The sequence below is a fragment of the Paenibacillus glycanilyticus NBRC 16618 genome (genome assembly GCF_004000805.1).
Classification (GTDB): domain Bacteria; phylum Bacillota; class Bacilli; order Paenibacillales; family Paenibacillaceae; genus Pristimantibacillus; species Pristimantibacillus glycanilyticus.
The window spans coordinates 1-57,671 of sequence record NZ_BILY01000001.1 but is presented as its reverse complement, the minus strand read 5'-3'; the positions used below and the strand labels follow the sequence as shown (position 1 = coordinate 57,671).

Annotated in this window: 39 protein-coding genes (1 of these 39 running past the window's edge); 34 read left to right on the top strand and 5 right to left on the bottom strand. The window is 51.9% G+C overall.

Annotation, left to right across the window (positions count from 1 at the left end; genetic code table 11):
- Positions 1–572, top strand: partial view of a LacI family DNA-binding transcriptional regulator gene (locus PGL01S_RS00195; RefSeq protein WP_127490554.1) — the 3' portion only. It extends 460 nt beyond the left edge of the window; only the last 572 of its 1,032 coding nucleotides appear in the window; its start codon lies off the left edge, out of view; the stop codon is at positions 570–572.
- 60 nt (positions 573–632) lie between these two features.
- Here PGL01S_RS00195 and PGL01S_RS00190 read toward each other — a convergent pair whose 3' ends face one another.
- Positions 633–1,229 (bottom strand): TetR/AcrR family transcriptional regulator, encoded by a 597-nt coding sequence (locus PGL01S_RS00190; RefSeq protein WP_127490553.1) that lies wholly within the window; start codon positions 1,227–1,229, stop codon positions 633–635.
- A 299-nt stretch (positions 1,230–1,528) separates the two neighbouring features.
- Here PGL01S_RS00190 and PGL01S_RS00185 point away from each other — a divergent pair, with 299 nt between their 5' ends.
- The 27 genes from PGL01S_RS00185 (at position 1,529) to PGL01S_RS00055 (ending at position 44,383) form a co-directional block, all read left to right on the top strand.
- A complete protein-coding gene (locus PGL01S_RS00185) occupies positions 1,529–2,959 on the top strand; it encodes a DHA2 family efflux MFS transporter permease subunit (protein WP_244935476.1) in 1,431 nt (476 codons plus the stop codon).
- A 159-nt stretch (positions 2,960–3,118) separates the two neighbouring features.
- Complete coding sequence (locus PGL01S_RS00180) at positions 3,119–3,691, top strand: permease (protein ID WP_127490551.1); 573 nt, start codon at positions 3,119–3,121, stop codon at positions 3,689–3,691.
- A 159-nt stretch (positions 3,692–3,850) separates the two neighbouring features.
- Complete coding sequence (locus PGL01S_RS00175) at positions 3,851–4,483, top strand: TetR/AcrR family transcriptional regulator (RefSeq protein WP_127490550.1); 633 nt, start codon at positions 3,851–3,853, stop codon at positions 4,481–4,483.
- 204 nt (positions 4,484–4,687) lie between these two features.
- Positions 4,688–6,967, top strand: a complete 2,280-nt coding sequence (locus PGL01S_RS00170; RefSeq protein ID WP_127490549.1) for a helix-turn-helix domain-containing protein — start codon at positions 4,688–4,690, stop codon at positions 6,965–6,967.
- 337 nt (positions 6,968–7,304) lie between these two features.
- Complete coding sequence (locus PGL01S_RS00165) at positions 7,305–8,945, top strand: extracellular solute-binding protein (protein WP_127490548.1); 1,641 nt, start codon at positions 7,305–7,307, stop codon at positions 8,943–8,945.
- 73 nt (positions 8,946–9,018) lie between these two features.
- Positions 9,019–9,933, top strand: a complete 915-nt coding sequence (locus PGL01S_RS00160) for an ABC transporter permease (RefSeq protein ID WP_127490547.1) — start codon at positions 9,019–9,021, stop codon at positions 9,931–9,933.
- A 25-nt stretch (positions 9,934–9,958) separates the two neighbouring features.
- Complete coding sequence (locus tag PGL01S_RS00155) at positions 9,959–10,858, top strand: carbohydrate ABC transporter permease (protein ID WP_127490546.1); 900 nt, start codon at positions 9,959–9,961, stop codon at positions 10,856–10,858.
- A gap of 354 nt (positions 10,859–11,212) precedes the next feature.
- Positions 11,213–15,877 (top strand): X2-like carbohydrate binding domain-containing protein, encoded by a 4,665-nt coding sequence (locus PGL01S_RS00150; protein ID WP_244935464.1) that lies wholly within the window; start codon positions 11,213–11,215, stop codon positions 15,875–15,877.
- Positions 15,878–16,510: 633 nt separating this feature from the next.
- Positions 16,511–17,482, top strand: coding sequence for an ABC transporter permease (locus PGL01S_RS00145; RefSeq protein ID WP_373312710.1), 972 nt, complete (start codon positions 16,511–16,513; stop codon positions 17,480–17,482).
- A gap of 27 nt (positions 17,483–17,509) precedes the next feature.
- A complete protein-coding gene (locus PGL01S_RS00140) occupies positions 17,510–18,394 on the top strand; it encodes a carbohydrate ABC transporter permease (RefSeq protein WP_127490544.1) in 885 nt (294 codons plus the stop codon).
- Positions 18,395–18,447: 53 nt separating this feature from the next.
- Positions 18,448–20,037, top strand: a complete 1,590-nt coding sequence (locus PGL01S_RS00135) for an extracellular solute-binding protein (RefSeq protein ID WP_127490543.1) — start codon at positions 18,448–18,450, stop codon at positions 20,035–20,037.
- 168 nt (positions 20,038–20,205) lie between these two features.
- The gene (locus PGL01S_RS00130) at positions 20,206–22,542 is read left to right on the top strand and encodes an AraC family transcriptional regulator (protein WP_127490542.1); all 2,337 of its coding nucleotides are present in this window, start codon (positions 20,206–20,208) and stop codon (positions 22,540–22,542) included.
- A 125-nt stretch (positions 22,543–22,667) separates the two neighbouring features.
- Positions 22,668–25,253, top strand: a complete 2,586-nt coding sequence (locus PGL01S_RS00125; RefSeq protein WP_127490541.1) for an exo-rhamnogalacturonan lyase family protein — start codon at positions 22,668–22,670, stop codon at positions 25,251–25,253.
- A 7-nt stretch (positions 25,254–25,260) separates the two neighbouring features.
- Positions 25,261–25,962, top strand: a complete 702-nt coding sequence (locus PGL01S_RS00120; RefSeq protein WP_127490540.1) for a YesU family protein — start codon at positions 25,261–25,263, stop codon at positions 25,960–25,962.
- A gap of 34 nt (positions 25,963–25,996) precedes the next feature.
- Positions 25,997–26,791 (top strand): polysaccharide deacetylase family protein, encoded by a 795-nt coding sequence (locus PGL01S_RS00115; protein ID WP_127490539.1) that lies wholly within the window; start codon positions 25,997–25,999, stop codon positions 26,789–26,791.
- 39 nt (positions 26,792–26,830) lie between these two features.
- Positions 26,831–28,099 carry an FG-GAP-like repeat-containing protein gene (locus PGL01S_RS00110; protein WP_127490538.1) on the top strand — a complete coding sequence of 423 codons (1,269 nt, stop codon included), beginning with the start codon at positions 26,831–26,833 and terminating at the stop codon, positions 28,097–28,099.
- Between the two features lie 16 nt (positions 28,100–28,115).
- A complete protein-coding gene (locus PGL01S_RS00105) occupies positions 28,116–29,222 on the top strand; it encodes a rhamnogalacturonan acetylesterase (protein ID WP_127490537.1) in 1,107 nt (368 codons plus the stop codon).
- Positions 29,223–29,516: 294 nt separating this feature from the next.
- Positions 29,517–34,595: an S-layer homology domain-containing protein gene (locus tag PGL01S_RS00100; protein ID WP_127490536.1), complete on the top strand. Its 5,079-nt coding sequence runs from the start codon at positions 29,517–29,519 to the stop codon at positions 34,593–34,595.
- Positions 34,596–34,698: 103 nt separating this feature from the next.
- A complete protein-coding gene (locus PGL01S_RS00095; RefSeq protein ID WP_127490535.1) occupies positions 34,699–35,511 on the top strand; it encodes a helix-turn-helix transcriptional regulator in 813 nt (270 codons plus the stop codon).
- 82 nt (positions 35,512–35,593) lie between these two features.
- Complete coding sequence (locus PGL01S_RS00090; RefSeq protein ID WP_127490534.1) at positions 35,594–36,553, top strand: proline dehydrogenase family protein; 960 nt, start codon at positions 35,594–35,596, stop codon at positions 36,551–36,553.
- Between the two features lie 19 nt (positions 36,554–36,572).
- Positions 36,573–37,481, top strand: coding sequence for a sugar phosphate isomerase/epimerase family protein (locus tag PGL01S_RS00085; RefSeq protein ID WP_127490533.1), 909 nt, complete (start codon positions 36,573–36,575; stop codon positions 37,479–37,481).
- 252 nt (positions 37,482–37,733) lie between these two features.
- On the top strand, positions 37,734–40,406 hold the full coding sequence (locus PGL01S_RS00080) for a discoidin domain-containing protein (protein ID WP_127490532.1): 2,673 nt from the start codon (positions 37,734–37,736) through the stop codon (positions 40,404–40,406).
- Between the two features lie 101 nt (positions 40,407–40,507).
- Positions 40,508–41,182, top strand: coding sequence for a DUF2238 domain-containing protein (locus PGL01S_RS00075; protein ID WP_164775331.1), 675 nt, complete (start codon positions 40,508–40,510; stop codon positions 41,180–41,182).
- A 335-nt stretch (positions 41,183–41,517) separates the two neighbouring features.
- Complete coding sequence (locus PGL01S_RS00070; RefSeq protein WP_127490530.1) at positions 41,518–41,814, top strand: hypothetical protein; 297 nt, start codon at positions 41,518–41,520, stop codon at positions 41,812–41,814.
- Between the two features lie 46 nt (positions 41,815–41,860).
- Positions 41,861–43,564, top strand: coding sequence for a biosynthetic-type acetolactate synthase large subunit (ilvB, locus tag PGL01S_RS00065; protein WP_127490529.1), 1,704 nt, complete (start codon positions 41,861–41,863; stop codon positions 43,562–43,564).
- Positions 43,565–43,604: 40 nt separating this feature from the next.
- Complete coding sequence (locus PGL01S_RS00060; protein ID WP_127490528.1) at positions 43,605–43,922, top strand: hypothetical protein; 318 nt, start codon at positions 43,605–43,607, stop codon at positions 43,920–43,922.
- A gap of 98 nt (positions 43,923–44,020) precedes the next feature.
- Positions 44,021–44,383 (top strand): IDEAL domain-containing protein, encoded by a 363-nt coding sequence (locus PGL01S_RS00055; protein ID WP_164775330.1) that lies wholly within the window; start codon positions 44,021–44,023, stop codon positions 44,381–44,383.
- Between the two features lie 31 nt (positions 44,384–44,414).
- Here the strand turns inward: PGL01S_RS00055 and PGL01S_RS00050 are convergent, their stop codons facing one another.
- On the bottom strand, positions 44,415–44,849 hold the full coding sequence (locus PGL01S_RS00050) for a hypothetical protein (RefSeq protein ID WP_127490526.1): 435 nt from the start codon (positions 44,847–44,849) through the stop codon (positions 44,415–44,417).
- 240 nt (positions 44,850–45,089) lie between these two features.
- Positions 45,090–46,442, bottom strand: a complete 1,353-nt coding sequence (locus tag PGL01S_RS00045; RefSeq protein ID WP_127490525.1) for a uracil/xanthine transporter — start codon at positions 46,440–46,442, stop codon at positions 45,090–45,092.
- Positions 46,443–46,602: 160 nt separating this feature from the next.
- On the opposite strand from PGL01S_RS00045, the gene PGL01S_RS00040 reads away from it, so the two are divergent.
- The 4 genes from PGL01S_RS00040 to PGL01S_RS00025 all read left to right on the top strand — a co-directional run bounded on the left by PGL01S_RS00040 (position 46,603) and on the right by PGL01S_RS00025 (position 51,634).
- Positions 46,603–47,481: a LysR family transcriptional regulator gene (locus tag PGL01S_RS00040; RefSeq protein ID WP_127490524.1), complete on the top strand. Its 879-nt coding sequence runs from the start codon at positions 46,603–46,605 to the stop codon at positions 47,479–47,481.
- Between the two features lie 227 nt (positions 47,482–47,708).
- Positions 47,709–49,319, top strand: a complete 1,611-nt coding sequence (locus PGL01S_RS00035; protein WP_127490523.1) for a cellulase family glycosylhydrolase — start codon at positions 47,709–47,711, stop codon at positions 49,317–49,319.
- A gap of 141 nt (positions 49,320–49,460) precedes the next feature.
- Complete coding sequence (locus PGL01S_RS00030) at positions 49,461–50,429, top strand: glycoside hydrolase family 25 protein (protein ID WP_127490522.1); 969 nt, start codon at positions 49,461–49,463, stop codon at positions 50,427–50,429.
- 92 nt (positions 50,430–50,521) lie between these two features.
- Positions 50,522–51,634, top strand: coding sequence for a GntR family transcriptional regulator (locus PGL01S_RS00025; protein WP_127490521.1), 1,113 nt, complete (start codon positions 50,522–50,524; stop codon positions 51,632–51,634).
- A 43-nt stretch (positions 51,635–51,677) separates the two neighbouring features.
- Here PGL01S_RS00025 and PGL01S_RS00020 read toward each other — a convergent pair whose 3' ends face one another.
- Positions 51,678–54,170, bottom strand: coding sequence for a family 43 glycosylhydrolase (locus PGL01S_RS00020; protein ID WP_127490520.1), 2,493 nt, complete (start codon positions 54,168–54,170; stop codon positions 51,678–51,680).
- 232 nt (positions 54,171–54,402) lie between these two features.
- Between PGL01S_RS00020 and PGL01S_RS00015 the strand changes: the two genes are divergently transcribed.
- Positions 54,403–54,651, top strand: coding sequence for a hypothetical protein (locus PGL01S_RS00015; protein WP_174806505.1), 249 nt, complete (start codon positions 54,403–54,405; stop codon positions 54,649–54,651).
- Between the two features lie 83 nt (positions 54,652–54,734).
- Here PGL01S_RS00015 and PGL01S_RS00010 read toward each other — a convergent pair whose 3' ends face one another.
- Entirely contained in the window at positions 54,735–55,634 is a 900-nt protein-coding gene (locus PGL01S_RS00010) for an ArsR/SmtB family transcription factor (protein ID WP_268960306.1), read from the bottom strand.
- Between the two features lie 196 nt (positions 55,635–55,830).
- Here PGL01S_RS00010 and PGL01S_RS00005 point away from each other — a divergent pair, with 196 nt between their 5' ends.
- On the top strand, positions 55,831–57,591 hold the full coding sequence (locus PGL01S_RS00005; RefSeq protein ID WP_127490518.1) for a glycoside hydrolase family 2 protein: 1,761 nt from the start codon (positions 55,831–55,833) through the stop codon (positions 57,589–57,591).
- Positions 57,592–57,671 lie beyond the last annotated feature (80 nt).

The window sequence follows — 57,671 nt, the reverse complement described above, 5'->3', positions numbered from 1 at the left end:
ACGGCAATTTGAAGGACTCCGGCATTACGCGCGTCGTAACGGACGAGTACGCGGGCACCGTTCTGGCGGTCAAGCATTTACTTGAAACCGGCCATAAGAAGATTGGCTTTATCGGCGGGCAGAGTCATATGGCAACTACGGCGGTCAAGATTAGGGCTTATAAGAAGACGTTAAAGGATGCCGGATTGACGGTGCGGGAAGACTGGATTCTGCCCGACAGCTTCTCCGTTGATTCCGGACGGACGCAAATGGAGGCTTTGCTGCAACTAAAAGACCGGCCGACAGCGGTATGCTGCGTCAATGATTTTACGGCAATCGGCGCGATCAAGGCGGCGGTGGAACAGGGACTTCGCGTGCCGGAGGATATCTCTATCGTGGGATTCGACGATATTCCGTTGGCGCATCACGTTATTCCCGAGCTGACAACCATATCGCAGCAGGCGAATAATCTAGGACGGACGGCGGTGCGCGTGCTCCGCGATCTGATGAACAAGGAAAAGGTCAAGAAAGTGTACTCCCTTGAACCGGAGCTTATTGTCAGACAAAGCACTAAGCCCCATGAGGATAAATAAGCAATGTAAAAAAATCGCCTTCACCTGTATGTAAGGTTTTCAGGATGAGGGCGATTTATTTCATTCTTTGGGATCCTGCAGCGTACGGAGCAGGAAGAACTGCTTGGCGAGAAACACCGGGGTATAAGGCATGTCCGCGCGAAGCCAAGATACAATGGTGCCGATCAAGGCAGCGGAGCTGTACCATACCGCGATATCCTTCTGAATATTGGCTTTCGCCACAAAAGAATCATTTCCCCGTTTGTCGATGCCATCCGAGATCAGCTTGGTCAACAACCGCAATAATCGATCGGTAAAGATCGTCGTGCGGTGAGAGGCCAAAATAATCTTGTAAAATTTCGCATGCTCCGCGATATGCTCAAGCAGCTTTACGAGCATCGTTGTATTGATGACCTCCGGCGAGTCTGATTTTACGGTCGAGCGATCCAGTACCTGATTAATATCTTCAATCATGTCATCCGCCATTTTGTCCAGCATGTCCGGGATATCTTTATAATGAAGATAGAAGGTAACCCGATTAATCGTTGCCCGCTCGGCAAGTTTGTTAACCGATATTTTCTCGATATCCATTTCCTCGAGCAGATCGATAAAGGCATCTCTTAGCAGCTGGCGCGTCCGCAAAATACGCGGATCCGTCCGGGTTGTTGTTTTGTCCATCGTTACTCCCTTCCTTTCCTTTAGTTATTAAATTCCTAGTAGTAAACGACAATTTCGTTTTGACTGTATTATTTTCTTTACAAATACTACATAAATTCAATTTCTGTAAACTAATTTACACTTTTGACTAGAATCGTCGCTTGTAAAAGGGGTGGCTCGAGCTATAATTTAATTTATACAATGTTCACTATACGACACGTTGTAAATTTAGTCTAGAGAGACAAGAAAGAAGGATGGAGCGGTTGAGTAAAGGTTTACAAGCGGACAGTTCTATCAAAAAGGGTCCTATTTTATTTGTTATGATTCTGGGCGCCTTTATTGCGACGCTGAACCAGACGATTATGAGCGTGGCCGGCCCTGAGTTAATGAAAGATTTTAGCATCTCGGCTACTACAGTCCAATGGCTGACGACCGGCTACATGCTGGTTAACGGTATTTTAATTCCGATTACAGCCTTTTTGATGCAACGATTCACGACGCGGGAATTGTTCCAGACGTCGATGATTTTATTCCTGGCGGGTACGATTGTATCTGCGCTTGCGTCGGATTTTAACGTATTGCTCATCGGACGCTTGATTCAAGCGGCTGGTGCCGGAATTATTATGCCGCTTCTCATGACCGTTATTTTGACCTTGTTCCCGCCCGAGAAGCGGGGAGGCGCAATGGGGATGGTTGGATTCGCCATTATTTTCGCACCGGCGATTGGTCCTACGCTTGCCGGCTGGGTGCTCGAGAACTTTAAATGGGAAATGATGTTTTACGGCATGATTCCGCTCGCCATTATTGTTATCATTTGTGGATTTGTTTTCCTTACGAATGTTTCGGAACGTTCGTATCCGAAAATCGATGTGATTAGCGTTGTCTTGTCCACGATCGGTTTCGGAGCTTTGCTGTACGGCTTCAGCCGCGCGGGCAGCGCGGGATGGGAAAGCGCGGAAGTGCTTATTACAATTATCGGCGGCTTTATCTCTCTGGTGCTGTTCGTATGGCGGCAGCTTATTTCCGAGAATCCGCTGCTTGACCTGCGGGCCTTCAAGTACAATATGTACAGCTTAACAACGTTCATCAACATTGCGATTACGATGATTATGTATGCGGATATGATGCTGCTTCCGCTTTATCTGCAGAACGCGCGCGGTTATACGGCGATGGAATCGGGTCTGCTTCTTCTTCCGGGCGCGCTTATCATGGGCTTCCTGATGCCTGTTACAGGCCGACTGTTTGATAAGTTCGGCGCCAAATGGCTGTCCGTTGCCGGTATGATTATTGTTATCGTGACAACTCTCGGTTTCATTAATTTGACGGATACGACAAGCTACACTTATCTGGTTCTGATGTCGACCGGCCGCCGTATCGGTATGGCCCTTCTGATGATGCCTGTCCAGACAGCGGGTCTTAACCAATTGCCTAACCGTCTAAACGCGCATGGCACGGCGATTTCCAATACGATCAGACAGGTAGCGGGTGCGGTTGGCACATCGCTTCTCGTTACGATCCTGACTACGCAAACCAAATCCCATCTGCAGGATGCGATAGCATCCGGAGCAACCGGGGATCAACAGCAGATGATTACGAATGCGACAATCAGCGGGATGAACGATGCTTATCTGGTTATCGTCGGAATCGGCGTCATTGGTCTCATTCTGACCTTCTTCATTAAACGCGTTGCTCAAGCTTCTGACGAGAAACAGACCAGCGGGACCGCAAAGAAAGTAGCCGTTGAAGGCTAATACGGAATAATACCGAATAGCAAAGGAAGCTGCCGCGAGGCAGCTCTCTTTTTTATTTTGGATGCATCATTTTAATTTCATGTGAAAGCCGTTGACACAAAAGTAACCGTTGGTTATATTATAACCAGTGGTTACTTTTCGTTGGGGAGCGTGGATAACTTGTTCGCAGGACATTTCGGCTTGGCGGCAGGCGTAAGATCGAAGGTACCGGAAATACCCCTCTGGGCATTAATGCTTGGCACACAGCTTTTGGATGTCGTGTTTGTCCCGTTGTATTTGACGGGCATTGAACCCATTGACGCACAGCTTGGCAGCGGATACGGGAAAGGAATCATTCATGCGGATTATTCGCACTCGTTATTGGGTGCAATCATTATCGCGTCGTTGGCGGGGTTGTTCGCAAGAAAAGCGTGGGGTGGGAAAGCGGGCTTTGTTATGAGTTCGGTCGTATTCAGTCACTGGCTGCTTGATCTGGCGGTTCATCGTGCGGATCTGCCTCTTTTGCCAGGAAACTGGGGGGATTTTTCTTTGCTTGGTTTAGGTGCTTGGAGATCGGAAGGGCTGTCCATCGGAATGGAGTTGCTTATCCTTGTTATCGGCTTCCTCATGTATCTAAGGTCATCGCTTAGGAAGACGGGCGGCACGCGGAGGAAACTAGCGCTCTCTTCTTCCATCGTTCTCGGAATCATGCTTGGATTTGCCTTGATAACGGACATTACGAGCTTATTTTAAAAGGAGTCGGTAGCCGTGAGTTTCATTGTTTTCTTACTGGTATTCACGCTTCTGTGCGGATGGTTGGATGCGAGAATCTCAAAATAAGACGGTCGGCTTGACCTGCCGCATCACTGCTGGTTACAATGGCTCTAGTTTAGATGACAAGGTGGGCTGACAGTGGTATCCAGGCAGGAATTAAGGTCTGAGGAAACAAAGAAGAGCATCCTTGCCGCAGCAGGTGACTTGTTTAGCAGCCGGGGGTACGATAACGTTACCATGCGCGACATCGCCAAAAAAGCAGGATGCTCGCATACGACCATTTATATTTATTTTAAGGATAAAGAGGCGCTTCTTCATCAGCTTTCGATGCCGCCTGTTCAATATCTTATCGACAAGATGGATGAGCTGCTCGGGCAAACGAATTCACCGGATGATAAGCTGAAGGCGATGAGTCTATGCATGATTCAATTTTGTCTGGCTAACCGCAGCATGTACGGGTTGATTTTCAACATGAAGTCGGAGAGAGTGGACGAACAGGCTCCAAAGCTTGAGATCAACAAGGCTCGGAACAAGCTATTCGGCAAGTTAACTTTAGCCGTTCAAGGCTGTTTAAAGGAAGGACTCCGGGAAGAACGGATTCTGCTGTATACAAGAATCTATTTCTTTGCGTTATACGGCATTATTGCCACTTATACGCAATCCGAAGAATCGGCCGAGCAGCTTATGGTTAGATTGACCTCTACTTTCGAGGAAACTTTTGAAGTACTGATGATCGGTATAAGGAGTAAGGCGGAAGGGCTATATTTATGAAGGCGCATAACGGAAATAAACAAGGAACAGTTTGCCGTGGGCAGCTGTTCCTTGTTTTCATTTCAGCAGGTTCCCGTATTGTCAGGATTTCTGACTTTTTGCGGCTTAGGGCTGTAGTCTGCTTTTGCCCGGGGTGGTATAATAAAGCAATTATTGAGACTTTTCCCATCCCTTAAGTTAGGCAAAGGGCGAAAGGTGGTTGCGATGAAAAGAAGCCGTATGAATCTGCTGATCCAGCATCTCGTCTCCTACTTTCTGGTGCTGCTGTTCCCGCTGCTGATTATTTTGGTCTACTACTATCCGCACTCGACGGCGGTTGTCAAACAGAAGGAGATGGACTGGAATACGCATCTTACGGAGCAGGTAAGAACTTCGATGGATACATTTACCCGTTACGTATACAATCTGCCATTCGAGCTGTTGAAAAACCGGGAGATCAAATTGTACAACGCCGAAGACATTGATTATCAGCGCGTGCAAATTGCAAACGAAATGCGGAAATATAATGCCACGGACGGCTTTGTCGACAACACCCTCCTTTATATACAAAGTATGGGTTATTTATTCGCCAAAACAGGAAGCGCTTACAATGTGGGCGATTTCGGCAAACCGGGCATCGGTTATTACTATAAAGACTGGCCTAACATGTTTAATGAACTGAACCAATTGAAGGGGACGTTAGTAAGGCCGGTAGAAGATGTCATTATTCCGGGCAGCAATCATGTCCGCATGCTTACCTTCGCCCTTCCGCTTCCGATTGGCGGCTACGAGACCCCGGGAGCGGTGCTTATCATGGTCCGCGAGGATACGATTATCCGGATGCTGAACTCCATGTCGGAGATGTACAGCGGAGATTTCTTTATTTTGGATGGAGAAGGCCGTCCTCTGCTCACTTCCAACAAAGGATCGTATATACCTACAAATGAAGTGCAGAGCTTCCTGACCGGTCTTGATAAAAGCGGCAAGGGAGCGGGCTTGTACGAGAAAGGCGGCAGCTCTTATATTATTTCGCATACCGTTTCCGACAAGAACGGATGGCAGTATGTAAGCGTCTTGCCTGTAACGGAGATGCTGCAGGGCATTCAGACAATTCAGCGCAATACGGTTGTTCTGATTGGCATGATGCTGCTGCTCGAAATTCTCGTTATCTATGTGGCGATCCGACGGAACTATCAGCCGATCAAGCGAATTGTGGATTTTGCCTCCAATCTGTTCGAGCCTGGGGGAAGGAAGCCCATGAATGAATTCGAGATGATCCGTTTTGCGCTTGGCGAACTGGTATCGGTCAACAGCTCCCTTGATGCCAGAGTGAAGCAGACCATGCCGGTGCTTCGGGATCATCTGCTTCTGGAACTCGTAAGCGGGAAAGCAGGCAATGACGAAGCTTTTATGCGGCAGGCGGCCGCATACGGCATTGCATTCCCGCATGAATCGGTTGCGGTAGCCGTACTGTCGATCGAATCCCCGAAGAGCGATGAAGGAACGGAGTGCCGGGCAGCGGAGTACTTAAGGGCATTGGAAGCTTCGCAGCCAATCGGAGGTACCGGGTATTTTCTAAAAAGCATTTATAGTCACGAAATGATATACGTTTGCTCCTATGAGGCAGGCTTTGCGATGAAACAGTTTCTGGCGGATACCGGGAAGGAGCTGGAGGAGCAGACGGGAGCGAGGGTCTATATCGGCATAGGAACCTCGAGCAAGCCTGACCGTGCGGAAGCTATCCATGTTGCCTACCTGCAGGCGGTACGGGCAACGGAGCATCTTCAGCTGCGCGGTGGCAGTCCGGTTATCGTCTTCGATGAGCTGGAAGCGCCCAAATCCGGCTCCGTATCCTATTACGCGGAGCTGCTTCAATCGCTGGAGCTGGCTATTCTGAAAAATGACACCGGAGCTGTTCGCTCTATTACGGACCGTATTGTCTCTCAAATGAGCAGCGCGGGAATGCCGCCTTATATGGTCCGAAGCGTTTATATTAACACGGTCAGCGCTTTGCTTAACGGGCTGCAGCGATTTAGCCCGGAGGACGATGTCCTGCTCCGGCTTACGGATACGGCTTACCAGTTCCGGTATACCGTTGATCAAATGGCCGATATTATCCGGGATAGCTGCGAGCGGTTATGCCTCATGATCCAGAACACCTTGCCGCCTGTCCGAAATGCATCCCAGGATGAGGTTACTCGCTTTATCGAGCAAAGGGGATTAAACCCTGACTTTTCCCTTCAGCTGATTGCGGACCATTTTGCGATGTCGCCGTCTAACTTCAGCCACCATTTCAAGAAAACGATGGGTCAGAATTTTAAAGAATACATCGATTTATTCCGCATTCAAACCTCTATTCAGCTTCTAAGGACAACGAACCAGACATTGGACGGCGTTGCCCAGCAGACGGGCTTCTCCAACACATCAAGCTTTATCCGCTGCTTCAAAAAAATCGTAGGCACGACACCCGGGCAATACCGGGAGACGCATAAGCTCATTTCCTAAAATGCTGCACATCTATCGCAGGCAAGCCTGCCGAATCGTTCGGCAGGCTTTGTTGTTGCCCTGGAACTAAAAAGCCTCTCTTCTACCCGCGGATCAGCCTCCCGAGTATGGCAAGCGGCATTTTTTGAACATCCACAATAATTGAAAGGGCAGAAATTGAAGCGTTTTCAACAACCTGAAGTTAAACGCTTTCAAAAAATGCCAACCTTTCGAAAACTGTCCGTATACGGCATATCGCCATACCGATTAGTGTGGATGTACCGGGCGACGATGCCTCGGTGCAGCGTATCGGCTTCCGATGCGGCTGCCATCTAAATTGAATCGAGGGGGCAATTACATGCGGAAAAAAGTAGTCGGCATGATTACCGTCATGCTTGCTGCAACAACCATTATGTCAGCATGCAGCAGCAATTCGAATTCGGGCGGGAACAATGGCGGAAGCAATGCGGGCAGCAATCCTACGGCAGACAGCTCCGCCGGCAGCGGCGGCAATAGCGGCAAGAAGGTAAAGCTTACGGCGATTATGACCAAGCATGCTCTGACGAAACCGCTTAAGGATATGGAATGGCTGCAGCAGGTGGAGGAAAAGGCCGGCGTTGAGATTGACTGGCAGGAAATTACGGCTGACTGGGATCAGAAGAAAGGAACGTTGCTGGCAAGCGGAGATGTTCCGGATCTCTTTATTGGTCCTAACGTCATTACGGATGCGGATATGGCGCAGTTCCAAGGACTGTTCCAGGATCTGTCGGGCATGCTGGATCAGCTGCCTAACGTTCAGGCGATGTTCGATGCGAAGCCTGAGACGAAGATAATCGCCGAGCAGCAGGACGGTAAAATTTACGGCCTTCCGAAATATCAGCGTTATTGGCCTTCCACGGCTACCCGCCAATACATTAATCAGAAGTGGCTGGATAACCTGGGCCTCCAAATGCCAACAAACTGGGATGAGCTGTACGATGTGCTCGTAGCATTCAAAGAGAAGGACGCGAACGGCAACGGAGATCCAAACGACGAGATCCCAATGGACTGGCCGGGCGGAATCGGCGGCTATTTCAACCCGGCTTATATGCTTGGCGGAGAAGGCATAACGCTGACGGACGGCAGCCCGCAAGGGTATTTCGTCGAGGACGGCGTCGTGAAGAACTATTTGGTCGATGATCGATACAAACAGCTGGTTGTTTTCTTGAACAAGCTTTATAAAGCCGGTCTGATCAACCCGGAAGTATTCACGCACGATTACACGAAATACCAGTCCGTTGCCCGGGGCGAAGGGGATACGGCGAAGGTTGGCTTTACGATGGGCTGGGTCGCGTCAGACCGCTTCGGCGAGCAGCTTGCGCCGCAGTACACCTCGATGTCGCCGCTTAAGGCAACGCCTGACAGCAATGTATCGTGGAGCTATGACTACAATTCCTTGAACTACGGGGTTAATCAGCTAGTCGTATCGGCCAAATCGAAAAACAAAGACGCGGTCATGCGGTTTATTAACGAGCTGTACGCGCCGGATATGGGCATGCAGGTTCTGTTCGGATCCCTTGGACCAAACATTAAGGATAACGGCGACGGAAGCTACAGCGTGCTGCCGCCGGCCGATTCCAAGATGGACCCCGGCACTTGGAAATGGACGTCCACGATGGCGGATAACGGAGCATTCTATATTCCGGATTCGCTTCAGCTGACGCTAGGCAAGGATATGCAGGAGGTTCTGGAGCAATCGAAGCCGATTGACGCGATTCAAATCGACGTGGACAACGATGTGTTCCCTACCTTTCTTAAATATTCGAGCGCCGATAACAGCACAATGGGCCTGAACAACACCAATGTCACGAACCTGGCCAACACGAATTTCGCGAAATGGGTAACAAAAGGCGGCGTTGAAGAAGAATGGGACAGCTATGTGAAGGAAAGCGAAAAAGCAGGTTTGAAGCAAAATCTTGAAATTATGCAGAAATACTACGACGAATACAAGAAGCAATAACTAGCTGCGGAAGCCGGCATGCGGCGCTTGATGCGGTATGCCGGCTTCCGGCTGGCAAAGGAGGTTATCGCCGATGCGATTATTAGGAGGAGGACTCCGGGCATTAAGACGGGATTACCAGCTATGGATTATGATTGCGCCCGCGATTGCCGTTGTCCTGATCTTTAACTATATACCGATGTACGGCATTCAGCTTGCTTTCAAAGATTTCGATTTTACGAAAGGCTTGACCGGCGGCGCGTGGAGGGGCATCGATTATTTCAAGCAGTTTATGGACAGCTATCTGTTCACCGATCTGATGCGCAACACGTTCCTCATCAGCTTGGCGACCATTATCGTCGGGTTTCCGGCGCCTATTATTCTAGCATTGATTCTGAACCAGATCCGCCGCAAGCGATTTAAAAATGTGATGCAGACGACGGTTTATCTGCCGCATTTTATATCGATAATCGTTCTTGTCGGCATGATGAACGTGCTGATGTCGCCGGAGACCGGCGTTGTTGGCCATCTGATGAAGGGGCTGGGACTTGGCCACATCAATCTGATTGCCTCGACCAATACCTTTATTCCCGTCTATGTCCTGTCGGATATTTGGCAGCATTGCGGCTGGAACAGCATTATTTATTTGGCTGCCCTGTCCACCGTTGATCCGCAGCTCTATGATTCCGCCAAGATTGACGGAGCGAGCAGAATGAAGATGATCCGGTATGTCGATCTTCCGGCGCTTGTTCCTACGATTATTATTTTGTTCATTCTTAGCATGGGCAACATCTTAAGTACTGGCTTCGAGAAAATATTCCTGATGCAAAACGCTCTGAACCTGCCGGTCTCGGAGGTTATCGCCACCTATGTCTACAAAATCGGTATTGTGTCCAATCAGTTCAGCTATGCTTCCGCGATCGGTTTGTTTAATACGCTGATCAACTTCGTGTTCCTGTTTGCGATGAATGCCGCTTCCAAAAAAATGTCCAATACAAGCCTGTATTGATTCGGAAAGGAAGGAGGGAGGCCATATGGCGCTCAAGGGCTTGAAAGGGAGTGAACTCACCTTTCATATCGCGCTTTATGCGTTATGCGCGGTCATTTTTGTCATTATCTTATATCCGCTTTATTTCATCGTGATTGCCTCGTTTAGCGACTCAACGCTTGTGTCGACGGGGAAGGTGCTGTTTTTCCCGAAGGGCACTAGTCTATTTGGATATAAGGAGATATTCCAGGACAGCCGGGTATGGACCGGGTACCGGAATACGTTGTTCTACACCTTGTTCGGAACGCTGGTCAACATGCTGTTTACGATGCCGGCCGCATACGTGCTGTCGCGGAAGGAATTTAAAGCGAGACGTCCGATTATGTTTCTCTTCGTCGTCACGATGTTTTTTAACGGCGGTCTGATTCCGACTTACCTGCTGATGAAGGATCTTCATATTACAAACACGTTCTGGGTGTTTATTCTGCCGTTTTGCGTGAATATCTTCTATTTGATTATAGCCCGTACGTTCTTCGAGACCGCGCTGCCGGCGGAGCTTTACGAGGCGGCCGTGATGGACGGCTGCTCGCATTTCATGTATTTCGCCAAGGTTGCTCTGCCGCTCTCCAAAGCTCTGATTTCGGTGATCGGGTTATATTACCTGGTCGGACACTGGAATGATTTCTTTACCGGTCTGATTTATATCCGGGACAACAATCTTCAGCCGCTGCAAATCGTGCTAAGGGATATTTTGCTGTCCAACCAGGTTTTCCAGAACGGAGCGGGTACGGGCGGCGGCGCTGCATCGGGCGGTTATGCCCAGCGTTATGCCGACCAGATCAAATACGGCGTTATTATCGTATCGTCCCTGCCGATTCTGATGCTGTACCCGTTCCTGCAAAAATATTTCGAGAAAGGGGTTATGATCGGTTCCGTAAAAGGATGATTCCATGCAGGTGTTTGAAGGGGCCTTAAATCCGGCTCAAACAGCGGAATTGGCGAATCAATAAAGCAATGGCAAACGGGACGATGCGGGCTTGACTCCGAGGCGTCCCGTTTGCGTTATTTCCCTTAATCGAACGCCAACCAGGTAAAATTGTCCATTAAATGGCGATTTGTACCCCCGAAATCGGGAATAAGGTACGCTAAACGACCAAGATGTACCTACCTTGCCGGACGGGGGACCGCTACAATCGGTTGTACGGTAAGCGTTTTCATTACGCAGTCCGCATTTGCTGACACACTTACATAAACGGACGCGCAGCGCTGCCGAATAACTTGGGTAAAGGGGATGCAAAGATTGAGCGTTAACGCAAAACGCCGGAACAGGGCGTGGATGGGGATACTGCTGGTGGTCGCCGTCCTGGCGCAAATCGGCTTCATTCCGCCGCGGACGAACGTCGCGGAGGCGGCCGACAACGGCTTGGCACAGAAGCCTTACATGGGCTGGAGCAGCTACAGCATGCAGGTGTACGACGGTCCGTCGGGCAACTGGATTTCGGAAGATAAAATTAAGCTGATGTCCGATACGATGCATGAAAAGCTGCAGTCGCATGGCTATGAATACATTAATATCGACGCGGGCTGGAACGGCAGCATGGACGAATACGGACGACCTGTTCCGAGCACGGAGAAATATCCGAACGGCTTCGAGAATCTTATCGATTACGTGCATGCCAACGGGCAGAAGGTTGGCATTTACATGATTCCCGGCATTTCGCCGGATGCGGTTCAACGCGACCTGCCGATCTATGGAGCTCCGGGCTGCACAATCGGCGACATCGCCGTGAAACCTTATAAATACGGCGATTATTGGAATCTCGGCTACAAGATCGATTTCAGTAATCCGTGCGCGCAAAAATGGGTCGACTCCGTTGCCGATCTGATTGCGTCGTGGGGCGTCGACTTCGTCAAGTTCGACAGCGTGACGCCGGGCTCCGGCCATAACGACGAGAGCATCGATGCGCGCGGCGACGTTAAAGCGTGGTCCGAGGCGTTAAGCAAGCACGGCATCTGGCTGGAGCTTAGCTGGGCGCTTGATCACAACTACGTGGATTACTGGAAGAAATACGCTAACGGCTGGCGTATCGATTGGGACGTTGAGGCGTACGATCCGAATATCGGCATGACGCAATGGGCCAACATCGCGAGGCTGTTCCCTGGCGCGGCGCTGTGGTGGCGCGACGCCGGACCCGGCGGCTGGAACGACTTCGATTCCCTGAACGTCGGCAACGGCGAAACGTCGGGCTTGACGAAGGACGAACGGCAGACGGCCGCTACGCTGTGGGCCGCTTCGGCAGCGCAATTTTATACCGGGGACGATTTAACCAATCTGGATGATTACGGCTTATCCCTTTACACGAACGATGAGGTAATCGCCGTCAACCAAGCGGGTCATCCGATTCACCCGGTATCGATGGACACCGATCAGCAAGCTTGGTACGCCAATAACGGTGACGGCACGTATACGGTGGCGTTATTTAATCTGGGCAGCAAAGGCGCGCGGGTTGGCGTAAAATGGAGCGATATCGGCCTTAGCGGCACCGGTTCGATCCGCGACCTGTGGAACCATAAGGAAATGGGCAGCTCGGCAACCGGCATTGATCCTTTATTCCTCGAGCCGCACGCATCGCGCCTATTTAAGGTGACGGTGCAAAACGGGACATCGATCGTTAACGATGACGACACCGGCATGAAATATACGGGAGAATGGACGCGCAACGGCGGCAACGAGCTTGTGCGCGACGCACAGGACTTGTCCGTTGTCATTACGGATTCGCCGGGCTCGGGCAGCGGCACTTCCGTGGACACGGGCGCCGGCACCGGCGGCGATTCCGGCTCTGCCGACGGTTCGTCGGGCTCGGAAGAGGCTGCGGCTTCCTCCTATACGGTTACGATCAACGATGATGATCCGGCGATTGCTTACGCCAACAAATGGGGTCACAGCACCGGGCGGTCCTTCGGCGATTACATGGGCGACGTGCATTACGGCGAGCCGGACGGTTCGGAGCCGGAATTAACGTACACGTTCGAGGGTACGGGGATTGAGCTGCTATCGGAGCAAAGCACCAGCAGCGGCAAGATTGATATCTATATCGACGGAAATTTCCATTCGACGGTTGATTCCTACGGCAACGACCAGGTTGGACAGCATTCCGTATTCAGCGTGGCGGATTTGCCGCAAGGCACGCATACGCTGAGGGCAGTCCGGAATGCCGGCGGCCAATATTACTTCCTTTTCGACGCGTTTAAAGTCACGGCGGATACGCTGCTCGGCAGCCCTTCGGCGACAAGCTTCAATAAGGACGCGCCGGCTGATATTACGATTCCGCTGAATCTCGGCGCAAGCTCCTTCACCGGCATCAGCAACGGCACCGCATCCCTGCAGTCGGGTACAGACTATACGGTATCAAGCGGCGTCGTGACAATCAAATCGTCTTATCTGGCGCAGCAGGCATCCGGTCAATCCGCGGCTCTCAGCTTCAAATTCGCGGGAGGAGCCGCACAGACGTTGTCGGTAGCCGTTAGCGGAACTTCTATTAGCCCGGTATCGGCTTCGTTCGATAAACGCCCGGCCGCTCAGGCAGACCTTGCGGTTACGCTGACGCTAGGCGACTCTAACGAGCTGACCGGCGTTAAGAACGGCGCAAATGCTTTGACAGCAGGAACGGATTATACGGTTGACGGAAATGTTGTCCGTATCGCCAAATCCTATTTGGCATCGCTGCCGCTTGGGGACGCAAGCTTGTCGTTCGAATTCTCGGGCAGCAGCCCAAGAACGCTTTCGCTTACCGTTCTTAATTCGGCTTCGCCCGGCCGTTACGTCTTCGTAAACAACGACGACCCGGGCATCCGTTATACGGGCAGCTGGAACCGCAGCAGCGGCCGCGGTCTCGGCGACTACAAGGATGACGTGCAGTGGACGGAAAATAACGATTCCTTCTTCACGTATACGTTCCAAGGTACGGGGATCGACTACATTACCGAGGTTGACGAGGGTCAAGGCAACGTCGAAATCTACATCGATGGTGTCAGCCAAGGCAATGTAAGCACGTACGAAGCGGGTGCGCACAACGCTCCGCAGCGGACCGTGTATACGGTTCGCGGCTTGACAAACGGCTTCCATACCATTAAAGCCGTGAAGAAATCAGGAAAGTTCATGCTGCTCGACGCGCTGCGCGTGCAGCTGCCGGACCTGATCGATGTCTCCTCGACGGACTTCGCGAAGAACGCGCCGGCTGACGTCAGCGTTAATCTGCTGGCAAGTCCGGACAGCCTGAGCGGCATCTATAACGGAGGAGCGGCGCTTGTTCGCGGCACTGATTACACGATTGATGATCATGTGTTGACCATCAAGCAACAGTACTTGGCCGTTCAGCCGGTCGGAACAACGAAGCTGACGCTCCGCTTCCGGGGCGATTACGGCGACGACGCACATGCGTCCGCAGCGGAAGGAGCAGCCTTCTCCTATACGTTTAAAGGCACCGGCATCGAGCTGCTGTCGCCGGTTGGACCAAAGCAAGGCGAGATGGAAGTCTATATAGACGGCGAGCTGAAGAAGACTGTTAACGCTTATGCGGACAGCCGCGACTCGCAAGTAAGCCTGTACAGCGTATCGGGCTTGACCGCGGGTTCGCATACGATCCGCGTCGTCAACAAGTCCGGTGAGCTGATGCTTGCCGACGCCTTGCGGTTTACCGCTGCGGAAGCAAGCGTGCCGCCGGTATCCGGAGGCGGAGGCCATGCAACTCCGCCGGTTGAACCTGCAGCGCCAAAAGTTATTCGCACGACGCAGCCGGACGGCACGGTGCGCGATGAGCTGACGCTGGCTGCCACGGAGGCGAAGGCACTGATTGACGCGCGCAAGGCATCGGGAGCAAGCGCCTTGAAGCTGGTGGTGCCGGATTCGAAGGGCCAAGTGGCAGAGACAGCCGTGAAGTTGGATGCGGAAGCGGTCAAACAGCTTGCAGCCAGCGGACTTGATCTGGACATTGACGTGTCCGGCGCGAAGATCCATGTGCCGAATGGCGTATTGAAAAACGTAAACACGGAAGTACACTTCGTCATTTCGCCGGTTAACGAGCAGAAGGCGCAGCTCGAACGCCGCGCCAATCTGTCCACGGTTGTTTCCGCAGCCGTCAAGGACAGCAAGATCACGCTGATCGGCATTCCTGCGGATATTGACACAAACCTGCCGGAAGGAGAGACAACGCTTGTGCTGCCGCTTCCAGCCGGAGATTGGAGCTCCGAAGCGCTTTCGCATATTGGCGTCTTCATCGAGCATAGCGATGGTACGGTAGAATACAAGCAAGGCACTGTTGTTGATGTTGAAGGCGGCAAGGGCATTCAATTCAAGAACTCGAAATTCAGCACATTCGCGCTTGTGAAGCTGGGCGAAGCTTCGGGATCGGCTTCGGCCGCATACATGAATGGCTTTGATGGCAATCTGTTTAAGCCGGAGAAGGCGATTACCCGCGCGGAGATGGCGACCATTTTGTCGCGTATTGCGCAGGACGCCAATACAGGAGAAGATAGCCGCGCTTATAGCGACGTCAAGCAAGGGTACTGGGCAGCGGATGCAATCCGCAAAGCTACGGCAGCCGGTTTGATGAACGGTTATACCGACGGTACGTTCCGTCCGGAGAAGGCGATTACGCGTGCCGAGATGGCACAGCTTGCCGTGCGTCTGGCCGGCGGCGGCTCCAAATTAGGCGCAGGCTTCGCGGATACGACAGGTCACTGGGCGGAGAAAGCGGTGAAAGCAGCTGAAGGAGCCGGTTACATCAAGGGTTACGCCGACGGCACGTTCCGTCCGGATCGCACGCTGTCTCGCGCCGAAGCCGTTGTTGTAATTAACCGTTCGCTCGGCATTACCCCATCCGGCAGCGGAGCTTCTTCCTGGAAGGACGTTCCGGCAAGCTATTGGGCATATGGCGACATTGAAGCGGCATCCATTCAAAAATAAATCATAAAAGCAATCAAAAGAAGAAGCATCGCTTTCCGTCTATCGGAAGGCGATGCTTCTTTCGCGTAGGAGCTTGGCACAGCGTAACACGGTTGTTTGTTGTTGTGCGAATTCGCTTACCGGGTCCCTTTTTGAGATTACGTTGGATTCCATCCATTAAAATTGCCGGTTTGGATGCTGTATCCTCGCCTACGTTGGAGTTTCTCCAGTGAAATCCGCCTAAAATCATCAAAAAGATTAGTTGGGAGCCCCTACGTTGGATGAAATCCAGCATAGGGGCTGAAAGCATAGGGGAAGAGGTTGCAGACTGGATAAAATCCAACCTGGAATGCGAATAGAAGCTTAAAGAGAGGTGCCCCATGATCCAGCTTCTTTCCCATAGGCTCACCTCACCTCAACTCGACTGGAATAACATGCAGTTTCACTATAGGCGCCCGAAAAGGGGAGAACAGTCGTACATTTTTGCCCGGTTTGACGGGACCTTCTACTATTTTGCCGGGTTTGCATTATCTTGATTTACGCTTGCGGCAAGGCTTTTAAAGGGTTTTCTCAAAAATGTCCGATTGGCGGAAAGGCAAGGAAGGTTTAATAATGAGGTCATGCGATGCAACCCATACTTGGAGGTGACCTCAAATGAAGCAGGCGGCTGCTCCCGGCCAAGCAGAACGGATGCAGGCGACAACCATTCGTACAAGAACACGACCTAACGTGCTGGCGAGACTCAAGAAAGACAAGTGGCTGTACTTGCTTTTAACTCCAGGCCTGTTATATTTCATTATTTTCAAATACGTACCCATGTGGGGCGTGCTGCTGGCGTTCAAAAACTATCAACCCTTCCTTGGCTTCTGGAAGAGCGATTGGGTGGGACTAGAGCATTTCCGGGTGTTCTTCACGAATCCCGAATTTTTCATGCTTCTGCGAAACACTTTAATACTTTCCTTATACAATTTGGTGTTTTACTTCCCGGCGCCTATTATATTAGCTCTTCTATTAAACGAGCTGAGGCTGGCGTTTTTCAAAAGAATCGTACAAACTCTGATCTACATCCCGCATTTTATATCGCTTGTTATCGTAGCCAGCTTGACGTATGTCTTTCTGACGACAGAAGGCGGCGTGATTAACGAGTTTCTATTCAAGTATACGGGTGCCAAAATCGATTTTCTCGCCAGTCCGGACTGGTTCAGGCCAATGATTATTATGCAGACCATCTGGAAGGAAACCGGATTCGGCACGATTATTTTTCTGGCTGCGCTTGCAGGAGTGGATGTCGAGCAATACGAAGCGGCGATTACGGACGGGGCGAACCGGTGGCGGCAGCTTTGGCATATTACGCTTCCTTCGATCCGCAGCACGATAATTATTTTGCTGATTCTGAGGATGGGCGACGTGCTCGACAACGGCTTCGAACAGATCTTCCTGATGCTGAACCCGCTGAATAGGGAGTCTGCCGAAGTGTTCGACACCTATGTCTATATGATGGGGATCACGCAAGGGGCGTTCAGCTATAGTACGGCGGTTGGTTTGTTCAAAGCGGTTATTGGGGTCACGCTTGTGCTTGGAGCGAACTGGCTGGCCAAACGTTTTGGACAATCCGGCATCTATTAAAAGGCTGGAAGGAAGGAGGGATTAGCCGTGGCAAAACAATACAGAAGCGCATCCGGGACCGCATTCGATATAACGAACGTGATTCTGTTAAACGTCATCAGCCTGCTGGCCGTGCTGCCTTTTATCTACATCATAGCGGGATCCTTCGCATCGGATGCGGAATTAACGAAGAGAGCCGTGTTCCTCATCCCGAAGACGTTCACCACCGCGGCTTACCAGTTTATTTTTTCGACCGGTACGATTCTGCAAAGCATTAAGGTGTCTCTCTATGTAACGGTAGTGGGCACGGCAGTGAATCTGTTCTTTACGGTGACGATGGCGTACGCCTTGTCCAAGCGTAATCTGATGGGGCGAAATACGGTGCTTAACCTGATCGTATTCTCGATGCTGTTCGGCGGAGGACTTATTCCGACCTACCTGGTTGTCCGCGATCTTCATCTGCTTGATTCCTTTTGGGCCTTGATGCTCCCGGGCGCGATCAGCGCTTTTAACTTGATTATCGTGAAAAACTTTTTCCAGGAGCTGCCCGCCGAGCTGGAGGAGGCGGCCAGGATTGACGGTTGTACCGAGCTGGGACTGCTGTGGAAAATCGTCCTGCCGCTTTCGATGCCGGTGCTTGCGACATTTACGCTTTTCTATGCGGTAGGACATTGGAATAACTTCTATTCCGCCCTGCTGTACATCAACGATCCGCAGAAATGGCCGCTGCAGGTGATGCTCAGACAAATCGTACTGCTCTCGCAGACGGCCGCCGGCGACATCAATTCCATGGATCCGAATTTCGTGGCACCGCCGGATCAATCGATCAAGATGGCCGTTATCGTTATTGGCACTATTCCGATTCTGCTCGTCTATCCGTTCCTTCAGAAGCATTTCGCCAAAGGGGTCTTGATCGGTTCGGTCAAGGGGTAATGCGGATTGCGATATAACAAAAAAATGAAAATTAAAGGGAGGCATCAGTAAAGATGAACAAAAAGACGCAGAAATGGGTAGCAACGGCAGCTCTCGGAACATTGGCCGTGACGGCGATTGCCGGCTGCAGCGGTAATAAAGAAGAAACGGCCAAGCCGGAACAATCGGCAGGCGCGACGGCAGCCGCCGCAGCCACAACCGAGGCGTCCGCCGAGAAGCCGCTGGACATCAGCATCATGCTGCCAATCTTCAAGACGAATTATCCTAAAGACGACGGTCCCGTCGTCACGGAGATTGAGAAGAAGACGAATACGAACATTCATCTGGAATGGGTGCCTAACGCCTCCTACGGGGATAAATTCAACATCACGCTAGCTTCAACGAAGCTTCCCGAAATTATATATGTGCCAAGCTCGAAGGATCCAAGCTTCGTAAATGCCGTTCGTTCCGGAGCTTTCTGGGAGCTTGGCCCTTATTTGAAGGATTATCCGAATTTGAGCCAAGCGAACGAGGTCATCATGAACAACTCCTCCATCGACGGCAAGAACTATGGCATCTACCGCGGCCGCGCCCTTGGCCGCAACGGGATTGTCTACCGCAAGGATTGGCTGGAAGCGGTTGGCCTTCAGCAGCCGAAGACGATCGATGAATTCTATAACATGCTGAAAGCGTTTAAGGAGAAAGACCCGGACAAAAACGGCAAGGACGATACGTATGGCATGGTGCTGGTGAAATGGACCGGAGCCTGGGCAAGCGCCTTCGATACGATCAAGCTGTGGTTCGGCGCGCCAAACAAATGGGGGGTTGCAGACGGCAAGCTGGTGCCGGAGCATCAGACGCCAGAATATTTGGAAGCTCTTAAATTTATGAAAAAGCTGTACGACGAGAAGCTGATCAACCAGGACTTTGCGGTATTCGACTCCGCGAAATGGGTAGATCCGGTCGTTAACGGCCAGGCCGGCGTTATTGTTGACGTAACCGATACGGCCGGACGGATTGAAGATAAGATTCACGCGGCGCTTGCCAAGGAAAACAAAGATAATCCGGATGCCCAATACATGGACAATATGATTGGCGTAACGGGAGCGGACGGCAAGCTAAAAGCGCTGCCGACATCGGGCTTCGCAGGCCTGCTGGCGATTCCGAAAGGGACGGTCAAGACGGAGGAAGAGCTGAAGCGCGTGCTGAAGTTCCTGGATCAAATGAATGATGACGATCTGACGACATTGGCCGGGTACGGTATTGAAGGCAAGCATTATACGCTGGACGGAGAGTTTATCGTGCCTACCAAGGATGCTGCCCTGCTGGAATCCGAGGTGGAAGGCCTTAACCAGATGCTGCCGTTCATCCCGGCTGGCCGTGGGCGCGTCGTGCAGCAAACGCCGCTACGTCTGCAAACGACGGAAATTCAGAAGGAAGCCGAGCAATACATTGTTGCCAACCCGGCTGAGCCGTTTATCTCAGACGTCTACTCGCAAAAGGGCCAGCAGCTGGACAACATCATCAACGATGCGCGCATCAAGTTTATCGTCGGTCAAACCGATGAAGCGGGTCTGATGGCGGCCTTCGAGACATGGAAGAAATCCGGCGGCGACGATCTGGTGAAAGAAATGAACGAGCTGTACGCAGCCTCCGTGAAATAAATAAGCTGACCGTTAGCACCCATCAAAAATTCCTTCGGGAGGATGGGTGCTTTGGCATGACCGGAAAAAACTCTGAATTTCGTACAAAATAGTCTGATTTTCATGCTTCCCTTTTTTTGGAATCTATTATAAGGTCAACTTTATAACCGAAAGGAATGGGGGAATAGGATGCTCCATGGAAAGAAAATTTGGCGGAACCGCACGGATTCCGGCAAAGGACGCTTTTTTAGAAAAAGCTTAATTATGATTTTCATCGTTTCCGGCATTCCCGGACTTATTATCGGAGGACTTATCTATTGGATGGCCGGCGGCCGGGTAGAAAGCGAGCTGCTGCAGCTTCACTATCAGCAGATTGAACAACGTTCCGAGCAAATGGATGATCAGTTAAGCAACCTGGAGCTTCTGCTTTCCCACTGGGCATTCGACAACAAATTCGACTATAGCTTAAACGGACTTGATTTTGTCCGCGATTTCAAGAGAACCGACGATATAACAAAGACGCTGATCGCCATGCAGGGCTCGAACGCTTTGGTCAAGAAAGCCGAGCTGTTTGTTGGCGGGAAGAGCCAAATATTGTTTAATCCCGAATACACGCCGCTGCAGAATCAGCAGGATTTAAGCCTATACAGCAAGCTGATACACGGTAAAAACCTGACTTATTGGACCCAGTGGGCGTTTGATTCCGAACATCCGGATCAGAAGGACCTGACGCTCGTGCACCATATTCCGGGCGGAAGTCCCAATCCGTTTGGCGTGCTGGTCTTCCGGTTTGACAGCGACAAGATTGCCAGTCTGCTTCAGACGATGACTCCGTATTACGAAGGCGAAGCGTTCCTGCAGCAGAAATCGGGAGACCTTTTTGTTTCCGCAAACGGAAGCGCTTCCAACGATTCGTTCGTGGTTGCGCTTCGCGAGAGAATCAATGGCATGAAGTCGGAGAAGGGCTCTTTTTTCTTCGACTGGAAGGGTTCGACCTACACCGTGTCTTACGGCAGCCTGTCGCGAATTTCGGATGAATGGCTGTACGTCTCGGCCTCTCCGATCAACAGCATCATTGCGCCGGTGATGTTTATTTCCAAGCTTGTTATTACGGTAAGCCTGATCGCCTTGCTGCTGGCGGCTTTGTTATCCTGGCTCGCTTCCCACCGGATCTATTCGCCGGTAAAACGGCTTGCGAACCTGCTTGGAGGTTATTCGGGCGGAGCCGCATGGACGGGCAAAGAGGATGAGTTTGCGCTGATCGAGCAGCAATATGAACATCTTCATATGGAGCGGCTCGAGCTGAACTCGAAGCTGGCGGAGCAGCTTCCGCATGTGAAGGAAAGCTTCCTGCATCAGCTGCTGCAGGGTTATCTTTATGCGTATTCGGAGGAAGATTTGCTGCGCCGCATGGAAAAGTTCAAATGGGAGGTGCGCGGCCGTCATTTTGCCGTCTTGTTTATCCAGCTGAACGGAATAGCGAACATGGACGAAAAATTCCGCAGCGGAGACGAGGGGCTGATCACGTTTGCGGCCGTTAATATGATGAAGGAGCTGGCGTCCAAGCATTTCGAGCAAAGCGACACGCTTAACTTTCATGATTTAACGGCAGGAATTATGCTCTTTATTCCGGAAGGCGGCTCGTATAAGCAAGCGGTTGAAGCCTTCAGCGAGGAGCTGACGACTTCGGTGAACCGGATTCTGCGGATGAGGGTAACTCTGGCGGTCAGCCGCCAGACCGCCTATATCTCAGATCTGCCCAACGAGTTCGAGCGGGTCAAGCAGGCGGTCAGCTACCGCAATTGCGATAATGCCAACCAGATTATCGACATGGAGCAGGGCGTGTTAGGCGGCGAGGCTTGGGCGGAGCCGCAGTATCCTTTTACCTTGGAGCGGGAGCTTATCCAGGCACTCCGCACGGGCAAGGAAGGGGAAGCAAGCGAGCTGCTTAGCTCGTTTGTTGGAGCGTTATCCTGCGCCGGAGCCAAGGAAATCGACGTGCAGCAGGGGATGCTCCATCTGCTCGGAAATATTCAGCATGTCATCATGGTATCCGGCGTTAATCCGAACAGACTGTTCCAGGGCGTTAATCTGTATGAGCAGCTGTCTCAAATCCGGGAGCCGAAGCGGATGCTTGGCTGGTTCAGGGATAAAGTGCTTGCTCCTTACCAGAAGGAGCTGTCCTGCAGGGCGGGCTCCGAGGTTAAACGGCTGATCGAAGCGGCGATGATCTATATGCAGCAGCATTACAGGCAGGATATTTCGCTGGATAACTGCGCGGAGCATATCGGCACCAATCCGTTTTACCTGAGCAAATCGTTTAAAGTGGTGACCGGAAAAAACTTCATCGACTATCTGACCGAGCTTAGAATCGAGAAAGCTAAGGAGCTGCTGCGGGAATCGGAGCTAAAAATCAATGACGTAGCCGAGCAGGTCGGTTACCAGCACAGCTACTTCAATCGGATTTTCAAGAAGCTGGAGGGCATGACGCCAACCAGCTACAGAGAGCAAAGCCAGCACCTGTAAGCAAGATCGTGCAAACGTTGCAATAATGTGCAAACCGTCTTTTGGCCCTTCCGCAATATTGTCTCATTGAGCGTTAATCCATCAGCTTCTACAATGGGGCCAAACGACAAAGGAGATGAGTGCAAATGGCGGCTAAGATTCAGTTGCACAGCTTATCGTCAAATCAGAGTATAATGCCGGTCGGGATGACGTGGGGAATTCCGTGGAAGGAAGGCGAGCTTGGGCGGGACGAGGCTTTGAGTCTTACAACCAGCTTGGGCGAACCCGTGCCGATGCAGCACTGGGCGACCGCCTTTTGGCCGGACGGCAGCGTGAAATGGTCCGCTCACGCAGCGGTAAGCGCTGACAGCGCTCCGGAAGCTTACAGCTTGACGAAAGGGGATGCAGCAGCTGCCCCTTTAACGGTTAAAGTGACGGAGACGGATGATGAGGTTCGACTGGATACCGGTGTCATCGTCTGTACGCTTGGCAAGCAGGGCAGCAGCTGGCTGCGCAGCATTACCCGGAACGGGGTAAAGCTATGCAGCGGCGGAGAGCTGGTTTGCATAAGGGAGAGCGCAAGCGAAGTATCCGGCGTCCGAACGGTCCGGCAGGAACCGTTTGAAAGCCGGGTACACCGGTTAACTATTGAGCAGGAGGGTCCCGTGCGCGCGGTTGCAAAAATCGACGGCAGGCACCGCGCAGCCGCCGGTTCGCGGGAATGGCTTCCTTTTTCCATGAGACTCTACCTGTATGCGGGTCTTGAGACGATCCGGATTGTGCATACGTTTTTTTACGACGGCAACCCGAACGAGGATTTTATTAAGGGACTTGGCGTTCGCTTTGCCGTTCCCATGAGAGGCGAGCAATATAACCGTCATATCCGTTTCTCGGGAGACAACGGACTATTCGCGGAATCTCCGAAAACCCTTCATACCCGGAGAACAAAAGGGAAGTACCGGGAGCTGTTCGAACGGCAGACTGCTGGGGCAAAAGTCGGCTTTGATCCTTCTGATGACGCGTATTTTCTTGGCTTGCTGGATGATTCGGCGACATGGGACGGCTTCAAGCTTATGCAGCAGTCGTCCGAGCATTACCGGATCTGGAAAAGAACCGGCGAAGGCTGCAGCTGGGTAAAGGTCACGGATGGCCACCGGGCGGGCGGACTTGCATTCGTTGGCAGCGAAGGGGGCGGACTTGCCTGCGGGCTGCGCCATTTCTGGAGAAAGCATCCTTCGGGCTTTGAGGTTCATGGAGCTGCGGGGGACGAGGCATCGTTTACCGCATGGTTATGGACGCCGGAAGGCGAGCCGATGGATATGAGGCATTACGATACGAAAACCCATGTGGAATCGTCCTATGAAGGGGCGGAGGAGCTGCGCGCAACGCCATACGGTATCGCCAATACGAATGAACTGATGCTTTGGTGTACGGAGGAAACGCCGGGGCCGGAGCTCCTGGAGTTCATGCGGCAGGAAACGGATCATCCGACCCTGCTTGTATGCGAGCCATTCTATTACCATGAAGCACGAGCTTTCGGAATATGGAGCCTGCCGGATCATTCGACCGAAGAAAAGCGGCAGCTTGAAGCGAGGCTGGACGGCATTATTGCCTTTTACCGGAAGGAAGTCGAGCAGCGCAAATGGTACGGATTGTGGGATTACGGCGATTACATGCACAGCTACGATCCGGTTCGGCATGTCTGGAATTATGATCTAGGCGGCTGCGCTTGGCAGAACACGGAGCTTGCGCCCAACATGTGGCTGTGGATCATGTTTCTTCGAACGGGCCGGGAAGACATCTTCCGGATGGCGGAAGCGATGACCAGGCATACAAGCGAGGTAGACGTCTATCATTTCGGCGAATATGCCGGTCTTGGCTCGCGCCATAACGTCGTCCATTGGGGCTGCGGCTGCAAGGAGGCGAGAATCGGCATGGCCGGCCTTCACCGTTACTTTTATTATCTGACGGCGGATGAGCGGATCGGGGATATGATGAACGAAACGAAGGATTCGGATTTTACAACCGTTAACCTTGATCCGATGCGGTATTACTTCCCGAAAGACGAGCATCCGACCCACATCCGGGTAGGTCCCGACTGGGCAGCCTTCAGCTCGAACTGGATGACGCAATGGGAGCGTTACGAGAGCGCTGCTTACCGGGACAAAATTTTGGTCGGCATTAACAGTATAAAAGGCGCCAATTACCGCCTTATCTCCGGCCCCACCTATGGCTATGATCCAAAGACCGGTGTCTTGACGCCGATGGGCGACGATAACTGGGGCCGTCATCTGGCGATTTGCATGGGCGGACCGCAGGTATGGTTCGAGCTGGCCGGCATGCTGAAGGATCCGGAATGGGAAGAGATGCTCGCGGAGCTTGGCGTTTATTACAACAAGACGCAGGAAGAGAAGGATAAGCTGACGAAGGGCCATATCAGCACAACGCGCTTCGAGCATCCGGTGCTCAGCGCGGCGATTGTTGCTTACGGCGCTTATTACAGGAAGGATGAAGCAACGGCCCGGCAATGCTGGGACATTTTGCTTGGCAATCCGTTTGCGGCCGTGAATCTTCAGGAGGAGGCCGCGACGGTTGCTCACCTTGACGTTCTGCAGGAAATCGACTGGATGAATACGAATGAAGCAGCCCAATGGTCGCTGAATACGATTATCGCCCTGGAGCTGATCGCAGACCATCTGCCTAAGCTTCGGGAGCAATCTCTAAGGAGTTGACTTGACGATGACAACAGCAACGACGGCAAGAAGCATGCTGATTCCAGCCGGATGGAGAATGATTTATAATAACCCGCTGTGCTCGGCTGAGGACGTATCGGATTACCGGATGGAAGGGGATGCAGCCGTCACCTTCCCGATGGGGCGCATGCGCCTTGAAAGCACGCGTGACCCCGAAGAGGGACAAGCAGCCAATCTGGTGTTCTGGTGTCCGGAGCAATTCCCGCCGGATATGGTAGTCACGTGGGATTTCTGGCCGGTCCGCGAGCCGGGGCTGGCTATTCTATTTTTTTGCGCGGCGGGAATAGAAGGACAGGATTTGTTTGATTCCGGGTTAGCCGGTCGCAGCGGCATTTACGACCAGTATCATCACGGAGATATTAACGCGTTCCATGTGTCCTATTTCCGCAGGCGCCACGCGGAGGAAAGAAGCTTCCATACCTGCAATTTGCGGAAAAGCTACGGCTTCCACCTCGTTGCGCAAGGCGCGGATCCGATCCCGGATGCGGCGGATGCGGAGGGGCCATATCGGATGCAGCTGCTGAAGCAAGGGCCGTATGTGCAATTTGCCGTAAATGATCTATTGTTGTTCAGTTTTAAGGATGACGGCACCACTTGGGGGCCGCTGCTTGGGAAAGGCAAGCTGGGCTTCCGCCAGATGGCACCGCTTATCGCGGAATACGGAAATTTGCAGGTGTATGCCCCGTAAGGGAAACATGCGATAGAAGCGGGAGGTTAAAGCAATGGCGATTGTGATGTGTTTCCCGGAAGGAAGGCATAAGGCGCTCACGCTTAGCTACGATGACGGGCGGTTCGCCGACCGGCGTCTGGTCGATATTTTTAACCGGTACGGGCTGAAGGGCACATTTCATCTTAATTCCGGTCTGCTTGGAACAAACGACCGGATTGGTGCCGATGAAGTCAGGACGCTGTATGCCGGGCATGAAGTATCGGCTCATACGCTGACTCACCCGACGATTGCCCGGTGCCCGAATGAGCAGATCGTATACGAGGTCATGGAGGACCGGCGTAATCTGGAGCGTATTGTTGGCTACACAGTCCGTGGAATGTCTTACCCGAACGGATCCTATAACAAAAGAATCAAGGAGCTGCTGCCCGGTCTTGGCATCGAATATGCGCGTGTTGTTCCCAGCACGGGACATTACGGCATGCCGGATGACTGGCACGAGTGGCAGCCAACCTGCCATCATAACCGGGATCTGATGAAGCATGCGGAGGAATTCGCCGGACTTCAAAAATCGCAGTATTTGTACCTGATGTATGTGTGGGGCCACAGCTACGAATTCGACAGCGACAATAATTGGGAGCTGATGGAGCAGTTCGGACAATTTATCGGCGGTAATCCGGCGATCTGGTATTGCACGAATATGGAGCTGGTGGATTACGCGAAAGCTTTCGAAGGGCTAAAGTTTGCGGCTGACCTCAGCTTTGTCTATAATCCTTCCGCCATCAGCGTGTGGCTGAAGGTTGACGCCGAGACGGTGGAAGTGAAGGGCGGACAGCAGATTGCGTTGTAGTTAGCGTTATGGAATCTAATATTGTTGGGAGGCAAGAGGATGTCATCCGTATCCACTAAGGAGCCTTATTTGTTAAGCACCATAGATCTGCAAGCGGCGGGGGCAAACTGCAAAGCGCTGCTTGGCGACCTGAACGGCGACGGCCGGATGGAGCTGCTGCTGGTACAGCCGGATAACCGTCAGGATGTCCGATATATTCCCCATCAGGTGCAATGTCTGACCGCTTATGATCTGGAGGGCCATCTGCTGTGGCAGACCGGCAAGCCCGATCCCGGAGCGGGACGCCATGGCTCGGATTATCCGGCGCAAATTGCGGATATCGACGGGGATGGCAGGCTTGAGGTGCTGTGCGTCATGGATGACCGGCTGCATATCCTGAACGGGCAAGACGGCTCGGTCCGATCGACCCATGAGCTGCCTGATCCGCATGCCCACGACTGTATCATTGTCGTAAATCTTACAGGTGGCACGTTTGCCGGCGATCTTATCTTGAAGGACCGTTATCACCGTCTGTGGGCGATGGACCGTGAGTTCAAGCTGTTATGGACGCATGAGGGGAATCCGGGCCACTTCCCGTGGGTCTACGATCTGGATGGCGACGGAAGGGATGAGGTTATGGCCGGCTACGATCTGCTCGATCATGACGGCAAGCTGCTGTGGAGCTGTCATGATCTGGACGATCACGCCGACTGCATCTGGGTAGGCGATGTGAACGGAGACGGAGAGCCCGAGCTTGTCATCGGCGGCAGCGTAACGGTTATGTACGACCGGCATGGCAAGGAGCTGTGGCGTTATGAGGGGTCCGTTGAATCGCAGCATATCGCGCTGGGCCGGTTCCGGACCGATCTTCCGGGTCTGCAGATCGCCGGGCTGGACCGGCTTGTCCGGGAGGATGACGGCAAAGGCCTGGTCGGCAAGGACGCTTTGTTCCTGCTGGACAGCGAAGGCAAGGAGCTGTGGAAGGAAGACCGGAAGACGCCGGGCTGGCTGACCATTATTGAACCGTTAAGGGGCTGGACGGAGGATGCGCCGGACTATATTCTGGCTTACCGTCGCGGAGGCGGCGTATTCCCAACCTTGTATGACGGCTCTATGAATCCGGTGGTACAATTCCCTTCCGAAGGGTATGCCGTCCACGCCGACTTATGGGGGAGCGGAACGGAGCAGGTCATTATTTATTCGAATGACATGGCCTCCATTTATTCCAGCAAGCAAGTGAAGCTGAGCGAATGCGTAACCGATTCTCCGCTGCCGCAGCCCAAACGGCTGTCCAGCTCAACCTTGTATCCCGGCGGAGAAATAAAGTAGAGGAGCTAGAAACGAAATGACGCGAAACTATCGATTTGATTTTGGCACAGGCACCCCGGCCGAGGGCTATACGAAGATTACGCCGCAATCCGGCTATGATTCCTTTACGGGATACGGCTTTACCCGGACGGACCGGATAAATGCGAAGGACCGCGGCGAACCGGGAGCCTTGCGCAGAGATTTCTGCATCCCGCTCGATACGGCTTTTTTGCTCGATGCAGAGGACGGCATTTACCGCGTCTCTGTCCTGCTGGGCGATGAAATTGCCGAGACCGAAACAACGATCAAAGCTGGTCAGGGACGCCTAATGGTGCATAAGCAGCGGACAGCTCCGGGCAGCTTCTCCCGGATCAGCTTTTCGGTATGGGTAACCGGCGGGCAGCTAAAGCTCTCATTCTCCGGGCTTGCGCCTCGCATTAACGCGATGGAGGTGGAGCCGGCGCCGCAAGCCTGTACGATATTCTTAGCGGGAGATTCGACGGTGACGGACCAGCCGGATGACGGTTATCCGTACGCGGGCTGGGGACAGATGCTTCCGATGTTCGTGAAGCAGGACGCGGCCGTAGCGAATTATGCCTTATCCGGCCGCAGCTCCAAAAGCTTTATCAGCGAAGGCGTGCTGGATCAAATCTGGAGCCGCGTAAAGCCATACGATTATTTGCTTATCCAGTTCGGCCATAACGACCAGAAGTTTGACGAAGAGCGTTATACGGAACCTTTTACCACCTACAAGCAGACTCTGAGGACCTATATCGACGGAGCGAGGGAGCGGAAGGCGATTCCGGTCCTGGTCACTTCCGTGCAGCGCCGCTTCTATGAGGAGGACGGAACGCTCCGGGATACACACGGGGATTATTTGACGGCGGTCAGGGAGCTGGCAGCCGAAGAGGAAGTGCCGTTAATCGATTTGGCGAAGGCTAGCAAAGCCTTATTCGAAGCACTAGGCCAGGAAGAGACCAAGAAGCTGTTCATGTGGCTGGCCCCCGGGGAATTTATGAACTTCCCGGACGGCACGGAGGATAATACGCATTTCCAGCAGCTTGGCGGAATCGAGATCGCGAGACTGGTCTACGAGGAGTTAAAGGCGCTGAAGCTGCAGCCCCTCTTGCTTTATTTAAGGTAACAGGATTTGAAATTTTTGAAATTCAACAAGTTTTGACAAAAATATCTCGAAAAACGACTGGAGTTAAGAAGAAAGTTGGTTGCCAATTGATGGGGAAAACAGTACAATTGGGGCAATGAAACCGCTTTCTTCTTTTTTTTGTTTGGAGAAGTCCCGCTGGATTTCATATTTTTACGCCTATCATGAAACGGGTTTCATGAAACCGGTTTCCGAAACAAGGGGGGAGCTCGCAGGCTTTGCCAGTATCATCCGCGTTTGATCGTACTCTATTCTATTTAAAGGAGCGAAAAGAAAGTGCGGAAAAAACCGATTGTTTGGCTTTTACTGCTGTCATTAGGTGTTTCCTTGTTTAACTTTACGCCGATTCCCAAGGTGTCGGCAGCATCGGCTATCGATTTTCAAGATCATTTTACGGATGGGGATTATTCAGTTGATCCGGAGTGGACGGTTACTTCCGGTACATGGGCGGTAACGGCCGATCCTGCTGACGCAAGCAATAAAGTGCTTAGCCAGACCGATACGGGCGAAGGCATTATTACGACGGGAGATAACTGGACGGATTCCACGGTATCCATGCGGTTCTATACGGGAGCCGGCGGTGCTTATCCGGGCATATTGGCCCGCGTCCAAGACTATAAAAACTTTTACTATTTCCAGATGCAGGCTGCAACCGGGCTTACTCTGACCAAGCGGGTCAATAATACGGATGCCACGATTAAAGGCTCCACCGCTTATACGCTGAGCAAAAATACCTGGTATACGCTGAAGCTTGTGCTTATCGGCAGCTCAATCAAAGCTTATATCGTGGAGAACGGAAAGGAAAAGCTTCTGTTTGACGCAGTTGATACAACGTTTGCGAGCGGGAAGATTGGCATCCGCAATAAATGGCAGTCGGTTCAAGTGGATGACGTTATGGTTGCGGATATCCCGGCAGCCAATTCAACCGTCATTCAATCGGAAGAGAAGACCAACTCCTCCGTTTCCTTGAAATGGGATGCGGTAAACGGAGCAAGCAGCTACAACGTATACCGTTCCACAACTTCTGGAAGCGGTTACAGTTATGTGGGCAACACTGCTGCAACCAGCTATTCGGACACAGGTTTGAGCTCGGATACGGATTATTACTACAAGATCGCTTATTTGTACGGGGGGCTTACCGAGTCCCAGTGGTCACCGGAATTTACCGTGAAGACCGTAGGGGTAGCGCCGGCTGCGCCAGCCAGTCAGACCGCTACGGCGGTTAACTCTTCGAAAATCAATCTGAGCTGGGCTGCCGTTGCCAAGGCAACCGGCTACAAGGTGTACCAGTCTTCGAATGGCGGTACGTCTTATGAGAACATTTACGACGGGACCTCATTAAGCTTCCAGGCTACAGGCCTGACAGCCGACAAAGCATATAAATACCAGATTACGGCGTACAATGCCTTTGGCGAATCGGCGCCTGCATCCGTTCAAGCAACGACCTATGCATTTGACGCGCCGGCTAACTTCAAAGCCTCGTCCACAACGGATTCCTCGGTCACACTGACCTGGGATGCATTGCCGGGAACAGCCGTTGCTTATTCCGTTAAGAGAGCAGCGAGTGCTACGGGAACCTTTGCCGAAGTGTACAACGGTACGGATACAACCTTCACCAATACCGGATTAACGCAGGGCACGGGTTACTTCTATACCATTAGCGCAGTCGTAGACGGCGTTTCCTCCGCCGTATCCGATTTGCTTGGAGTGAGCGCGGTGCGTACATCCTTAACTCCGGGCGCGCTATGGGCAGATACAACCGGCAATCCGATTGACGCTCACGGTGCAGGCATGATGTACGACGAGAAAACGAAGAAGTATTACTGGTATGGGGAATACCACAAAGGCGGATGGCCGGCTGCAGGCGTTCGGGTATACTCTTCTACGGACCTCATGAACTGGAAAGACGAGGGTATGGCTCTTACGTTAATCAATTCGATGGATGATTTCACGAATGACCCTCTGATCTCCAAGCTGTATGAAGGCAGAACGGATACCGTTAACATCTGGGCGGATATCCGTAAAGGACGAATCGTTGAACGTCCGAAAGTCATATACAACGATGAAACGAAGAAATACGTCATGTGGGCCCATATCGACGGAGATAAGGATCCTTACAATAACAGCGCCAATTACGGCAAAGCTCAAGCGGGCGTGGCCGTAAGCGATTCGCCAACCGGACCGTTCGTCTACCAGCGAAGCTACCGGATGGATCAGGCTCCTGCCGGGGAGATCGACTACCAGCCGGGCAACCCGGGAATGGCAAGGGATATGAACCTCTTCAAGGATGATGACGGTACCGCGTACTTGATTTATTCGAGCGAAGAGAACCTGACGATCTACATCTCCAAGCTGATGCCGGATTATCTCGATATAACCGGCTGGCATAAAGACGGCAACGTGGACGAGAACGGAAACGCTGTACGCGATGCTTCGTACAAAGCCGTAAACGGCGTTGACTATGTGCGGGTATTCCCTGGAGCCCAGCGCGAGGCACCAGCGATGTTCAAATATAACGGCCATTATTATTTAATTACTTCCGGCGCTACAGGCTGGTCTGCCAACCAGAACAAATATACGGTAGCGGATCATATCTTTGGACCATGGGCTCCGATGCAGGATCCGTTCGTCCGTACGTCGGCCAGCGACCCGGACCCGACGAAAGCTTTTAATACGCAATCGACGTATGTGATTCCGGTTGATCCGGAGAACGGTAAATTTATTTACGTAGGCGATATTTGGAACGGCGGCAACTTTGCCAATGACGGCGCCAAATATGTATTTCTGCCAATCGAGTTCGGAATGGGAACGGATATTGCGATTAAATGGTATGCGAGCTGGACACCGGACCTGCTGAATGCAATGGGTCAAGTGAACGTGACCACCAAATTCCCTGAAGCGGTTAAGCTGGGGGAAGTGCCTAGCTTGCCAAGCCAGGTTGAAGTCTTGGGCAAAACGGGAACCGTATCGACTCCCGTAACCTGGTCTATTAATTCTCATGCCCTTACGGCAGCGGACTTCGCGAAGCCTGGTCCAATTACGGTTCAAATGACGCTGCCGGAGTATTACAACAAGGTGCAGAGCGTCAAGATGTACGTCGTGCCGGACAACGCGCTGTATTTCGTAAACGCAGGCGGTTACGCGACATCCGATTACAAGCTGCTCGCTTCTTACATGCAGGATACATTGGCGAACAAAACGGTGATCGAGCAGGCCTATAATGCAGCCGATGCTTCGCCTTGGGGTTATCTTGGCGCAGATTCGATGCCATCCGGTTCGGCTGACGGGGATATTTTCTCAACGGTTCGTTACTTGAACGGCGGCAACGTATCCAACTCTCCGAAGGGTACGGACCTTGCTTATCAGTTCTCCTTGGAGAACGGTTCGTATGATGTGTATCTGGGCTTTAACGATCCGTGGACGAATACGAGCAGAAAAGCAAACTTGCTCCTGAATGATGAAATGAAAGGCGCCGTTACGTTTACGCCAAGCAATACAATGGCATTTACAGGCGTGAATATTACGAACGGCTCGCTCAAAATTACGGTTAGAAATACGGCTGCGCAGGACCCGATGATCAGCTGGATTATGATTGTCGATCCGGATTTGACGCCAGCTGCCGATACAACAATGGGCCTTACGGCAACAGCGGCATCTTCGACCAGCGTGAAGCTTGCCTGGAACAAAACGACCGGTGCGCTTGGCTATAACCTGTACCGTTCGGACAGCGAAGACGGCACTTTCACGAAAGTGTACAGCGGTACGGCCGGCACTTACACCGACAGCAGCCTTCCTTCGGAGCATACCTATTTCTACAAGGTTGGCGTGATTGACGGAACGGGCGCGGAGTCGGCTTTGTCCACCGTGCAAAATGTTACGATTGCCCGCACGGTGAAAGAAATCGCGGACGGCATTACGGCGATTACGGCTCCAGCCAAGGATGCCACGACGCTGACGCTGCCTGGAGTGCCTGCAGGTTATTCTGTAGCCATCTTGTCCTCGGACAACGAAGTGATCGGAACGGACGGCGTTATTACGCCGCCGGCAGCAGAAACAACGGTTAATCTGGTGCTTCGCGTAACAAGAACATCGGATAACATGACAGCGGACACGGCTTCCATTGCAGTGATTGTACCTGCGAAATCGAGCCAAAACAATTCCGGCAGCGGCAGTAATTCCAGCTCCCCAACCGGTCTGACGCCAGTCGTTACAACGGATCTGGCAAGGCTTACGGTGAGCGGAGTGATGGATTCGTCTACCAAAGTGGCGAAAGGTTCCGTAACAAGCGCCGATCTGGCGAAAGCCTTCACGCTTGCCCCGGTACTGCGGGACGGAAGAAAAGTAGTCGAGATAGAACTGCCTCAAGTGGCAGGAGCGGAAGCGTATGAGCAGCAAATTCCGGCCGGCTTGCTCGGACAACTCGAAGAATCGCAAGAGATTCGGGTAAAAACGCCATTTGGCAGCGTAACGCTTCAGGCAGGCATGTTTACGTCCGCGCAGCTTGGTTCCGCCCAAAACGTAACCCTTCATATTGGGCCTTCTAGCTCTCTGGCGGAAGGAAAGCCGGCTGTTGATATTCATTTGCTGGCGGACGGCAAGCCGCTTGGCTTCCATAATGACCATGTTCAAGTTCTTGTAACCATTCCATACACGCCTGCGGCAGGCGAAAATCTGGATCATCTCGTCATCCTGTACGTGAAGGAAGACGGCACGACAGAGTCTGTGCCAAGCGGCTATTACGATCCGGCAGCTGGCGTTATGGTATTTACAACGACGCATTTCAGCAAGTATGCCGTTGCGTTCGTGCACAAGACCTTTAATGACCTGGCTGCCGTACCTTGGGCCAAAGCACAAATTGAAGCTCTGGCATCCAGAGGAATTATCAAAGGGACTTCGACCCAAACCTATTCGCCAAATGCGGCGATTACGAGAGCAGATTTCATTCAGCTTCTTGTATCTACGCTTGGTTTGACAGCCGAAGTAGATTCAAACTTCGCGGATATCCATACGGCCGATTATTACTATCAGGCGGCAGGCATTGCGAAGAAGCTTGGCATTACGAACGGCATTGGCGAGAACCGTTTTGATCCGCGCGCAAGCATCAGCAGACAGGATATGATGACGTTGACAGCCAAGGCGCTGGTTGCGGCTAAAAAGCTGTCTGCGATGAACGGTACTGCAGCTGATATCAGCGGTTATGCGGACTCCGATCAAGTAAGCGCGTATGCGGCAGACAGCATCGCTACCCTTGTTAAGAACGGCATCATTCAAGGGTCGGGAAGCCAATTGTCTCCTCTTGCGACAACAACAAGAGCGGAAGTTGCCGTTATGCTGTATAACATTTACAAGAATTAGTGATTAAGCGAGGACAATCCAGGAGCAGTCATTCTTCCGGATTGTCCTTTTCTATGCAAAGGCTGATATAATAATGCTAGATTAAAGGAGGTGCTCGATACGTATGCCGGATGTCGTCTTTTACCGAGAACAGGCACTTCCGTTTCTTGAGGCTAAGCGATGCAGGAAGAGTGATTTTGCCTACCAGAAGCATTTCCATGAAGAGTATTCTATAGGGCTGATCGATACCGGGGAGACCCACGCATGGTGTGACGGAACGATGCACCGGGTGGAGGAAGGTCGCATGATCAGCTTCCCGCCAATGATGCTTCATGCCTGCCATCCGGAAGAAGGAGCGGACTGGAGCTACAAAATGCTGTTTATCAAACAGGATTGGCTTCAAGGGCTGAAGCAGCGCGAGCTTGACCGGCTGCATATTCCTTTTCTGCTGGAAGAGGGCAAGAACAAGGCATGCCGGATCCGCATCAACCGGACTATGGAAGCTTTAGCGGGTGAAGGATCTCCGCTTGAGATCGAAACCTCGCTGATCGAGCTTATCGAGGCGGTAGTCAGCCGGAATGTTTCCGACTTTGCGCATCAGCGCCGCAGAACCAGACAAGACCGTAAATACGTCAATCTGGTCAAAGAATACCTGCATGAGCATTATACCGAAAAAATTACTCTGGACGAACTGGAGAAGATGACGGATATCAGCAGATTTCATCTGATCCGGTTGTTTAAGCAATCGAGTCATCTGCCGCCTCATGCTTATCAGAACCTGCTACGGATTAATCACGCCAAGACGGAGCTTATGAAGAACCGGCGGGCGATAGCGGATATCGCGGCGGAAGCGGGCTTTTATGACCAAAGCCATTTCTCCCGCACGTTCAGCAAGATTGTCGGAGCTACGCCGCAGAAGTACGCGTTATCGCTGTAGCGAGAGCAATTTTATACAATACGGTCACTCTCTTATCTCTTAAAATGAATGCAATTCGGGAAAAGGGAGTGGCATCATCAACATGAATCAACATTTGGAATTGGAGCAGCAGTTAACAACAGCCTTAAAATCTATCGCACGCCGTTTGGATTTGAAAGCTTACGTGGAGCAGAACCCGCAGGTCAATCAGATTTTGCGTCATGCTGCGTTAAGGTATGTGGCGGGAGATCGTCTTCTGGAAGGATTGGAAGCCGGAAAAGAGATTTTGAGAAGGGGTTATTCTCTTTCTATCGAATACATTGGTGAGAATACATCGGATGCCAAGGAGTGCGAACAAGCCGCGGCAGAGATGAAAGCGCTTATTCAGCAATTGAAGCAGTCGGGACTTCCTGGGCGGGTATCGTTTGATCTGTCGCATATCGGGTTAATGATAAGCCCTTCGCTTGCTTATGCCAACTTGACCGAGCTGGCGAGACAGGCGGAAGGAACGGAGATTGAACTGTTCATCAGCATGGAAGAGTCGGGGAAAACGGATCCTATTTTATCCGTCTACAAGCAGGCTGCGGCCGAGTACTCCGGCATCGGCATTACCTTGCAGGCGCATCTCAACCGAACGCCTGCGGATTTGGCGTCGCTGACTTCGCCCGGCCGGATCCGTATCGTAAAAGGAGCTTATCAAGAACCGGATCATCTGTCGCTTGCACGGTCGCCCGAGCTGAATGAGCGTTATTTGAATCTAGTCGAATTGGCAATCCGTCAAGGCCATCAGGTCTCCATTGCTAGCCATGACGACGCGATTATTAATGCCGTACGGGATATAGGCTTGTTATCAGGCTCTCAAGCAGAGCTTGAAATGCTGTACGGCATTCGTCCGGAGCTGGCTAAACGGCTGCGAAGCGAGGGGAATCCGATTCGCATTTATGTTCCGTACGGCCGTGAGTGGTACCTGTATTTATGTCACCGGATTGCGGAATATCCGCCTAACCTGTATCAGGCTGTCATTGATATGGTAAGCGGTCAGGGAGTGAACAACAACTACTAGTATGGGAGCGTGTACGTAAATGGCATCTAACTTTCATCTGAACGACGGTTCTTCGCGTCCGCCAAGAATGGAAATCCAGCAGTCCTGGTGGGCGATGATCGGCCTTGGCGAGAACGGCAGGGAATGGACGATGGAGGAGAAGTTCGAGAAGATTGCCGAAGCCGGCTTTACCGGCATTAGCGCCACAATGCCTTCTGAACAGGAATATGAGCAGTGGCACCGTCTGCTGGACAAGCACCGGTTCAGCTTCAGCACGATTGCTTTTCCGGCGAATGTAAAGGACATTGTGGATACGCTTGAAGCCGCCAAACAATTCGGCCGGGTTCAATACATCAATTCGCAGGTCATGGATGCCTTTGTTATTGGCGATGAAGCCGTACAATTGCTGGAAGGACTCCTGGAAGCGTCTTCGGAAGCGGGTATACCGCAATTCATCGAAACCCACCGGGGAAGAATCACGCAGGATCTGCTTCGGACGACCGATTACGTTAGAGCCTTGCCGCAGTTAAAGCTCATTATCGATCTGTCCCATTACGTTGTTGGCGGTGAATTAGACGGCACGCACAGCCGCTCGGAAGCCGAGTTTGACGTGCTGCTTCAGCGGACGGCCGGAATTCATGGCCGTATCTCCAATGGTGAGCAGGTTCAAGTGGATATGGTTAACGGCGACCATCCGATGGTTAAGCATTTCAAACGCTGGTGGCGCAAAGGGATGTTGAATTGGTATGCGAATGCCGTGCCTGGCGACATTCTCTCCTTTATCCCGGAGCTTGGTCCTCCAGGTTACGCGATTACGAGAGTGGTCGAGAACGGCCGCGAGGTCGAGACAACCGACCGCTGGCAGGAGGCTTTGCTGCTGAAGCAAATCGCCGAGGAATTATGGGATGAAGTTGTTGCCGAAGCGTCCAATCCGCAAGCCATAGGGTAAAAGACAAGAACGGCCTGCTATTGCAGGCCGTTTTTTTGTGTCCGTTTTTACAGAAATGATCAATAATAGGGTTCATTTTGCCGATCGGCTGAACAAATCATCAATCGCAATCCAGCTTTTGCCCATACCCATTTCGAACACAGTAATTCTATAATTTGGATGCTGGATTAAATGAGGAAGGAGGGCAGATGAGCTGTTGTAATCGCTATCATGAGAATTCTATTTTGAATCGCGAAGAGGAGGAATTGATGGATGAAGACAAAATGGTTGCTAATCATGATGACGGCTTGCCTGCTAATGAGCACGGTAATCACGGGTTCGCAGGGACAAGCCGCTTACGCGGCCGACACGGCGGTTCCGCCGGGGACGATTCCGCTTGGAGCGGACGGGCGAAGCCAGCTCTACCCGGACAATTGGTATCCGGGGTTTGAGGACGGGGAAGGGAGGTTCCTGCATGACTTCTCCTATGCGGGTTACCACAGGGGCGAAGCACCGCTTCCAACTGTCGATCTGACAGGAAGCATCGATGTGACGAAAGCGCCTTACCTTGCGGATTCCACGGGGCAAAACGATGTAACTTCGGCTATCCAGCAGGCAATTAATGATGCTTCAGCCGCTGGCGGTGGCGTTGTCTATTTGCCGGAAGGCACCTATAAGGTCAATCCGCCTGCCGGACAAGCCTATGCGCTTGGCATCAACGCCAGCAACGTAGTGCTCAAAGGAGCAGGAATTGGCAAGACGTTCCTGTACAATGCCTCCGAATATATGAAACAGAAGGATATTATCCGGATTGGCGGCGGCAACTGGGTGAAGACGGATACGTCCGCCAAGCTGAGCAAATCGCTCACCAAGCCTACCGTTCTGCTGCCGGTTGATCATGCGGCCGGATTTGCCGTTGGCGATTATGTTCTGATTACCTTCGATACAACCCAGGAGTTTATGGCGGAGCTGGGGATGCAGAACAAGTGGGCTTCGCGCCTTGGTAAGGTGGAGCCAATCTTTTACCGGCAGATTGTCGCGGTAGACGAAGCGCATAATACACTGACGGTAGATGTTCCTACTCGTTATCCGCTGAAGATAAGAGATAACATTACGATTACGAAGACGGCAGAGCCAATCACCGAGATTGGGCTGGAAGACTTCTCGATTGCCAACGTCCAGAATTCCAAGAGCGGTCTTGGCGAGGATGATTATAAGGTGGAAGGAACGGCCGGCTACGAGACGGATAACGCGAAAGCCATCAATGTCATCGCAGCCGCGAACAGCTGGATCCGCAACATCAGCACGTATAAGCCGGAGGGCAACGCTATTTATCACATCTTGTCTAAAGGCATTATCCTTGACCGGACCAAAAATATGACGGTCGACCATGTCACGATGCAATATCCGCAATATCGAGGCGCCAATGGCAACGGTTATTTGTATCAATTCATCGGCAACGATAATTTGATTACGGACAGCAATGCTATTGGAGCCAGACATAGCTTCACGTATGCGAACTTCTCCGCGAACGGCAACGTCATGCACAACGTATACTCGGAGAACTCTTCGTTAATGACGGACTTTCATATGTATTTGAGCATGGCGAATCTGATAGACAACATGACGGTAAACGGCGACGGCATCTCTGCCATTACGCGGGATTACGGTTCGTCGGCAACGAACAGGCATGGCGTTGTGACAACCGAGAGCGTGTTCTGGAACACGACGGGGCTTAAAGCGCATAGCAGCAAAAACGGGATCATCGTCGAATCGGAGCAGTTCGGCAACGGCTATGTTATCGGAACAAAAGGTCCGGTGAACGGGGTTAACGTGCAAATTACCGGATCCATTCCGGAAGCCGACACGAAGCCGTTTGACTGGGCGGAAGGCATTGGCGAAGGTGACCGGTTATCGCCGCAAAGCCTCTATGAGGATCAATTCGAACGCCGGAACAGCCAGCTTGCGGCAGGACTTGCTTCGGTGCTGGTGAACGGAGAACCGGTTGAAGGCGTGCAATTTCTGAAAACCGCGTATACGGTCGTCCTGCCTTACGGAACAAAAAATACGCCAACGCTGGAAGCAAAGCCTCTAGCCGGCAGCGCATCCATTCAAATCGAACAGCCGGCCGGTCCAAACGCCAGCGGTATGATTCATGTCACCAATAACGGCCGGACACAGAATTATACAGTGACCTTCCGGGTCGCGGCAAATCCGGCTCTGCCGAAGAGCATCACGCTTTCTCCCGACCGTTCCGTGCCGGGCTGGAGAACAACCAGCGATGCGATCAGCGCCGGGCATGAAGGCACATTAAAGTCGCTGATTACGCTTAACAACGGCGAAACGATCGATCCCGTTCAAGCAGGGGTCAAGGTGAAATACTCGGTTGATAATGAGGAGCTTGGCAGCATCGAAATAGGGAATGTATTCAAAGCAAAGCAACCGGGTACGGTCACCATCACCGCAACAAGCAAAATGAACGGCGTAACGGTAACGGGAAGCAGAACGTTTACGGTACTGGAACCAATGACGGAGCCGGAAGGCAAGCTTGCGGATATCCGCCAAGTGACGGCTAGCGCCAATGACGGCAATCTGCCGGTCAATACGATGGACCGCGATCCTGATTCCAGATGGTCGGCGGACGGCAACGGTCAATATTTGCTGGTCGAGCTTGCCAAGGCGCAGAACATTGACCAGGTCAGCATTTTGTTCTACAACGGCAACACGCGGTACAGCACCTTCGACATTGAAGTATCGGAAGACGGCGTCCGCTTTGAGAAAATACTCGATCATCAGAAAAGTCACAAACCATCGCCTAACGCGATTGAGAATTTCCCGTTCCCTAAGCCCGTAAAGGCAAAGTACATCAAGTATGTCGGGTACGGCAATGAATTAAACGGCTGGAACAGCATTGTGGAGTTCTGGGCGCATAAGGCTGCGAAATAAGGTTTGCAAGAGGAGAGGGGCGACCCTCTCTTTTTTGCTATTTAACTTGTGCCATTTGGGGAAAGATAATCCTCATCATGACGAAAAAGAGGTTGCACCGCATGACAGACAAGTCTAAATGGCTGCGAAGCCATCTGATTCCGTTCAAACAGAATAGGCTCTTGCAGATCACGATAGCCGTGTTGGCCGTATTCTGGATCATCATGGCGATCCGTCCGTCAGACTGGAAAATATGGGCGGTCGAAAATTCGCTTCTGGTCGCCTTTGTTATTGTCCTGGTTGTGGTGTACCGGAAGTTTCCGCTTAGCAATTTATCGTATTTGCTTATCGCAATCTTCCTGGCGATGCATGCTTACGCCGCGCATTACACGTATCAGGATACGCCGATAGATGAATGGCTGAAGCAGCTGTTTCATATCAAAAGAGGGTTCTACGACCGGATTGTCCATTTCGCCTTTGGCTTGCTTATCGCCTTTCCCGTACGGGAGTCGGTTCAATATTTTTTGAAGCTGCACAGGAAATGGCCAGCCTATACCGTGACCTTTACGATGATTATGACGGCAAGCGGTTTATACGAGCTGCTCGAAATGTGGTCGGCTTATCTGTTTAACAAGAAGATGGCGGCCAAGTATATCGGGCTTGAAGGCGACCCGTTTGATTCGCAGAAGGATATGACGTCGGCGCTTGCCGGAGTACTGATTGCTATCGTACTATTTCTGATTCTGCATAAAACGTTAAACCGCAGGAATAACGCGATCGGCAAAAATACGGATTGAAAAGCCGATTTTGATATGCTATGATGTGCAAAAGCAAAAGCGCAGAAGAGAATAACATGCAGACGGCTTATGTCCAGAGAGCAGAGGAAACGCTGAAACCTTTGCCTTAAACGCTGCATGAGGTCATCTCGGAGCTGTTGACTGAAGGCTGAAGTTCAGCTGCGTAGGCTCAACCGGATTGGCACACGTTATTGTGCAGCAGGTAAGCAGAAGCTTATCTCATGAGACCGGATTTGCAAGAACGCCGGTGAACCAGGGTGGTACCGCGAAGATAACCCCTTTCGTCCCTAGGCAAGTTCAGCTGTATGCTGACGCCTATGGAAGAAAGGGGTTTTATGATTTTTATAAAGAAGCGTGGAAGAGAAATAGCGGCATGCGGCTTATGCACAGAGAGCAGAGGGCTTGGTGGAACCTTTGCCATAAGCGATGGACGCGGTCATCTCGGAGCTGTCGACCGAAAGCTGAAGTTCAGCCAAGTAGGCTCGACCGGAATTGCACACGTTAACGTGCAGCAGGCAGGAGCATTCCTGCCTCTTGAGACCGGATTCGCGAGAATTCCGGTGAACCAGGGTGGTACCGCGAAGACTAAACCCCTTTCGTCCCTTATGGCCTTGCAGCTTTGCTGTGATTAGCCGGGGAAGAAAGGGGTTATTTTTTAATTACGGGAGGCTGCCCATTATGGAACAATCGACAAAAACCTGGATGACTGGCTCGGAAGCATTGCTGCAAGGATTATTGGATGAAGGCGTGGATACGGTATTTGGTTACCCGGGCGGGAGTGCTTTATATATTTACGATGCGATGACGCAAAATAAAGCGTTCAAGCATATCCTTACACGCCATGAGCAAGGTGCGGTTCATGCTGCTGACGGCTACGCCCGTTCCACCGGCAAGGTTGGCGTATGCATCGCAACTTCGGGACCGGGAGCAACAAACCTGGTAACCGGCATTGCAACGGCGCACATGGATTCCATTCCGATGGTTATCATTACGGCAAATGTCCCTACGTACATGATTGGGACGGATGCTTTCCAGGAGGCCGACATTATAAGCATTACGATGCCGATTACGAAGCACAGCTATTCCGTACGCGATGCTGCGGATATTCCGCGGATTCTGCATGAAGCCTTTTATCTGGCCAGCACGGGGAGGAAAGGGCCGGTTTTGATCGATATTCCGAAAGATATTTCGAATGCCAAGCTGGAGTATGAGCCGTATACGGCGAAGGTTAAACTCCGCGGGTATGAGCCTGAACCGGCCATTGATGCAGAGCGTGTAGACGAATGGATGAAGGCGATGGCGGAAGCGGAAAGACCGGTTATCATTGCCGGCGGGGGAATCGTTCATGCGAATGCTTCCGAAGAGTTTATCCGGTTTGTTGAGCGTATGCGTATCCCGGTTGTAACAACCCTGCACGGACTTAGCGGATTTCCGAGCGGACATTTTTATGCGCTGGGCATGGCGGGCCATCACGGCAATTACGCGGCGAATATGGCCATTCAACAGGCCGATCTGATTATCTCTCTCGGCTCCCGGTTTGACGACCGGCTGACGATGAAGGTAGGGGGCTTTGCGCCGCAGGCCAGAAAGATTGTCCACATTGATATCGATCCGGCGGAGATCGATAAGATTATTAAAGCGGATATCAGCATCGTAGGCGATTTGAAGGAGATTCTTGCTTACGTCTGTACGGTGGCCGCACCTGCGAACACCGAAGGCTGGATGGAGCAAATCAAGCAGGATCAATCCCGGCACCCGCTGCGCTACAACGATTCGGATAACGAGCTGAAGCCGCAATATGTCCTTGAGATGATTCATCAGACTTCCCATGGCGACGCGATTATTTCAACGGACGTAGGCCAGCATCAAATGTGGACGGCGCAGTTTTACAAATTTAATCAGCCGCGTTCCCTCCTGTCCTCGGGAGGACTTGGCACGATGGGATTTGGTTTTCCGGCGGCGGTGGGTGCCCAGATCGGCAATCCCGACCGGCTTGTTATCTCGATTAACGGCGATGGCGGAATGCAGATGTGCGCCCAGGAAATGGCGATTTGCGCGGTGCAGCAAATTCCGGTGAAGATCGTAGTACTGAATAACCGGGTGCTTGGCATGGTAAGACAGCAGCAGGAGCTCATGTACGAGAACCGGCTGAGTCAGATCGATCTAGCGGGAAGCCCGGATTTTGTTAAGCTGGCGGAAGCATACGGGCTTAAAGGGCTGCGTGCTTCGAATAAGGCGGAAGCGGACGCCGCCTGGAAGGAAGCGCTGGAAACGCCGGGTCCTGTGCTCGTAGAGTTCGTTATTCCGATGGACGAGAACGTATACCCGATGGTTCTCGGCGGCACAGCCTTGGACGAAATGATTTTAGGAGATTTCGAGTAAAACTTCTCCCTTGCACTTACGTATAATGGGTATCACATACTTGCAGGATGTATTAAAAGAGCTGAAACCTGCCAACAATGGACAATACGCTCTTCATTTGTTTTACGGGAATAGCCTCCCAGTCAGTGAAACGACGGAACTGAACCGATTCCAGAATTCAGACAATCGGATCACCGATGCGCTGATCAAAGTCCAGTTCTGGGATCATGAACAGGAGCGGAATGTCAAATGGGCGAAGGCGATTGGCATCAAGAACTTCCCGATGTATGTGATTGCGGACGCGGAAGGCATTGTTCTGGAGACTCCGTATCTCAGTCAGGTGAAGGAGTTCTTATCCGGGAAACAGCTGCATGAGTAATCTTTCCATTAGCCTGTTGACATCATTAACTGTATACATTATTATAACAGTAACAACTTAAGTTACAGTTACTCACTTTAATTAAGGCGGTGATGACCATGAGTATTGCAGTCAGCGATTGGGTGCAAGGTCAAACGATCAGCGGTGAATTTGTTTTCGGCTATGTCGAGCATATCGACGTGGAACAAAATGTTGCAAAGGTTCATGTTGTAAAATCGGATAACGAGGATTCGGCCGGGCGTATGGCGCTTGCTAAGGTTCATCATTTGAGACAGCAGGCGGAGTGGGCTCCGGACGAGGAGGATATCCGCAGCTTGATCGATCTCGCTCTTGAGGCGCAGGATCAAGCCTGGTTCATGGAACTCAGCGGACAGCTGAAGGACACGGCGCAAGGCGAATCGAAATCCCGCAAGTGGTTGTGGAACAATAACGGATCCCGTTTATCCCATATATTTGAGTAAAAATAAAAGGGTTCAAGTTAGCCGATTCGGCTTACTTGAACCCTTTCATTAATTTGAGCAGCGGATGATTTTTGCCGATATTGCCGAAAGGCAGGTTAGGCAAGGAACTCATGGCTGGCGCTGACGTTTTTTTCGCGGCAGTCGTTTTTCCGGTTGGCTTGCTTTTGCTAGCACTTTTGTTTGAACCTTTGCTTTTGCTAGTACCTTTGCTTCTTCCGTTGGTGACTTTCCCTTTGTTGCCTTTATTGCCGCTATTACCATTAGTACTGCTGTCGCTGCTATTGCTGTCTTCCCCGTTAGCTTGGTTTTCGGTTTCTCTCCCCGTTTCCTCCAAATCCGCCTCGGATGTCGTTGAGCCGTTGCCGTTGCCGACTTGAATGGATTGGGGAGCGATTTGTTTGACAAATCCAAAATGGATAATGCCGCTGTTATTTACGATAATGACCTTACCGATACAGTTAAACATGCAAGACTCGCATCCCCTCGCCGCGGCAGCTTATCTCATAGTTTATGGACAAAATGCCGAATCCGAATGGGTGTTTTAATAGGGGGATAGAGCCTTTTTATCAATTGATAGGTTAAAGGCAAACGGAGCAATGGCGATCGGAAGAACATTAAAATACGCAGATTGCTGTATGACCAGAAATAATAAAAGGACTGTGCCATCGTCATTTTTACGACTTATGGACAGTCCTTATTGATTTCATTATTGCCGCTGTATAACGATTTGTTGTGTAGGAGATTCCTTTTCCACAATCAATGATTTACCTTCAAGTTTATTCCATTGGATGGCATTCTCCAGAATGATGACGAGGATAACTCCGATTATAAGTCCGTTGGAGAGAATTGGCGTCAGAAGCGGAGGGAACTCCGCAAAGGCTGAGGCCGGAATGTTCATGATGCTGATTCCGGTCAGGACCGGAAGCGCAACCCGGTATATGGTCTTGGCATTAAACGTTGTTCCCTGGAAGGAACGGATCGCGGTGCCGAACATCTGCAGATAAGCGACAAACAACACCGCATTTCCGACGGACAACGGCAGCTTAGCCAGCCAGCCCCCCAATGCCGGGAAGATTCCGACGATAATAAACATCGTTGCTCCGGCAATAAGCGCGGCACGGCGCAGTACCTTCGTATTTTCGAGAAACCCGATCGACGATGCGAAGGTTCCGAAAGGGATTAAACCTAGACAACCCCCCAGAATCGAGAAGCCGTTCGTGAACAGGATCGAGCGCACGAACTGTTTGTTGGTCGCTTCCCGTTTGAAAAGCCTTCCCGCCGCCGTCAAGCTCGTAAGCGTATTGGTCATATTGACGAGTCCGGCAAGCAAGCCCACCATAATAATGCCCGGCTCAAAGCCCGGGGCTCCCCAAGGTAGCCAGTGCCAGATGCCGGTGCCTCCGCTTGCGGTTTCCATGCGGCTCTGACTTCCGAAAAAGACGGCGTAAGCAATCCAGCCTACAATAATCCCGCCTAGCAGGGAGAATTGTCCCCATTTTCCTTTGCCCTTCAAATGAATAAAAGCCACAACGACAATAATAAACAGGGATAAGCCAGCCAGCTTCAAATCCCATTTGCCGCCTTGATCGTATCCAATCATCCCTTTGAAAAACGTATTGGCGAGCTGGAAGGTAAGCAGCAGCAGGAACACGCCCATGACCATCGGCGTAAAGATGCGCCGCAGTACGTTCAGGAAGCCGCATAACGCAAGTATAATGACTACGCTGCTTGAGATAATAAAGCCGCTGCTAAGGCTTGCCGCCACCGTGCTGATATCCAGTCCCATCGCGGGTGCGGAAGCACAGATGCTGAGCACAAGCCCCCACCAGACGCCGGCCGGTCCATCCATTAGCGCGTAACGGTGACCCCATACCGCTTGGACGATGCAGAGCAGTCCAGTCAAAATAAAGGAGCGCTGCATAGAAGCCGCAATATCTTCCGGCGCAAGCCCAAGCGCATGGCCGATCGAGAGCGGCACCATAACCGTATTGGTAAATATAAAGAACAGCCACTGCATGCCGGCAAGCAGTACGGTGAAGCTATCTTTTGATTTCAACATTACTATTCCCAGCTTTCTTCAAAATTTCCGTTCAATCGAGCTTTGTTTTTCTCCCGAATGCTTCGTATATGGTATCATGAGCATAACTATATTAAAAATATTAAATAAATTGCGAAAGCATATGAAAATCATATAGCAGACGTACGGGTGGGAACAAAAAATGGATATTAAACAATTGCGATATTTTATAGCCCTTGCGGAAGAGCTTCAGGTGACATCGGCGGCGCAGCGCCTGCATATGTCGCAGCCTCCGCTCAGCCAACAGCTGAAGCTGATGGAGGAGGAGCTTGGCGTGTCGTTATTTATCCGCAGCGGCCGCCATCTGGAGCTGACCGCGCCGGGCAAAACGTTATATGAACATGCTCTTACCATCACAAGGCTGCTGGAGGAAGCGAAGGAAGAAGTGAAGGAATCGGGTCTTGGGCTTCGGGGGAAGCTGTCGATTGGAATCAATACGTTATCGGATGAACGGCTTCCGGTCGTGCTTAGCGCCTTTCGCCAGTTGTATCCGAAGGTTACGTTCAAGATTCAACAGAATGAGACCAATACGCTGACGAAACTGATTAAGGACAAAGCCTTGGATCTGGCGATCGTCCGGCTTCCGGTCAGCCTGGAGGATTTCGATCATGTCATTCTTGGCGCCGAGCCTTTGTTTTTCGTGAAGGGAGCAGGAGACGAGAAATTCGATAAGGTTACGTACGATTGTATTGCCAAGCATCCGCTTGTTCTTCCGAGTACCGAAGGATTAGGGCTTTACCATCTGATCCTCGATCAATTCCATTCGCGCGGACTTTCGCCAGCGATAATAGGAGAATGCTCGGATATCGGCATGCTCGTGGAGCTTGTAGCTTCCGGGTTTGGTGCATCCATTCTGCCTAGAACATCGGTTAACCGGTATGCCAATCATCGTATCCGGGTTATCCCGATAGACGGGCCGGATGTGACTTCAAGCTCGGCAATTATTTGGCTGAAGCAGCATTATTTGAGCAAAGCCGCGCAAAAGCTAATTGATTTGATTGCCGGGCGCTTGCTCCCTTAGGAACAATCCCTTCCAGGACGGAAGGGTTTTTTTGTTAATCGCGTTAATTTTTCAAACCCTGAAAACCGTACAAATGAATCTGAAAAATAGCCAATGCTTTTTGCCGGACGGGTCGTTATATTAGTGTTTGTAATCGATTTCATAAAAGGGAAAGGTGCATACGAAGCAAGAATCATCACGATTGGCCGGATAGGCTAAGGCGACAATTCTTTTAAGGAGGCTAGTTAATGAAATTAAGAAAAGTACTGACCTTGGCCGTAACGGCTTGTCTTGCGGTGGGAATGATGGGCTCCATCAAGGTACAGCATGCGGATGCGGCTATTGGAGCAAGCGATTTTCTGAAAACAAACGGCAAGCAGATTAAGAACAACAACGGCAACGGCAGCGTCGTCAGTCTGCACGGCACCAACCTTGGCGGCTGGATGATGGAAGAGAACTGGATGTCTCCGCTTGGCGGCACTGACGAGTGGACGGTCCGAGGAACACTGATTAACCGCTTTGGCTCCTCCGCAGTCGATTCGTTGAAGGACAGCTATCAGGATTTGTGGATTCAGGCAAGCGACTTGGACACGATTAAAAATATGGGTCTCAACTTTATCCGGGTGCCGATTTATTGGGAGAACATGATGAACCGCGACGGTACGATGAAGTCGGATGCCGTATCGTTCGGCAACCTGGATTGGCTTGTATCTAACGCGCAATCCCTTGGTTTGTATGTGCTGCTTGATCTGCACGGGGTACCGGGCAATATGAACGGCTGGCAAAGCGGCGGTCGCGAAGGCGCAAACGAGCTGTGGAGCAATACCACTTACCAGAACTGGGTTGTGCAGCTGTGGCAGCGGATTGCCGCACACTACAAAGGCAATCCGACGATTGCCGGCTACGATCTGCTCAATGAACCTGTGAGCAACAACGGCAGCCTGTCGATCAGCCAAATGTACGACCGTCTGTACAAAGCCGTCCGCGCGATCGACCCGGATCATATGATTTACGTGGAAGCTTTCGGCTACTGGAACAATATCGAGGCTCCGTCGACTTACGGCTGGACGAACGTGGTGTACGAGGTGCACAGCTATGACTGGAACGATACGGACTGGAATAGCCAGAACAACAGCATCAACCAGTGGTTCTCCGATATTATCTGGCATCAGAACAACTGGAATGTGCCGGTCTACTCCGGCGAGTTCACGTTGTTCACGCATAACGACTTATGGGAGAAATGGCTGTCCGGCCTGGATGCGCTTGACGTATCCTGGACCAACTGGTCATATAAAGTAACGAGCGGCGGCAATTGGGGCTTGTACCAGAACAATACGAACCCGTTCCCGAACGTAAGCAGCGACAGCATTGCAACGATGCAATCGAAGCTGGCCAAATTCACGACCAGCAACTTTACGCCAAATACGACCCTTATTAATATGTTCAAAGCTTACGCGAAGCTGAATGCGCCTTCCAGCCTGCAGGCAAAAGCCAACAATCTGTACGTTACGGCCGAAAATACCGGCGCCTCGCCGCTTGTGGCCAATCGCACTTCCGTTGGCACATGGGAGAAGTTTATCGTGGTAACGAACGCGGACGGCACGGTATCCTTCCTGTCGCTTGCCAATAATAAATACGTCAGCGCCGATCTCAACAACAACGGCAGGCTGATCGCGCAGGCGCAAGGGATTGCGGCTTGGGAGAAATTCATCAAATCAACCAATGCCGACGGTACGGTATCGTTCAAGTCGGTTGCCAACAATAAATATGTCAGCGCGGATTTGAACCTTGGCATGCTGATTGCCAACCGAGACAGCGTCAGCGGCTGGGAAGCCTTCAACCTGACGGCTGCGCCGTAATGCCGGAATAAATAAGGAATCTTTAGAAGGCCGCCCTCCCGCAGGGCGGCTTCTTTGTGCCAAAATGCCGTGTCCCATCTAGCAGCACATGAATCTACTAATAGAAAGAAGTTACATGAATGACCCGAAGGAGGGGATGTCGTGCAAGGAAGAACAAAAGGATATGCCCAAGGCATTGACGTATCCCATTACCAGGGAACGATTGATTGGCCGAAAGTAGCGGGCGACGGCATAACGTTCGCTTTTGTCAAAGCAACCGAAGGAGAGAACTATAAGGATCCAACCTTTCTGCAAAATGCCAACGGAGCGGCAGCGGCCGGACTTCTGGTTGGGGCTTACCATTTTCTGAGGGCATCCTCCTCGGCTGCGGCGAAACGGGAAGCGCAGTATTTTTACCAAACGGCTTCACAGGCTAACAACCTGCTATTACCTCCCGTAATGGATTACGAGACGAACTCGGGTAACCTTAGCGATGCCAGCATGAGCGCGGTAGCGAAAGCTTTTTTGGAAGAGACGGAGCGGTTATTTGGCGTAAAGCCGATTTTTTATACCGGTAACGCCTTTGCTAACCATTTTGACACCTCGCTGGGCACTTATCCGTTATGGATAGCCAGATACAACGCCTCTAGCCCGCCCGATGATGCCAAGGCTTGGACCAGATGGACGTTCTGGCAATACAGCGACGGAAGCTCGGGCGGTACCTTGCCTAGCGGGACCCGGAAGGTGTCCGGCATTAGCGGTAATGTCGATCTGAATGAATATGCGGGGACGGAAGACGATTTGCTTAGAGCCTATGCGCCGGAGGAGGATAAACCAATGACAGAAGCGGAAAAACAACAAATGGAGGAGCTTCAGCAGCGGATTGCCGCGCTTGAGACTCATGTGAATATTTCGGGCAACCAAACGCCGCCGGACTGGACGAAGACTTCGACTTCGGCAGCCATGAAAGCGGGTATTATTACTTCGGTCAACGATAAAGGAATGCCGGAGTTTATTACGATTCAAATGCTGTATAACGCAGGATTGTGCAATGCGGAGCTGATCAAATTTTTCAAGGAGTTCAGCGCCGACACGCGCAAAGCAATCGAAGATCTGCTGAAGAAAAAATAAAGAGGGCATAAAATCCTTTTCCGGAAGTCCGGAAGGGGATTTTTGTTGTTTTGCGGGGGGCAGGCACAGTATAGTAAAAGTGGTGAGCGCCCTTGAAGGATATTCCATTATACAAACAAATTCAGGAAGCTATCAAAACCCAAATCTCGCTTGGAAATTTGCGTCCCGGTGACCGGATACCGTCCGAGACGGATTTGGCCGCGCAGTTCCATGTCAGTCTGATGACCACGAAAAATGCTTTGGCCGGCCTCGCGGAGGAAGGGATTGTCGTCCGCTCCAAAGGGAAAGGCACGTTTGTTGCCGGGCAAGCGCCGTACAAATTGTTTTCTCCGGCAGGTGAAGGAAGCGGGATGATGCTGGAACCGGGGCTTAGGGCAAACCGCCACTCGTCCAGCAAGCTTATCGGGATGATTATTCCTTCCATGCGTACGAAGGTGGAACAGCGCCTTTTGGACGCTATTGAGAATGCGGTTAACGGCTATGGCTATACGCTGGTGATCCGCGTATCCAGGGGCAGCACCGCCAAAGAGCTGCAATCGCTTGAGGATCTTGGCGCGCTTGGCATCGGGGGGTTAATCCTTTTCTCCATAGGAGCTTGGCATGAACGCCAGACCGTTATAAGAGCGGCGGAGCTCCAATGTCCGGTAGTCTTGATCGACCGTTATTACAACGATATGCCGGTCGTCAGCGTCTGCTCGGATAATAAGGCAGGCGCGCGAAAAGCCGTATCGTATCTGTTCCGGGAGGGCCACCATCGCCTTGCCCTGCTGACGCCGCCCGTCGAGCATAGCGTAATGGCCGACAGGCTTGCCGGCTTCGACAGCGCAGTGACGGAATGCGGGCTGAAGCCATCATCCGTTTTACGGTATACCGTTCCTTACGAGAGGTTTAACGTTTCAAGGAAAGATGGGGCGGAGCTGATCCATCAATGGATGCTTATGCATCATGACAGCTTCTCCGGCCTTGTTGCAACGGATGTGGAGCTTGCCCGAATGGCTTATCATGCCTTGAAAAGAATAAACGAGGCGGCAAATAAACAATTGGTTGCGTTTGACGATACAGAGATTCCGGAGGTTGCTTATATCCGTCAAAATGAAGCCGCAATCGGCGCCAAAGCCGTCTCGCTGCTGATGGGCTATATCACTCGCGGAGAGCAGCTTCAAGGCAGGTTCGTTATACCGACTCAGCTGATTTTGCCCTCATAAATAAGGAGGAGGCAGACCTATGATGGCCTGCCTTCTTTGCGTTTTACGGGTTAACTTTGAAATTATCGAACCGCGTATGATTATTCATCGTGCGCAAGCCAACCTTCCCGTGAGTAAACGGATTGCCGCTGTTATCGGTATAGGTGATTTTCGGAGTTGCCATATCGTTTACGTAGACTTTTATCGTTGTTCCCGAAGCGACAACCTTCATATGATGCCAAGCTCCCGCCGCCAGCGATACGGAGGAAGAGGCGACGCCCGCATAGTTGTAATTCATTTTGCCCAAGTAGACGCCATCCGGTTTGATAAAAGCATAGTAGCCTTGAACATAATCCGGGTTGTTAACCAGCACGGTGCCGTTGGACGGATTATTTACTCTTACCAGGACGCCGGCGTCCCCGGTCGTGTCGATGAGCTTGATATCCGATTCAACCGTATAGTCCGCCCAACGCTCATTGCCGATCGTTGTTTTGCCGAATACGCCTCCGCCGGCAGAGTCCAGCTCGCCCGAATTGACGGACCAGTTGCCTTCGAATCTTGTCCAGCCGTTATCGTTGCCGTCATTAAAGTCATCCGACAGGCTGGTGACCGCATCGCCTCGGGAGAAGGTCATGCCCGAGAAGTCGAATTCGCCTTTGACGAACTCAAAGCGCAGCTCATGATAACCGGCTGTCAGATACAGCCCTTTTTTGCTTGAAGTTGTCCACGTTTCCCAGTCGCCGGAGCTTGGCACGCCAACGACGCCGGTCAAGTCGGTAGCGCCGTCCCATACGCGGTAGCTTGCGTCGGTAAAGGTTGTCGCAAGACGCACATCCAGATCGTAATAGCCGGTCTCTGCCACATTCACGCGGTATTTCAGCCATTCCCCGGTCTGATTCCAGCCCACGACATTTTTGCCTTCGGCTGCCGAGCTGCGGATATCGACCGAACCGCTGCGGTAAGCACCGCCGATATTGTCGGCCGTCAAATCATGATAAGCCGTTCCTTCGGCTCCGTTCATGTAATGAACGGCTTCGATTTTGCCCGGAAGAGGCTTGTACGCATTCCATGCGCTGCTGCCGTTCACTTTGTTGCTGAAGGCGGTAAAACCAAAGTCCGCGTGGGCATCCGTTGTGGTATAGCCGATCTTGCCTCCGCCGATGCCGCTGACGGTCCGGGTTTGTTTTTTCATGCCGTCCACATAAACGGTGAAGCTGGTGCCGGCTTTCTCGACGCGGATCTGATGCCACTTGGTATAGTCGTAGCCGGAAGGCAGCGCGGAATATTGCCAGCCCTGGCTGACGCCGCCAACGACAAAGTTCGTTTCCAGCCGGTTCAGGCTCCGGTTCAAGACGGCTGTTCCATAGTTGCTCTCATCGGTGTAGGAGAAGACGGTGCCGTATACCGGATTGCTGCTGGTCCCCTGCTTCATCTGCTTAGTGTTGAATTCCGCCGTATAATCGCCGGCAGTGCCTGCGCTGGTAACCTGGCGGTAAGTATTCGTGTTCCCGATCGTATCCTGCCACATCAGCTCTTGATTGTAGATCCCCCAAGTGCCGCCCCCGATATTGGTCCAGCCCGTTCCGATGGAGGTGCGGTTAAAGCGGTCTTCGAAATCGGCCAGCTCCGGATTTTGCTGGGAAGCCGTTGTTGGACCAAGGACCAGCAGCTTGTCTCCGTTCCAGGCGATGCGGTCCAGATTCATTTTGCGGCCCGGGTAGGTCAGATTGCCATCCGATGCATGACTGTGGTAAACCATGAAATCCGAATCCAGGTCAGGACCTTTGATCACGCTGTTATGGCCAAGCCCGACATTCGAGCCTTCCGTGTCGATCAGAACCGGGTTCTGGTTATCCGCCGGCGCGAAGCCGGTCGTTGGGCTTGCGCTGGTTGCGTAATTGACCCGGTACCCGGTGCTCCACACATGATTGCCCGTGTAGGTCATATAATATTTTCCGTTGCGTTTGAAGGTTGTGGAGCCCTCGGTCCAGCCTGCCATCGACAAGCCGGTGCCGACAGCGGCGTCAAAGGCCGTAGGGCTTGTCATCGGCCGTGCGTTAATCGTATTGGAGCCGGTCGAGTAGAAATACCATTTGCCGTCATCGTCAATAAAGACGTTGCCGTCGATTCCCATGCCCAGATTGCCCGTTGCAACCGTAAACGGACCTGTTGGACTCGTACTCTGCAGCACGTAATGACCGCCTCCGCCGGGGGAGGTGTACATATAGAACATGCCGTTCCAATAGACGACTTCAGGCGCGTACGCCGCTTTGGTAACTGCTTCCGTCGTGCACAAGCCGCGATAGCTCCAGTCTACGAGATTCGTAGAGGACCATACTTTAACGCCGCTCTGATCGTCGACGGTACTGACGTAAAGATAATAGGTGCCGTTAAATTTCAAAATATACGGGTCGCCTTCGCCATAGAAATCGTTGTTCGCCCAATGCCAGGAGTCTGAAATCGTAATCGGATTGCTGTACGCGCTCACGTGAAGCGGCATCAGCATAACGGCTGCGGCCGCTCCGACGAGCAGGGTTTTCCATTTTTTCAACCTCATTCATCTCCTTACCCTATTATGATCAACGCTTTAGTAAGCGTTTTCAAAATGTAGTATAGCAAACGTATCTTGCAGTCTCTTATATCTAATTAGATATAAAATATAAAAGCATATGTCGTGATATTGCAGAGGTAAAGCTTTGAGAAATGACGAAGCGATAAAGATCACGACCTAGGGGGATTCACGATGAACAAGGTGTTGAAACCGCTGAAATGGCGTGGAGCTTACCAGGTTGACACTTGCCGATAAGGGAAGTGTGGGGGAAGAGGAAATCCGGAGGCAGCCGTTTGCCGCAGACAATCCACCGCTGCGCATGAGGGTACACGCACGCAGAATTCCGCAGTGGACGATGGAGATGAACTCCGCGGGAACGCCCCCGGTAAGTCCTGTTGCCAGCAAGGAACCGCTCGAAGAAATTGAACTGGTTCCTTATGGCTGCGCAAGGCTGCGGATTGCGGAATTCCCGGTTCTTCTGCGCTAGTCTATTTAAATCATCAGCATAAAAAAGCCAATCATCGGTAGTCCCTGTTTAACCGGGATTTCTCTATGATCGGCTTTTTTCAACTATTCAGTTCTGATCTTATCCTTGTAATAGACATTGACCATAATATCCTGCTTGTAGTTGCCGAAGTGTCTGCCGAACAGGCTGATTCCGCCGCAATGGCGGGCCGTCTCGAGAGAAGCGAGCTTGAAGCGGAAATCCTCGCCAAGCTTCAGGCCGACATCCTCAAGAGTGACCTCGGAAAGCTTGACGCCATCGAGGAACGTACCGGTCGCTTGAACGGACAAGCTTTTGAGCAGGCCGTTTTGCGTGCCAAGCTGCCACCAGGAAGGCGTCAGAGCCCCGCGTTTGCTGCCGAAGTCCCCCGGGCAAGTCCATACGCCAACCTCAATGTCATTGATGTAAAAGCTGATATCGGAAGGCCAATTTTCGTTGTACGAAGGGGCTTCCGAACAGAGCTCGAGCGAGATGTCCAGCTGGGAAGCCGCTTGTCCGGCATGCAGGTAATTCGGAACCCGGTATTCGACATAACCGCTGCCGAACCACAGATGCGACGCATTCATTCGTTCCGGATCGGAGAAGTACCTCGGATCATCCACAAGCCCAAGAATCTTGCTCTCCGATGCAAGGCCGCAGGTTGGCTTAACCGCATAGTCCGAATATTGGCCAATCGGGATTTCCACCGTATATTTGGTTTCTTCATTCAACGCTTTTTCCGAAGAAGAAGTGCGGAGCTGCAGGGTAAGCGAGTCGATAGCAAGCGAGCACATTTTGGGGCTCCCCCGGGTTCCCGACAGGCTTTCGGTCTTGATCAGGCCGCCTTCCTCCATCTTCTGAATATGCTTCGTTACGATTGCCGACGACAAACCTAACGTTTCCGCGAGCTCTTTGATACTCATCGGTCCGTTATTAAGCAGCTCGATCATCCTCACCCTCGTTTCCGATGAAAAACATTCGAGCATCGTCATATATTTGGTGCTGACTTGAATATGCACGCCGGTTTCCTCGCTTTCCGTTGTCTTGGCTATTATATAACCTAATTGTTAATAAAACAACTTTTTAGTTGACGGTTAATAGGGCAGACGATAAAATAGGCAACAGATTCATATGGTTTTGTTAATATAACAACTAACTGGTTAACTAATGGAGGCGTAACAGATGACAAACTTGCCAAGAGCCGAATACCCTAGACCTCAATTCAACCGTAACGCATGGGAATGCCTGAACGGGGAATGGGAATTTGAATTTGACGATGCGCGCGTAGGCGGGGAAGAGGGCTGGCATTCGGGCAACAAGAGCTTTTCGAAAAGAATCCAGGTGCCGTTCAGCTTCGAGAGCGAACTAAGCGGCATTGGCGATCCGAATTTCCATGATGTGGTATGGTACCGCAGAACGCTGGAGATTCCGAAGTCCTTCCAAGGGAAACGGGTTGTGCTTCATTTCGGCGCCGTAGATTACGAAGCTTATGTATGGGTGAACGGCCAATTGGTAGCTTCCCATGAAGGCGGTCATACGCCTTTCCAAGCTGACGTTACGGATGCTTTGCGTTCGGACGGCGACAACACGCTTGTGGTAAAAGCAGTCGATCACGGCACGGATGTATTCCTGCCGCGCGGCAAACAGTTCTGGGAAGAGAAATCCCGTTCGATTTGGTATACCCGTACGACGGGCATCTGGCAGTCCGTGTGGATGGAGGCGGTATCGCCGGTTCATCTTCGCAAAGTGAAATACGAGGCGGATATCGATACGAATGAAATACAGATCCGTTCGTTTGTCGGCGGATTCGCGCAAGGCATGAAGAATGTGAGCCTGTCGGTAAAGATCTCCTTTGCCGGAGAGGTTGTGTCGGAAGATACGTATCAAGTGCGTGCGGGAGAAGAAAGCCGGAAGATTAAGCTAAGCGGCTTGAACGACCATGGCATGGACCGGTTCTGGTGGCCGGAGCGTCCAAACCTGTATGACGCGGAATTCGTGGTGTCCGTTGACGGTGCGGAAGTCGACCGGGTGACAAGCTACTTCGGCATGCGAAAAATCTCGCTCGAGAACGGCAAGTTTAATCTGAATAACCGTCCTTACTACAGCAAGCTTGTTCTGGATCAAGGCTATTTCCCGGACGGCAACCTGACGCCTCCATCGGATGAGGCGATCAAGCAGGATGTGGTGCTGATGAAGGAGATGGGCTTCAACGGCGCGCGCAAGCATCAGAAGGTCGAAGACCCGCGCTTCCTGTACTGGTGCGATAAGCTGGGGCTGATCGTATGGGGCGAAATGGCGAACGCTTGCGACTATTCCGAAGAATACGTCCGCCGCATTACGAAGGAATGGCAGGAAGCGATCGACCGCGACTTCAACCATCCATGCATCGCGGTATGGGTACCGCTGAACGAAAGCTGGGGTGTGCCTAACATTCAGGTCGACGTTCGTCAGCAGCAGCATGCGCTTGCGATGTACCACCTGACCAAGTCGATTGACCCGACCCGCCTTGTCATCTCCAATGACGGTTGGGAAATGGTTGCAACCGACCTGTACAACATCCATGACTACGAGTGGAGACGCGAAGTGCTCGAAGACCGTTACGGCAGCGTGGAAAAAGCCGTATCGGCTATGCCGGCTAACCGCCGCCTTAGCGTAGCGGGCTACGAATACGACGGACAACCGATCATCGTCACCGAGTTCGGCGGCATTGCCTACAAGAAGAGCGATTGGGAAGGCTGGGGCTACTCCGGCGCATCGAACGACGAGGACTTTGTTGAACGCCTGCGCAACGTGATTCAGCCGCTTATCTTCTCCGGCGTAGTCCAAGGCTACTGCTATACGCAGCTCACGGACGTGGAGCAGGAGATCAACGGTCTGCTGACGTACGACCGCAAGCCGAAGGTGCCGCTTGAGCTGATCAAAGCGATCAACGAAGGCAAGTAATCAGGGCATCGGGGGCAGCTGATTTATGTAATCGGCCGTTTTCCGCAGGAAATGGCCGAGATTCCGGCCAAAAGGCACAA

What these genes read in the sequence shown, in the direction of transcription:
- PGL01S_RS00190 (WP_127490553.1), bottom strand. Translation starts at nt 1,229, where the DNA reads ATGGACAAAACAACAACCCGGACGGATCCGCGTATTTTGCGGACGCGC.
- PGL01S_RS00185 (WP_244935476.1), top strand. Translation starts at nt 1,529, where the DNA reads ATGATTCTGGGCGCCTTTATTGCGACGCTGAACCAGACGATTATGAGC.
- PGL01S_RS00170 (WP_127490549.1), top strand. Translation starts at nt 4,688, where the DNA reads ATGAAAAGAAGCCGTATGAATCTGCTGATCCAGCATCTCGTCTCCTAC.
- PGL01S_RS00165 (WP_127490548.1), top strand. Translation starts at nt 7,305, where the DNA reads ATGCGGAAAAAAGTAGTCGGCATGATTACCGTCATGCTTGCTGCAACA.
- PGL01S_RS00160 (WP_127490547.1), top strand. Translation starts at nt 9,019, where the DNA reads ATGCGATTATTAGGAGGAGGACTCCGGGCATTAAGACGGGATTACCAG.
- PGL01S_RS00155 (WP_127490546.1), top strand. Translation starts at nt 9,959, where the DNA reads ATGGCGCTCAAGGGCTTGAAAGGGAGTGAACTCACCTTTCATATCGCG.
- PGL01S_RS00145 (WP_373312710.1), top strand. Translation starts at nt 16,511, where the DNA reads ATGAAGCAGGCGGCTGCTCCCGGCCAAGCAGAACGGATGCAGGCGACA.
- PGL01S_RS00135 (WP_127490543.1), top strand. Translation starts at nt 18,448, where the DNA reads ATGAACAAAAAGACGCAGAAATGGGTAGCAACGGCAGCTCTCGGAACA.
- PGL01S_RS00130 (WP_127490542.1), top strand. Translation starts at nt 20,206, where the DNA reads ATGCTCCATGGAAAGAAAATTTGGCGGAACCGCACGGATTCCGGCAAA.
- PGL01S_RS00125 (WP_127490541.1), top strand. Translation starts at nt 22,668, where the DNA reads ATGGCGGCTAAGATTCAGTTGCACAGCTTATCGTCAAATCAGAGTATA.
- PGL01S_RS00120 (WP_127490540.1), top strand. Translation starts at nt 25,261, where the DNA reads ATGACAACAGCAACGACGGCAAGAAGCATGCTGATTCCAGCCGGATGG.
- PGL01S_RS00115 (WP_127490539.1), top strand. Translation starts at nt 25,997, where the DNA reads ATGGCGATTGTGATGTGTTTCCCGGAAGGAAGGCATAAGGCGCTCACG.
- PGL01S_RS00110 (WP_127490538.1), top strand. Translation starts at nt 26,831, where the DNA reads ATGTCATCCGTATCCACTAAGGAGCCTTATTTGTTAAGCACCATAGAT.
- PGL01S_RS00105 (WP_127490537.1), top strand. Translation starts at nt 28,116, where the DNA reads ATGACGCGAAACTATCGATTTGATTTTGGCACAGGCACCCCGGCCGAG.
- PGL01S_RS00095 (WP_127490535.1), top strand. Translation starts at nt 34,699, where the DNA reads ATGCCGGATGTCGTCTTTTACCGAGAACAGGCACTTCCGTTTCTTGAG.
- PGL01S_RS00090 (WP_127490534.1), top strand. Translation starts at nt 35,594, where the DNA reads ATGAATCAACATTTGGAATTGGAGCAGCAGTTAACAACAGCCTTAAAA.
- PGL01S_RS00085 (WP_127490533.1), top strand. Translation starts at nt 36,573, where the DNA reads ATGGCATCTAACTTTCATCTGAACGACGGTTCTTCGCGTCCGCCAAGA.
- PGL01S_RS00080 (WP_127490532.1), top strand. Translation starts at nt 37,734, where the DNA reads ATGAAGACAAAATGGTTGCTAATCATGATGACGGCTTGCCTGCTAATG.
- PGL01S_RS00075 (WP_164775331.1), top strand. Translation starts at nt 40,508, where the DNA reads ATGACAGACAAGTCTAAATGGCTGCGAAGCCATCTGATTCCGTTCAAA.
- PGL01S_RS00070 (WP_127490530.1), top strand. Translation starts at nt 41,518, where the DNA reads ATGATTTTTATAAAGAAGCGTGGAAGAGAAATAGCGGCATGCGGCTTA.
- ilvB (WP_127490529.1), top strand. Translation starts at nt 41,861, where the DNA reads ATGGAACAATCGACAAAAACCTGGATGACTGGCTCGGAAGCATTGCTG.
- PGL01S_RS00055 (WP_164775330.1), top strand. Translation starts at nt 44,021, where the DNA reads ATGAGTATTGCAGTCAGCGATTGGGTGCAAGGTCAAACGATCAGCGGT.
- PGL01S_RS00050 (WP_127490526.1), bottom strand. Translation starts at nt 44,849, where the DNA reads ATGTTTAACTGTATCGGTAAGGTCATTATCGTAAATAACAGCGGCATT.
- PGL01S_RS00045 (WP_127490525.1), bottom strand. Translation starts at nt 46,442, where the DNA reads ATGTTGAAATCAAAAGATAGCTTCACCGTACTGCTTGCCGGCATGCAG.
- PGL01S_RS00040 (WP_127490524.1), top strand. Translation starts at nt 46,603, where the DNA reads ATGGATATTAAACAATTGCGATATTTTATAGCCCTTGCGGAAGAGCTT.
- PGL01S_RS00035 (WP_127490523.1), top strand. Translation starts at nt 47,709, where the DNA reads ATGAAATTAAGAAAAGTACTGACCTTGGCCGTAACGGCTTGTCTTGCG.
- PGL01S_RS00020 (WP_127490520.1), bottom strand. Translation starts at nt 54,170, where the DNA reads ATGAGGTTGAAAAAATGGAAAACCCTGCTCGTCGGAGCGGCCGCAGCC.
- PGL01S_RS00010 (WP_268960306.1), bottom strand. Translation starts at nt 55,634, where the DNA reads ATGCTCGAATGTTTTTCATCGGAAACGAGGGTGAGGATGATCGAGCTG.
- PGL01S_RS00005 (WP_127490518.1), top strand. Translation starts at nt 55,831, where the DNA reads ATGACAAACTTGCCAAGAGCCGAATACCCTAGACCTCAATTCAACCGT.